We start from the raw sequence: 53,409 nt of genomic DNA, 5'->3' as shown, positions 1-53,409 counted from the left end.
GTCTGCGCCAGCATTCGGCTGCGGTCGGATGCCGTGTCGTCCGGCTGCGGTGTCCTGTCGGGCGGCGGGGCGCGGAGCCCGGCATAAAAGACGGCCATCGCCCGCCGCTCCTCCGGTGCCAGGCCTTGGGCGATCGGACCCATTATCTCATTGTCCCGGCTGCCGTCGGCGAAGCTGTCGAGCTCGTGCGCGAGGTAGCCCTCCGCGATGCCTGAAAGACGGGGAAACCCGCCCTCGGCATTTCCGCCCCCGGCATCCCCGTGGCACGAGGCACAGGCCGGCACGCCGGCCTGCGTTCCGTTCCGGGCGATTTCGCCACCATTCATGGCGTGTGCCGGGCAGACAGCAACACACATTAACAGTCCGCCGAATGCGATGCGGACACTCTTGCTCGCCGCCAGAGCCAACCTACGCCTCATCGGAAGCACAGCGACGAGCGCAGAAAAGGCAAGGTGAGAAACTCTGAACGACGGTGCATGCATGCCGCCATCCTTGCCGTCCTGCTTAAGCCAGGCTTAAGGCGGCTTCCCCCCGCCGAACAATGGGAAGTCATCCAGCACAACTGTACGTCATCGCGGCTGTGCGCTGGCATCCCGGGCCGGAGAATTGCACTGTCGAGACCGACGGCACGAACATCACTCTGGTCGAACGCGCCAACCGCCGCACGACCCTTCTCCACGATCGCGACGGCCGCCAAACCGGCATTGGTTCCAGGCTCGCTATCGCGAAGTTCGCACTCGGCCCTATCGCGCGAGGGGGCCGACCAAGAGCTGAAGCGTCCTGAAGGCTGGCGTGCAGGATCACGGTTGCAATGGGCCGAGCGAGACCTTTCACACCCCCTTAAGCAGCCACCGCAGCGGCAGGGCGACGGCGGTGAGGCTCGCCACGCTCATCGCCCAGATCAGGACAAACCAGCCGAGCCTGCGCATCAGTGGTACCCCGCTTCCGCCGTGACCTTGCCGCGGAACAGCCAGTACACGTAGGCCGTGTAAGCCAGGACGAGCGGCACCAGCACCGCCGCCCCGTAGAGCAGGAAGGCCTGCGACTTCGGATGCGTCGCCGCCTGCCAGATTGTGACGCTCGGCGGCACGATGTAGGGCCACATGCTGATGCCGAGCCCAACATAGGACAGCAGGAAGAAGCCGAGCGCGCAGAGGAAGGGGGTCACCTCCTCCCGCCGTCCCAGGGCATGGGCGAAGCGCCACGCCAGGAGCCCGACGAGGATCGGCACCGGTGCCCCGATGAACAGGCCGGGCAGGCCGAGCCAGCGGTCACGGAAGGGCGCGCTGAGGCCGAGCATCGCCGCCGAGACTACGGCGATGAGGACCAGCGTCGCCACCGCCAAGGGCTTGGCGAGGTTATACGCCCGGATCTGCAATTCGCCGCTGGTCTTCCAGATCAGCCAGCAGGCCCCGAGCAGGCCGTAGCCTACGACGAGCGCGAAGCCGGTCAGCACAGAGAACGGCGTCAGCCAGTCCCACCAACCGCCCGAATAGGCGCGGCCCTCGATCTTGATGCCCTGGACGAAGGCGCCTAGCGAGATGCCCTGGCAGAAGGCGGCCATGAAGCTGCCCCAGGAGAAGGCACGGTCCCACCACAGCTGCCCGCGCGGCGTCGCCATGCGGAAGCGCATCTCGAAGGCGACGCCCCGGAACACGAGGGCGAGCAGCATCAGGATCAGAGGCATGTACAGGGCAGGAAGGATCGTGGCGTAGGCCAGCGGAAACACCGCGAACAGCCCGCCGCCGCCGAGGACGAGCCAGGTCTCGTTGCCGTCCCAGACGGGGGCGACCGAGTTCACCATCACGTCCCGCTCGGCCTTGCCTCGCACCGCCGGGAACAGGATGCCGAGGCCGAGATCGAACCCGTCCATCGCCACGTAGAGGAACACGGCGGTGGCGATCAGGATCGCCCAGATGAGGGTGAGATCGAGTTCCATCGCAGGCTCTCCTCACTCGGCCGGTTGCAGGTGCGCGTCACCCGCCAGGGCGGGCGCCGGAGTGATGCCCGCCGTCCGCACAGGTTGGCCGACGGGAGGACCAGATTCGTGCGGACGTGGGGTCTGGTTGAACAGGTGGAACAGGTACCAGATGCCCGCCCCGAACACCGCGAAGTAGACCAGCGCGAAGGCCGCGAGCGAGGCCGCCACGGCGGGGGCGGCGATGGGCGAGACGCTGTCGGCCGTACGCAGCAGGCCATAGACCGTGAAGGGCTGGCGGCCGGATTCCGTCACCACCCAGCCCGCCGTCACCGCGATCAGCCCCGAGGGCCCCATCGCCACGGCGAAGCGGTGCAGCCAGGGCGTCTCGAACAGGCGGCTCTTGTACCGCAGGTACAGCGACCACAGCCCGAGGCCGATCATCAGCAGCCCGAGCCCGACCATCACCCGGAAGGCCCAGAACACCAGCGGCAGGTTGGTCGGCCACGTGTCGCGCGGCAGATCCTTCAGCCCCGTGACCTTCGCGTCAAGATCATGCGCGAGATAGAGGCTCGCGAGGCCGGGAATGCCGATCTCGTACTTCGTCTCGGCGGCCTGCGCGTCCGGCCAGCCGAACAGGATCGAGGGCGCCCGGGGCACGCTGTCGAAATGGCCCTCCATCGCCGCGACCTTGGCGGGCTGGTGGTGGTAGCTGTTCCCGCCGTGGAGATCGCCGAGCACCATTTGTACCGGGGCGACGAGAGCCGCCATCCACATGGCCATGGAGAACATCAGCCGGGCGCGGGGATTGGTCCGGTCGCGCAGCAGGTGCCACGCGCCGACCGCGCCGACGATCATCGCCGTCGTCAGGTAGGCCGCCGTCACGGTGTGGGCGAAACGGTACGGGAAGGACGGGTTGAAGATCACCGCCGTCCAGCTCTCCGGCACGAAGCGGCCGTCGGCATCGAGCGAGTAGCCCGCAGGCGTCTGCATCCACGAATTGGCGGACAGGATCCAGAAGGCCGAGAGCAGCGTGCCGCCCGCGACGAGGCAGGTCGCCAGGAAATGCAGGCGGGGGCCCACCCGCTCCATGCCGAACAGCATCACCCCGAGGAAGCCCGCCTCCAGGAAGAAGGCCGTCAACACCTCATAGCCCAGCAACGGCCCGAGCACGGGAGCGGTCTTGTCCGAGAAGACCGACCAGTTGGTGCCGAACTGGTAGCTCATCACCAGCCCCGACACGACGCCCATGGCGAAGGCTACGGCGAAGACCTTCAGCCAGTAGCGGTAGGTGTCGAGATAGACTGGCTTGTCGGTGGCGAGCCAGAAGGCTTCCAGCACCGCGAGATAGCTCGCCAGCCCGATGGTGAAAGCCGGAAACAGGAAGTGCCAGACGACCGTGAAGGCGAACTGGCTACGCGCGAGGTCGAGCGCGCTCGGGAGATGGTCGGCAAGCATCCGTCGGGCCCTGCCCCTGGTGGGAATGGGGACGTCCGCGAGGTCAAGCATGGATCGCACCGACCCTGGCCAGCCGCCGGAACGTCGCCCCGCCTTCATATGCCCAGGCTCAGGCATGTCAATACATATTTGTGATATGATCCCAGAAAGGAATACCAAATCACATATTGACCCGCGATCTCTTGGTAGTCATGATGTGCGAAATCCGCCCTCAGTTATGAGCTTTGTTTTATGAGTATCGAAATCGACGACGATCCGCTCGCGCCGCCGCCCGCGTGTCCGCCAATCATAGGGGACGCGGCGCCGAACTTCCGCGCGCGGACGACGATGGGCGCGAGGATGCTCGCTTCGTATCGCGGACGCTGGCTGGTCTTCTTCTCCCACCCGGCGGACTTCACTCCAGTCTGCACCAGCGAGTTCGTTGCGTTCGCCAATGCCTACGACGCCTTTCGGGATATCGACTGCGACCTGCTTGCTCTATCCGTCGACAGCCTTTCCTCCCACCTGGCCTGGAAGCACAGCATCGAGCAGCGTTTCGGCGTGCGGGTGCCCTTCCCCATCGTGGAGGATCCCGCCATGGGCATCGCCCGGGCCTACGGCATGCTGCCGGCCGGCTCGACGTCGAGCGCCACCGTCCGGACCACGTTCGTCATCGATCCGGAAGGCATCGTGCGGGCGCTGATTGCCTACCCACTGACGGTGGGTCGTAGCATCGCCGAGATCCTTCGGCTGGTGCAGGCGCTCCAAGCCTGCGACGCATCGGACGTCTCGACGCCGGAGGGATGGCGACCTGGCGACCAGGTGCTTGTGAATCCGCCGCTCACAAGCGACGAGATCGCCCAGCCAGGCGCTGCGGGGCAGGACTGGTACTATCGCTTGGGAAGCCTGTGATGGCCTCCGGCACGGACGAGGCGACAGCGATCCGGGTCGCCGACCTGCTCAAGGTCGCCGCCAACCCGAACCGGCTGCGCATCCTGTATCTCCTGGCGGAGGGAGAGCGGTCCGTCTCGGAGATCGAGCAGCAGCTCGGCATCCGCCAACCGACGCTGTCGCAGCAGCTCGGGGAGCTGCGCAACGCCGAGGTCGTGGCCACGCGGCGCGAACACAAAGTGGTGTTCTACAGCCTGAGCGACGCCCGCATGCAGACCCTCCTCGACGCGTTCGACGACATCCTGATCGCGGGCCGACCGCGGAGAAGCTTGCCCGCGCGCAGCCCGGATGCGCGAGCGCGGGCGCTCGGCCAGGCGGCGATGTTCGGTCAGGTCGGAGAACCTTGATGGACGCTGTCGCCCCGTTCCTCGCGCCGCTCGCCGGCGCTGCCCAGTCCTGCATCTGTTGGGCCTGGCTGGCCTCTGTCCCGGTCCAGCGCGCGCCGGGCTTTCCTTAGGCCTTCCGCAAATCGCCCTGTTCGTGGCGGCGACGCCAGTCGGCAAGGTGGCTCACGACCTCGCCGGTAGCCAACGGCGCGGGCCGGCCGGAGCGAACAGTCGCGTGCCCGGCCTATCGGGGCGCAATGGTGCCGCGACGGGAACCCGAGCCTCAGCCCAGTGGCCTTGCCGGCGCTGCCGCGCCGCTCCAAACACGTGCCTCACGGTCCGGAACCCTAGCTGTCGGCTGAGGGCAGGCGACTGAGCCCGCATCGTCGACGCACAGCGAGCGGCGCCGGGACAAAGCCGGCGCCGCTTAGCTTCAGGCGGCTGCCTTCTCCGGCTTAGCCATCCATTCGCGTCCCTTGAGCATGGCCTTCCAATAGATCGGAGGCAGCATCCGCTCCTTCAGGAGCCATGCAAGGTGGCTCGGCTTCGTCCCGTCGATCAGCCATGCGGGGAAGCTCGGCATGAGTTTGCCTCCGTAGCCGAACTCCGCGAGCAGGATCTTACCTCGCTCGACCGTAAGTGGGCACGAGCCGTAGCCGTCGTAGGCGACCTCGGCGCCGCGAAGGTGGCCCATCTCGACGAGGAGGTTGTGGGCCACCACAGGCGCCTGCTTGCGCGCGGCGGCGGCGGTCTTGGCGTTGGGCGCGTTGCAGGCGTCGCCGAGCGCGTAGACCTCGGGGAAGCGACGGTGTCGGAGGCTCCCAGGGTCCACGTCGACCCAGCCTGCGGCATCGGCCAGGGGCGAGACGCGGACGAAGTCGGGCGCCTGCTGCGGCGGCACGACGTGGATCATGTCGAAGCCGGTCTCAACCGTCTCGCTGCTGCCGGCCTCCGGCTTGCGCGAGAACCACGCGCGCCGGGCCGGACCGTCAATCCGGGTCAGGGTGTGATTGAAATTCAGGTTCGCGTCGTAGCGCTTCACGTATTCCATCAGGGCCGGGACGTATTCCTTCACGCCGAACAGGACCAGACCGGCATTGTAGAGCTCGACCGCGATGTCCCCGAGCCGCCCCTGCCGCAGCCAGTGGTCGGCGGAAAGGTACATCGCCTTCTGTGGCGCGCCGGCGCACTTGATCGGCATCGGCGGCTGCGTGAACACGGCGCGGCCCGCGCGCAGATTCCGCACGAGATCCCAGGTGTAGGGTGCGAGGTCGTAGCGGTAGTTCGAGGTGACCCCGTTCCGCCCGAGAGTCTCGGCGAGCCCCTCGATGCCGGCCCAATTAAGCTTGAGGCCGGGCGCGACCACGAGGCGGTCGTAGCGCACCACCCGGCACCCCTCCAGGATCACCGCCTTGCGCTCGGGCTCGAAGGCGGCGACCGCCGCCTTGATCCAGCGCACCCCGTCCGGAATCAGGGAAGCCATGGTCCTGGCCGTGGCGGCTGGCTCGAACACCCCGCCGCCGACCATCGTCCAGCCCGGCTGGTAGTAGTGCACGTCCGCCGGATCGATGACGGCGATGTCGAGGTCGGGCCTGCGGGCTTTCAGGCTCGCCGCGACGGCGATTCCGCCGGCCCCGCCGCCGACGACGACCACGCTGTGGAACTGGTCGTCGTGCTCGGTAGGAACCCGGCCGCCAGCGGCGAGGCGCCGGACGACGCCGCTCAGATCGTATCCGGCCGCCTTGGTGACAGCCAGGATGTCCGGAAGCGGCCGCGCAGCTGCCGCCTCGCCGAGCGCCCAAAGCGTCGCGGAGCGAGTCCCCGTGCGGCAGAAGGCGAGCACCGGCTTCGGCAGGGCCGCGAGCTCGTCGCGGAAGGCCATTACATCCCCATCCGTCACCTTGCCCGACGTGACGGGTAGGTACCGCGCCTCCAGACCGGCCGCACGCGCGGAGGCCTCCACCTCCCTGAAGCCCGGCTGGTCGCCGCCTTCGCCGTCGGGGCGATTGCAGATCACCGCCCGGAAGCCCGCCTTAGCCGCCGCCGCGAGACCGGAGGGGGCGAGCTGACCTGTCACCGACAGGTCCGGAGAGAGGCGTTTGACGTCCATGGCGGGATCCTCATCTGATAGATTTATATTATGAATTGCGATTTCTGTAAATCAAATGTTGACCTTCACCGCAAGGAGGATCATCAGTGACGAAATCGACGGTCTTTCATTTTGTTTTTTTATAAAATGACGGGTGCGTTGGGATCGGGGCTTGCCGGCCGCCGACTGGTTCGACCGGTCGTCGGCCAGTCCCCTGGACGCGGAGGTCACCGGCCGATGAATGCGCTTCCCGCCATCCTGTCCGGCTCGGGGGTCGGCTTCACGCTCGGCCTCATCGGCGGCGGCGGCTCGATCCTGGCGACGCCGCTTCTGCTGTACGTGGTCGGCATGGCCCAGCCGCACCTCGCCATCGGGACCGGCGCGCTGGCGGTCGCGGCCAACGCGTTCCTGACCCTCGGCGGGCACGCCAGGTCCGGCAACGTGCGATGTCGCTGCGCCGCCGTGTTCGCTGGGGTCGGCATCCTGGGCGCCCTCGTCGGCTCGACGTTCGGCAAAGCAGTCGACGGCCAGCGCCTGCTCTTCCTCTTCGCGATGCTGATGGTCGTCGTCGGCATCCACATGCTGCGGGGTCGCAAGGTTCAGGGTGGAACCTCGGAGCCTGTCGGTTGCGGCCCGGTACCGAGCTGGAAGGTCGTGGCCGTCGCCTTCGCTGTTGGAATCCTCTCGGGCTTCTTCGGGATCGGCGGCGGCTTCCTGATCGTGCCGGGCCTCGTCTTCGCCACCGGCATGCCGCTGATCACCGCGGTCGGCACCTCGCTGCTCGCCGTCGGCGCCTTCGGCCTCGCCACAGCAACGAATTACGCCCTGTCCGGCATGGTCGATTGGGCCGTCGCCGGGGAATTCATCGCTGGCGGCCTCGTCGGCGGTTTCCTGGGTATGCGGCTGGCCAACCGGCTCTCCGATTACAAGGGCGCGCTCAACACGGTGTTCGCCACCGTCATCTTCGGTGTCGCCGGCTACATGCTCTACCGCAACGCCCGCGCCTTCGCCGCGACGCCTTGACCGTCGCTGGGGCGGGCGCCCGGTGCCGCACCCGCTTCGGTGATCGCTACACGGCACCTTCCAGGAAAATCGCCATGATACCCAATGTCGGTAGCATCGATCGCATCCTGCGCCTCGTCGTCGGCCTCTTGGTCGCAGGCCTGGGTTACGTGATGCTCGCAGGAGTCTGGGCCTATGTCGCCGCCGGCATCGGCGTCGTGCTGGCGCTGACCGCCCTGGTCGGCTCCTGCCCCGCCTACGCGATCCTAGGGATCAACACCTGCCGACGCCGGCTTCCCGGCGCCTGACGCCATCCGTCCAAGGACGACTGACTGGAGACAAGCAATGACCGAAGCCCGTGGCCCCGAACCCGTCATCCTAGCCTTCTTCGACGAGCCCACCAACACGGTGAGCTACATTGTGGCCGATCCCGAGACGAAGCAGGCGGCCTTCATCGATCCGGTACTCGACTACGATTACAACGGCGGCAGTGTCGACACCCGCTCCGTCGAGGCGATGCTGACGGCCGCCGAGGAGGCGGGCTACACGGTGGTCTGGACGCTGGAGACCCACGCGCACGCCGACCACCTCTCCGGCTCGCCCTACGTGAAGGCCAAGACCGGCGCGAAGATCGGCATCGGCGAGCACATCAAGGAGGTCCAGAAGATCTTCCGCCCGGTCTTCAACGCCACCGACCTGAAGACCGACGGCAGCGATTTCGACCACCTCTTCGTGGACGGCGAGACGTTTGCCATCGGCAATCTCGCCGTCGAGGTGCTGTACACGCCAGGCCATACGCCGGCTGACATCTGCTACCGCATCGGCGGCCACGTCTTCGTCGGCGACACGCTGTTCATGCCCGATTTCGGTACCGCGCGGGCCGACTTCCCCGGCGGCGACGTGCGCACCCTCTATCGCTCGATCCGCAAGTTGCTGGCCCTGCCTCCGGCGACGGTTCTTCACCTCTGCCACGACTACAAGGCGCCGGGTCGCGACGTGTATGCCTGGGAGACCACGGTCGGCGAGCAGCGCGAGCGCAACGTCCACGTGAAGGAGGGCGTAAGCGAGGAGGAGTTTGCCGCCATGCGCACCGCCCGGGACGCGACCCTGGCTGCGCCGCGCCTTCTGCTGCCGTCGATCCAGGTCAATATCCGCGCCGGCAAGTTTCCCCCGGCCGAGGCGAACGGCGTTCGTTACCTGACCATTCCGGTCAAACTGAAAGGCGGAGCGGAACTGGGTGTTTGACAGGGCTCATCGGTATTGGGCGTACCTGAACCGATGATGGACCTCCTGCCTGCGCATCTCGTTCGGGCGGCACTCGGCCTTGTGCTGGGTGCTGTGCTCGGGATGGTCGCGCGCCGAGGTCGGTTCTGTACGCTGGGCGCCATCGAAGATGCCGTCTATGCGCGTGACACGCGCCGCGCCCGGGCATGGCTGCTGGCGACCGGCATCGCCGTGGTGGGCACGCAGCTTCTGGAATCCGAATTCGGTCTCGACCTCGCCCGGTCGATCTATGCGGGGCCGCGCTTCGAATGGGGCGCGATGATCCTCGGCGGAATGATGTTCGGCTTCGGCATGGCGCTCGTCGGCACCTGCAGTTTCGGCGCGTTGCTGCGGCTCGGCGGGGGAGACCTGCGCGCCCTCCTCGTCCTCCTCGTGCTCGGCCTCTCGGCCTATATGGCGATCAGCGGTGTGACAGCCTTCCTGCGCGTGACGATCACCGCACCGCTCAGCCTCGATCTCGGCAGCCAGCGTCTTGGGGCCTTGTTGAGGCTGGATCGGACCGGCCGCGTAACCTTCAGCGTCATCGCAGGCATCGGTCTCTGCCTCGTGGCGCTGACGGGCAAAGACTTCCGTCGGACTCAGCGGCTCCTCATCGGCGCCATCGCCATCGGGCTCGTCATCGTCGCCGGGTGGTGGACGAACGGGAGTGCAGGCTTCGACGAGTTCGAAACCCGGGCGGTCGGCTCCTTCAGCTTCGCACGGCCGGTCGGCGATACCCTCCTCTACGCCATGCTCGCGAGCGGCACGCGGATCGATTTCGGCGTGACCTCGGTCTTCGGCGTCCTGCTAGGATCCTTCGCGGCGGCGCGCGCCGCGGGAGAATTTCACTGGGAGGCGCCTGACGATGCCCGCGAGGTGAAGCGCCACCTGCTCGGCGCCTTCCTGATGGGCACCGGCGGCGTCACGGCGCTGGGCTGCACCATCGGCCAGGGATTAAGCGGGCTCTCGACGCTCTCGGTCGGCTCGATTCTCGCCCTCGGCGCGATCCTCGTCGGGGCACGCGCGGGGCTCTACTACCTCGTGGACCGACACACCTGAAAGGCTTCGACGGTTACGGTGTCCGTCCGTTGCAGAACGCGCGGTGCAGGGCGGCGATGATCTCGCGAACCTCCGGCCGGGCCAGCGCATAATAGATGTTCTTGCCGTCGCGGCGGGCCTCGACGAGATCGTCGGCCCGTAACCGCGCCAGTTGCTGGGACACGGCCGGCTGCCGCAGGTTCAGCAACTGCTCCAGTTCCGAAACCGAACGCTCGCCCTCGACCAGCAGGCAGAGGATGACCAACCTTGCCTCGTGCCCGAGGGCTTTGAGCAGCTCGCTGGCATCGCGGGCATTGGCCAGCAACAGATCCAGGTCGAGGCTGCCAGGGGCCTCGACGCTCGTCACCGGTTGCGCCTGTTGCAACGGCATCATCCCACCCTTTTCCTCGCCGCCCGAAGCCCGTCACGGGGATCCGGGGAGCCGTTCGAGCAACCGCTCGGCCCGCCCCCAGAAGAAATCCTCACCCGGATAGCCCTCGATCCGGTCGAGCTCGGACCCGTCTTCGACGAGGACGAATGTCGGTGTGTAGCGGATCGGGCGCTTGAGCGTGAGTCCGGGAGGGAGGCCTGCGTCGAGATCGACACGGCGCAACGGCGCCCGCTTCCCAATATCCGTCTTCGGGTAGATCGGCCCGATCTCCTTGTCCCAGGCCTTGGTCCCAGGCCTTGCACCACGGGCAGCCGCGCCGCTCGAACTTGATCAGCTCGGCGGCCTCGACGATGCCGGGCCATAGGGCGAACCCGCACGCCCCCGCCATGACCGCTCGCCTCGTTCCCCGCATCGGCTTTCCCAAGCCCAAGACCACCGATCCTGATATAGCAAAAGACGAATGTGTTCGAGGGGCAACGGCGCAGCCGCCGGGATCGTGACCGCCAATACCGGGAAACCGCCGTCGTCCGTGCGGCTTCAGGGGCGGCCAGATGTCAGGAGGACCGGATTGCCAGGGGCAGGACAATCGCTCTACACATGCAGGAACTCGAATATTTGGAGGGACGCCATGTCGACCCGGCGCCAGTTCCTGGCGGCTGCCCTCGCGCTCGGCCTGCCCTCTAAAACCATGGCCCAGGCGATCCAGGGCGATGACGGCCTCTACCGGGAGCCCTGGTTCCTCGAAAGCTTCCTCGATCTCCCCGACGATCTGAAGACGGCGCGGGAGCACGGCAAACGCCTCGCCATCCTCTGGGAGTTGAAGGGCTGCCCCTTCTGCAAGCAAATCCATCTCGTGAACTTCGCGGATCCGGCGACGAGCGCCTTCATCCGCGAGCGTTTCGAGATCCTGCAACTGAACTTCATCGGTTCACGGGAGGTCACCGATTTCGACGGGCAGACCCTTCCCGAGAAAGCTTTCGCTGTGAAGTACGGCATCCGGTCTACGCCGACCGTCCAGTTCTTTCCGGCCGAGGAAACGGCGCTCGCGAGCAAGCCGCCCCAGCAGCGCGAGGTCTTGCGAATGCGGGGCTACGTGCCGCCGGAGGAGTTCCGCCGCTCCTTCGCCTTCGTGGCCGAGCGCGCCGACGAGCGGACGACCCTGGAGGATTACCTACGCTCCCCGGAGACGGCGAAGCGGGGCTGACAGTCGGGCCGCGAGAGTCAGCGGCCTCGCAATTCCAGCTTGACTTGAAAGCGATCCGCGTCAAACTTGCAATAATTCGCATATGTCGATGGGTTCGCCCATCGGCATAGCGAGCGGTCTGAAACGACCGCACCCGCCGCAAAGACGGCGCACCGAGGAAACGCCAGATGCGCAGGCCGATCACAGCCTTTGCGCTCGCAGGACTTTGCGTCCTCGCGACCGCCGCCGGAGCCGAGACAGCTTCCACCGGGCTCGCCCCGTTCAAGATCGTCGCCATCGACGGCAGCGACGCCATCCCCGCGCCGCTCACCGACAAGCCGGGGGATGCGTCGGCCGGCGCGAAGGTCGTCGTGAACCGGCGCCAGGGCAATTGCCTCGGCTGCCATCAGGTCTCGTCGCTCAAGGGCGAATCCTTCCACGGCGAGGTCGGGCCCTCCCTCGACGGCGTCGCAGGCCGGTGGGACGCGGCCCATCTGCGGATGATCATCGTCAACCCAAAGCACGTCTTCACCGAGGCGACTGTGATGCCGGCCTTCTACCGGATCGACGGCCTCCACCGCGTGCGCGCCGAATTCCAGGGCAAGCCGATCCTGACCGCGCAGCAGGTCGAGGACGTCGTCGCCTACCTCACGACCTTGAAGTGATCTCGCGGGCTGAAGGAGCCGCTTGCCATGACCTCTGCCAAGATTCCCGCACTGAGCCGCCGCCAAGCCCTGGCCTTCGGCACCGGCGCCATGGTGGCTACCGCCTTCGCTTTCCGCGCCGGCCCGGCCCTGGCGGCGAAGCCCGCGACCGATGAGGCCATCAAGGCCTTCACCCGCGGCAAGGAGCCGGTGAAGGGCAGGGTCAAGCTCGAACTCCCCGAGATCGCCGAGAACGGCAACACCGTGCCGATGACGGTGAGCGTCGACGGGCCGATGACGGCGGAAAGCTACGTCGAGGAGGTGATGATCGTCGCCGAGGGCAACCCGAACCCTGGCGTCATCAGCTTCCACTTCACGCCGTCGAGCGTCGCGGAGGCGAACACCCGGATCCGTCTCGCAGAGACCCAGAACGTCATCGCGGTCGCCCGCATGAACGACGGCTCGGTCTTCAGCGACGTCCGCCAGGTGAAAGTCACCATCGGCGGCTGCGGCGGCTAACCCACACGCGACAGCATCGAACGAGGACGGGAGGACCACATGGCCGACGTGAAGCCGCGGATCAAACTGGACAAAAAGGAGGTCGCCAAGGGCGGCATCATCGAGGTGAAGACGCTCGTCTCCCATACGATGGAGTCCGGTCAGCGCAAGGACAAGGACGGGAAGACGATCCCGCGCAAGATCCTGAACAAGTTCACCTGTGACCTGAACGGCAAGACGATCTTCAGCGCTGATATCGAGAGCGCAGTCTCCGCCAATCCCTACCTCCAGTTCAAGATCAAGCCCGAGGAATCCGGAGCGCTGACTTTTACCTGGGTCGATGACGACGGGTCGAAGATCCAGGCTACCGAGCAGATCAAGGTCGCCTGACGCGCGCCCGGGGCCGTTCGCCCCGGAGCGCCTTTCCCCGCCGCGCCGGAGCCCTCACCATGGTCCGCCCAACTTTCGCCTTTACAGCGCTCGCGCTCGTCGCGTTGGCCGTCGCGCCGCACGCACAGGACATGCCGTCGGCGCCCGTCGCGAAGGAAGCGTCCGAGCGCCCGGCGTGGCAGGCGCACGGCATGAAGCCCCAGAGCCCGGATTCTCCGTTCGAGGAAGTCGTCTCGGGCCTGTATTTCCGCTCCAAGGAAACGCAGGAAATGCAGGCCGACGACTTCAACAATCCAGGCTTCCTCGCCGTCGAGCAGGGCGAGGAACTCTGGTCGAAGGTCGATGGCACGGCCGGCAAGTCCTGCGCGAGCTGCCACAACGAGGCCTCGACCTCGATGAAGGGCGTCGCGGCCGCCTATCCGAAGTGGAACGAGAAGCTCGGAAAGCCGGTCAATCTGGAGCAGCGGATCAACATCTGCCGCAGCGGCGCCCTAAAGGCCGAGCCTTACGCCTTCGGCTCGCCCGAACTCACCGCCATGACAACCTACATCCGCAACCAGTCGCGGGGGATGCCGGTCGCCGTGAAGGTGGACGGGCCGATGACGCCCTGGTTCGAGCGCGGCAAATCGCTCTACTACCAGCGGAACGGCCAGCTCGATCTCGCCTGTGCGAGCTGCCACGAGAAGAACCACGGCAAGTATCTCCGGGCCGACTTCCTCAGCCAGGGGCAGAGCAACGGTTTCCCCGTCTATCGCCTGCGCGACCAGCGGCTGGTGCCGCTCCACGAGCGCATGGAGGGCTGCATGCAGGACGTCCGGGCCACGCCGTTCAAGCCGCTCTCCGACGAGTTCCTCGCCCTGGAGACCTACGTCGCGTGGCGCGGCCTCGGCCTTCCGGTCGAGACGCCCGCCGTGCGCAACTGAAGGTCTGATACCGCTATGACCTCACGCCGCGACTTCCTGCAGATCGCCGCCGCCACAGCGGCCCTGGTGCCGACGGGCTGGACCCGCGCCTTCGCCCAGCAGCGCCTGACCCAGGACGATCTCCTGGCCTTCGAGCCGATGGGCAACGTCACCCTGGTCCACCTGACCGACATCCACGCGCAGTTGCAGCCCGTACTGTTCCGCGAGCCCTCGACCAATCTCGGGGTGGGCGAGGCGCGCGGTCAGGTCCCCCACGTCACCGGACGCGCCTATCTCGACCTCTACGGCATCCCCGGCGGCTCGCCGCTGGCCTATGCGCTGACGCCGGAGGACTACGTCGCTTTGGCCCGCAGCTACGGCCGGATGGGCGGCCTCGACCGCATCGCCACGGTGCTCGACGCGATCCGCGCCGAGCGCGGCGACAAGGTGCTGTTCCTCGACGGCGGCGACACTTGGCAGAACAGCTACACCTCGATGGTGAGCAAGGGCCAGGACATGGTCGACTGCATGGCGCTGCTGAAGCCAGACGCCATGACCGGCCACTGGGAGTTCACTCTCGGCACCGAGCGGGTGAAGGAGATCGTGGACGGGCTCGGCTGCCCGTTCCTCGGCCAGAATGTCCGCGACGCCGAGTGGAACGAGCCGGCCTTCGAATCCACCAAAATGTTCGAGCGCGGCGGCGCGAAGGTCGCGGTGATCGGGCAGGCCTTCCCCTACACGCCCATCGCCAACCCTCGCTGGATGATCCCAAACTGGTCCTTCGGCATCCGTGAGGAGGATGTGCAGGCGAGCGTCGACAAGGCCCGGAAGGACGGCGCCGACCTCGTCGTGCTGCTCTCCCACAACGGCTTCGACGTCGACCGCAAGCTCGCCTCGCGGGCGAAGGGAATCGACGTCGTCCTCACCGGCCACACGCACGATGCGCTTCCGCAGGCGGTGAAGGTCGGCAACACCCTGCTCATCGCCTCGGGCAGCCACGGCAAGTTCCTCACCCGCGTCGACCTCGACGTGCGGGACGGCGCCGTGAAGGGCTACCGCTCGAAGCTCATCCCGATCTTCTCCGATGTCATCGCCCCGCAGAAGGCGATGGCGGCCAAGATCCAGGCGATTCGTGCACCCCACGACACGATGCTGAGCCAGGAACTCGGGCGGACCGAGGCCCTGCTCTACCGGCGCGGCAATTTCAACGGCACCCTCGACGATATGATCTGCGACGCGCTCCTGTCCGAGCGTGAGGCCGACATCGCGCTCTCGCCCGGCTTCCGCTGGGGCACGACCCTTCTGCCCGGACAAGCGATCACCCACGAGGACGTCTACAACGCCACCGCCATCACCTACCCGGCGGCCTACCGGATGCCCATGACCGGCGCCCGGCTGAAGGAGGTGCTGGAGGACGTGGCCGACAACCTCTTCAATGCCGATCCCTACTACCAGCAGGGGGGCGACATGGTGCGGGTGGGGGGCGTGTCCTACGCCATCGACGTCGCCCGTCCGGCTGGCAGCCGCATCTCCGACCTAACCCTGCTGCGCACCGGCAAACCCATCGAGGCCGGCAGCAGCTACACCGTGGCAGGCTGGGCGAGCGTCAATGAGGGGACCGAGGGTCCGCCGATCTGGGACGTCGTCGCCTCGCACATCAAGGCCAAGGGAACGGTGAACCCGACGCCCGCGCAGGTCACCGTCCGTGGCGCCTAGTCGTCTTCAAGATATTCACACATTGCCATACTTGAAACAGTTCGGAGAGACCGATGTCTGAACCGAAGCCGCGCCCCGATCCGTCCGGGCCGACCTCCCGCCGATCCTTCCTGCGCACCAGCCTCGCTCTCGGCGGAGCGGTCGGCGCCGGGGTGGGAACCGGGGCTTTCGCGGGCCGTGCGGCCGCCGCCGGGCCGGAGGCGAAGAACCTGCCGCCGAACGTGCCGGAATGGTCGCAATCCCTCGGTGACGGTGTCGTGAGCCGGCCCTATGGCCGCCCCTCGAAGTTCGAGGCGGACGTGATCCGCCGCGACGTTGAATGGCTGACCGCCTCTCGCCAGAGCTCGGTGAGCTTCACGCCGCTGCACCAGCTTGAGGGGATCATCACCCCCAACGGCCTCGGCTTCGAGCGCCACCATGGCGGCATTGCCGAGATCGACCCGGCCGAGCACCGGTTGATGATCCACGGCCTCGTCGAGAAGCCGCTGATGCTGACGCTGGAGGACATCAAGCGCTTCCCCCGCGTCAACCGGATCGCCTTCCTCGAATGCGCGGCCAATTCCGGCATGGAGTGGAAGGGCGCGCAGCTCAACGGCTGCCAGTTCACCCACGGCATGATCCACTGCGTCATGTATACGGGCGTGCCGCTCAAGCGCCTGCTCGAAGAGGCGGGTCTCAAGACGAACGCCAAGTGGCTGCTGCCGGAGGGGGCCGACGCCTCGGCCATGACCCGCTCGGTGCCGATCGAGAAGGCGCTCGACGACGCCATCGTCGCCTACGCCATGAACGGCGAGGCGCTCTATCCCGAGCACGGTTATCCCCTGCGCCTCGTCCTGCCCGGCTGGCAGGGCAATATGTGGGTGAAGTGGCTGCGCCGGATCAAGGTCGGCGACGAGCCCTGGCACACCCGCGAGGAGACCTCGAAGTACACGGCCCTAATGCCGGACGGACAGGCGCGGCGCTTTACCTGGGCCATGGACGCGAAGTCCGTGATCACCAATCCGAGCCCGCAGGCGCCCATTCACGGCAAAGGCTTCACCGTGCTCTCGGGCCTCGCGTGGTCGGGACGCGGGGCGATCAATGGCGTGGACGTTTCCCTCGATGGCGGTCGCAACTGGCGCGCCGCCCGCCTCGACGGTCCGGTCCTCGATAAGGCGCTGACGCGCTTTTATTACGAGTTCGACTGGAACGGTGAGCCGCTGCTGCTCCAGTCCCGCGCCAGGGACGAGACCGGCTATGTGCAGCCGACCAAGGCGGCGCTGCGCCAGCATCGCGGCCTGAACTCGATCTACCACAACAACGGCATCCAGACCTGGCACGTGCTGCCCACCGGGGAGATCGAGAATGTCGAGGTCGCGTAACCTCATTCCGGCCGCCCTTTCGGCCATCCTCTTCGCCGCGACGCCGGTGGCGGCCGAGCGCCTAAACATCGGCCGCGCGGCAACGCCCGAGGAAATCAAGGGCTGGGACATCGACGTGCGGCCGGACGGCCAGGGGCTTCCGGTCGGCAAGGGCACGGCGGCACTCGGTGAGACCATCTTCCAGGAGCGCTGCGCCAGCTGCCACGGCGAGTTCGGCGAAGGCGCGGGCCGGTGGCCGGAACTCGCTGGCGGATCCGGGACCTTGAAGTCGGAGAACCCGGTCAAGACCATTGGGTCCTACTGGCCCTACGTCTCGACCGTCTTCGACTTCGTGCACCGGGCGATGCCGTTCGGCGCGGCCCAGACCCTGACGCCGGACGAGACCTACTCGGTCACGGCCTATCTCCTCTATCTCAACGACATTCTGAAGGATCAGGATTTCGAGGTGAACGAGAAGAACCTCGCCAGCATCCGCCTGCCGAACGAGAAGAACTTCTTCATGGACGACCGCGAGACGGCGGAGAAGGAGTTCTGGACGGCCAAGCCCTGCATGACCAACTGCCTGCCCAAAGAGGCGACCATCACAAGCCATGCGCGCATCCTCGACGTGACGCCCGACAAGGCTGCCGACTCCGCGAAGAAGGCGCCGCCGGTCCAATGATGACCGGCGCCCCTATCCCAGGATCGCGCTGCGACAGGCGTCTCTTCATGGCGGGGCTTGCGGTAGGCCTCGCGAGCGCGTGGCCGACCAACAGCGCGTCGGCCAACCCGGCGGAAGCACTGAAGGTCGGCGGCGCCTCCATCGAGACGGCGAGCGACGGCACGCTGTCCTCCTCCCTCGCGTTCATGCTGCCCAACACGCCGCGCGAGGAGGTGGAGACTGTCTTCAAGGTCGAGGGCCAGCGCGCGGAGGCCGCCCCAATCCCGACGAACGCGAGCCTCGTGCGGATTGGTTCGGAGATCATCCTGATCGATGCTGGCTCGGGCAACTCATTTCAGCCGACGGCGGGCAAGCTCGCAGAGTCATTGGAGAGCCGGAATATTTCGCGCGAGGCGATCACCCAGGTCGTGTTCACGCACGCCCATCCCGATCATCTCTGGGGTGCGATCGACGATTTCGACGACAGCGAACGGTTTCCCAATGCCCGCTACGTGGTGCCGGCGGCGGAATGGGATTTTTGGACCCGCGACGACGTCGAGAACCTGGTGCCCGACTGGCTGAAGGGTCTCTCCGTAGGCTCGCGACGGACCCTGCGCCGTCTTGAGTCGAAGATGGAGCGCCGTAAGCCCGGCGAGAGCATCGCTCCCGGCCTCACCTACGTCGCGACGCCGGGGCATACACCCGGCCACGCCTCCGTCCTGGTCGAAGCGGGGCGGGATCAGGTGCTGATCGGCGGGGATGCCCTGAGCCATGGCGTCCTGTCGTTCCGCCGTCCCGCTTGGGCGTTCGGAAGCGATCTCGACCGCGACCTCGCTTCCCGCACCCGCCTGACCCTGCTGGACCGGTTGGCGACCGAGCGGATGACGCTCGTCGGCTTTCATCTCCCGGGCTCGGGCGTCGGACATGTCGAGCGTGCCGGCGACAGCTATCGATTCGTGCAGACCTGACGAGACAGTTCAAAGAGGAGCGCTCGTCTCGGATCAGGATCGTTCGACAACGGAGGGGACGAGATGATGCTGTCGCGCAGGGGCGTCTCCGGATTGGCCGCGCTGCTGGCCGGGCTTGGGGCGAGCAGGGCCACGGCGGCTCCGGTAACCGGTCCGAAGACCCACCGGGTCGCGATGCAGGTCAGTTCCCGCGAGGGCGGCGTGTTCGATCTCGCCCTCAACAATGCGGTCAACCTCGCGCGCGAATACAGCGAACAGGCCGAGGAACTGGAAGTCGAGATCGTCGCCTATGGCCCAGGCCTGCACATGCTGCGGGCCGACACATCGCCCGTGACGGCGAGGATCCATTCCATAAGCGAGAGCGTGCCCGGGATCGTCCTCTCGGCCTGCGGCAACACAATCAAGGCTATGGAGAAGGCCGAGGGACACCCTTTGGAACTGCTGTCCCACGTCGGCATCGTTCCAGCGGGGGCGGTCCGTCTCGTGACCCTTCAGGAAGCAGGATGGAGCTACCTGCGCGTTTAACTGAGTCCGGTGGGGCGACGAGCTCGTCTCAGCGAATGACGAGCGCCTCGATCCAGCGGGCGCCTGGAACAATGTCCGCACGGGCAGCCTGATCGAACGGGGGCACGGAGGGATCCTGGGGCGGAGCCGCGATGTCATTGAGGTCCACCGCCATCGGCCTTCCAACCAGCCCGTCCTCCGTTTTCTGAAGAGCGTAATAGAGGCCGTTGCTTAACTTGGCTCCGTAGTCGGCCGGCGCCTTGTAGAGGAAGAGCAGGGCGTGCTCCAGCCACGTGAAATCGCCCGGGCGGACTGTTCCCGGGTTCGCGTAGGGATAGGGGACGTGGCACTGGACCTCGGGTCCATCGACGCATTTGAACTCGCGCATCGACAGAAAGAAGTCCTTGAACTTCGTCCGGTCGAGGGTGACGGCGAACCGCGTTGCGTCTGGCCCTGGGGTGAACGTCACGGTGCCGATTGGGATGGACGTACCGTCGCGGGTGAGTAGCTCAAGCTGCTTCGTGCCGACCAATTCCCAAGCATGTGCCGGACCTGCAATCCCAAGGAGGATGGCAGCGTAGAGCAGGCAGGTCCGGAGAAGGTAGGGTCGCATGGGGCGGGCTCTGGAGGCAGATACCATCGAGGTCAGAGGCGGGTCGTCAGGTCGGTGAGCCAAGCCGGCGAGGCGTTGACCAGGACGGTCTCCGCAGCCTTGTCGTAGCCCGTGGCGATCATCAGGCCGGTGGCCACGAGGATGGCGCCCAGGGCGACCTTCAGCCCCTTGCCGAGCCCCATCATCCGGTCGCGCCAGCGCATCAGTACCTCGCGGGACAGCGTGCCGAGGAGCAGGAGCGGAAGGGCGGCGCCGATGCCGAACAGAAGCATCGTTGCCGCCACCGTACCCAGGTCTCGCCCCTGCGATGCGAGGAGGGACGCAGCCCCGAGGGTCGGCCCCACGCAGGGGCTCCAGACCGCCCCGAGCAGCAGCCCGACCCCAAACTGTCCCAGGAGCCCGGCGGTCGAGAAGCCACCGAACCGGCTCTCGGTCCAGTTGCTCACCGGGCCGGCGGCGACGGCAAGCCGGGTCTGGGCGGCCGGAACCATCAGGACGAGTCCGATCAGGACCAGCATGATAGCCGCCACGGTGCGGAAGACATCGGCGTCGAGGCCGAGGGCGAACCCCACGGTCGCCACGAACAGCCCGATGGCCACGAAGGACAGGGCGAGGCCGGCAGCCAGGGCGGCGGGGCCGAGCCTGTGCTCCGATGCCGCCGCGCCCAGAACCAACGGTAGCAACGGCAGCACGCAGGGGGACAGCACCGAGAGGATGCCGGCGAGGAACGCGAGGCCGAACGTCGTGGCCATGGCCGACCTACAACGCCTTCTCGACGGCGCCCTCGATCCACTCTGGCTGGGTGTCGCCGACCGAGCGCCCCGTCTCCTTCTCGCCCTTGAAGGTGATCAGGGTGCTCTGCGTCGTCACGCCGAACCGCTTCAACACGTCCTTGCGGCTGTCGAAGTCGACGTCGAACACCTGGAGGTCCTTGAAGCGAGGCTCGGCCTCCAGCTTGGCCAAGATTGGCTTCTGCGCAGCGCAGACGGTGCACCAGGGCGCTGTGACATGGACGAGGATCGGCTTGCCCGCCTTCTGCGCCGCCTCGAAGGCATCGGGTGTGAAAATCGCCTCGGCGGCTTGGGCGCCTGTGCCGAACAGCAGGGGTGCGGCGGCCAGGGCGCCGAGCAGGATGCGACGGGTGGTCATGGGGCGGCTGTCTCCTTCATGGAATGGCGCGGCGGACGGGCGGCTCAGTTGGTTGCCTGGGTGACGGCGCGGTCGATGTTCACGCGCTCGGCCCAATCCTTGGCTTCCTGCTGCCCCTTGAGGTCGATCAGCCGGGCACCGCTGACGTCCACGTTCTTGAAATCTGCGCCCGCGATCGTCGCGCCGGTCAGGTCGGCCCCGGATAAATCCGAGCCCATCAGAACCACGTTGGTGAGGTCGGCATCCGTGAGGTTGGCGTATTCGAGCCGCGACCGCCCGAGATTGGCTCCCTTCAGGTTCGCGCCGGAGAGGTTCACCGACACGAACACCGCCCGCATCAGGCCCATGGACTGGTTCTTAATATCGGCGCCGCCCTTGAGGTCGACCAGCGTGGCGCCGCTCATGTTGGCACCCTTGAAGTCGCCGATGGGCATGGCGCGACTGAGATCGGCGCCGCTGAGGTTGGCATCGCGGGCGGTGATGCCGAACATTTTCGTGTCCACGAGCTTGGCGCCGGACAGGTCGACCTTCAGGAGCCATGCCTGTTCGAGGTTCGCACCGGTGAGGTCCGCCCCGCGCAGGTTGGTGTTGTTCAGGCGAGCGGTCCGCAGGTTGGCCCCCCGCAGGCTCAGTCCGGAGAGATCGAGGCCGGACAGGGACTTGTCATGCAGGTCGATGGGCTTGCCGTCCGCGGCCTTGATCATCGCCTCGATGTCGGCGCGGCTCATCTCGGCCTTGGTCATGGCGGGCGATGACATGTCGGCCCCGAGCAGCAGGTCCTGTTCGGCTGCGGCGGGGCTTGCGGCAAGGACGGCGAGCATGAAGCTCAGGGCGAGGCGGCGCATCGGTTTTACTCCCGGTGGGCATCACGCATGGCGGGTGCCCTTATCGTGCTCGTTGTGTCGCGATGCTATGCCGAGCCGCTGCACCCGGTCGGTGACCCAGGTCACACAAGTCCAGAGCGGCGGGAGAAAAACGCAACGCGAGCCGGACGATCAGCCCGTCGTCATGGCCGGGGGGGGACTACGCCGCCATGATGGATGCCCAGAAGGTCGAACGTTGGATCGACCGGTTTCCGCTGCTCCAAGCTCTCAGCCCGGCGCACCTCCAGATCGCCCGGGGGACGGTGCACTTCCCGGTTCTGGACGCGGGCGCCATCGCCTACGAACTCGATGGCGAGTGCGCCAACTACCTGATGTGCCTGGAGGGGCGCACGCGCATCTTCCGCATGTCGGAGGGTGGGCGTGAGGTGCTGATCTACAAGGTTGGCCCCGGCGGGACCTGCGCCCTGACCACACAATGCCTCCTCTCCGGCGGCAACTTCCCGGCGCAGAGCATCGCCGAGGAGCGGACCGAACTCGCGGCTCTGCCGGTGAGCACGTTCCAACACCTGATGGGCGAGAGCGCCGCCTTCCGCAGCTTCGTCATGGACGACTACACCAGGCTGATGTCCGGCCTGTTCACGCTCATCGACGAGGTTGCGTTTGCCCCGCTCAAGCAGCGCCTCGCGCAACGGCTTCTGGCCGAAGCGGACCCGCGTGGGGTGGCCTCGGTGACCCACCAGAAGCTCGCAGACGACATTGGCAGCGTGCGCGAGGTGGTGAGCCGCATCCTGGGGCAATGGGCCGAGGCGGGCCTAATCGAGGTCCGGCGCGGCGCGGTCGAGATCGTCGACCGCCCAAACTTGGAGGCCGCCGGTCGCAAGTGACCTGCGGCTTGTCGGTTTGCCAGTCCCGATCAGGCTGGCTCGACAGTGCCGCCGGCCTTCGCCAGCGCAGAGAAGCCGCCCGCGACATGGGCGACCGGACCGAGGCCCATGTCATTCAGGGTCTTGGCGGCCAGGGCCGAGCGGTTGCCGGAGCCGCAGTAGAGCACCAGGCGTTTGCCCCCGCCGAGCTCGGCTCGGTGGGTCGGGCTCGCGGGATCGGCCTGGAACTCCAGGAAGCCTCGCGGCACATGAACTGCGCCGGCGATCCTGCCTGTCTTGGCCAACTCCTCGCCCTCTCTCACGTCGACGAGCACCGTGCCCGGCTGGGCGAGGCGCGCCAGCGCCTCCTCGGCCGACAGGGTCTGCACCTCCCGGTTGGCCTGCGCCACTAGGTCCTTCGCGCTGATCATGGTCATGGTCGTCTCCATCATTCGCCCCACGCCGCGCCGTCGAGGGCGTCGAGCGGGATCTTCAGGTAGCGGCGTCCATTCGCCTCGGGCTCGGGCAGGCGCCCACCGCGGATGTTCACCTGCAGGGAATGCAGGATGAGCTTCGGCATCGGCAGTTCGCGGTCGCGCGCCTCGCGCATCGCCACGAACGCCTCCTCGGTCGGTGTCTCGACGAGGTGCGGGTTCTCGCTCCGCTGCCGGGCGACCGTGCTCTCCCAGGCCGCCGCCCGGCCGCCCGGGCGGTAGTCGTGCCCGGTGAACAGCCGCGTGTCGTCCGGCAGGGCCATGATGCGCTGGATGCTGCGCCACAAGGCGTGCGCATTGCCGCCCGGGAAGTCCGCCCGCGCCGAGCCGCTGTCGGGCATGAACAGGGTGTCGTGGATGAAGGCGGCGTCGCCGATCCGGTAGGCGATGGAGGCCATGGTGTGGCCCGGCGTGAACATGACTTCGACGTCGAGGTCGCCGATTCGGAAGCGCTCGCCGTCGGCGAAGAGCCGGGACCACTGCGAACCGTCCGTCCGGAACGTGTCGGGCAAGTTGTAGAGCCCCTTCCAGAGCCGCTGCACGTCGACGACCTTCTCGCCGATTGCGGTCGGGACGCCCGTCCGGTCGTGGAGGTAGCCGGCCGCCGAGAAGTGGTCGGCGTGCGGGTGCGTGTCGAGGATCCACTCCAGGACGTAGCCCTCCCGCTCGATATGGGCGAGCAGGGCGTCGGCGGACCGGGTCGCGGTTGCGCCGGACTTCGGGTCGAAGTCGAGGACCGGGTCGATGATCGCGCAGCGCTTCGTCGCGGGGTCAGCGACGACGTACTGGATGCTCCCGGTCGGCTCGTCGTGGAAGCCGGTTACGATGGGATGCCCGCGCAAGGGGCCGACGGTCTGGTTCGACATGGATCTCCTCCTTCCGAGGTTCAGTTGCCCGCGCCGAGGAGCGGCAGGGCCCCGCGGGCGACGACGTAGAGGCCGACCAGGATGACGAGGCCGGCGAAGGTGACGGTCAGGGCGCGCTTGCGCCCGGTGAGGTGCTGGCCGACCCTCGCTCCGACGAGGCCCCCGAACACGCCCCCCAGGATGAACAGGCCGGCGAGCGGCCAGTCGATCAGGCCGGAGGCGGCGTAGCTCGCCGCGGTCGCCGCCCCGAAGGCGCTGACCGCGACCAGCGAGGTGCCGATGGCCATGGGCAACGGCATCGCCGTCGCCAGCATCAGGCCCGGCACGATCAGGAATCCCCCGCCGATGCCGAAGAAGCCGGAGAACAGGCCGACCGCGAGGCCGATGCCGAGAAGCCAGGGCAGGAGCACCGGGGCGCTGGCCTTGGACAGGCGCACGTCCGGATCGCCCTCGCCCTGCCGCTTGCGCAGCATCAGGCCCCCGACCACGAGCATGACGATCCCGAACAGGGCGAGCAGGCTCTTCCCGTCGACCGCCTTGGCGGCCGCCGAGCCGACGAGCGCGCCGAGGATCCCGGCGAGCGAGAACGCCGCCGCGCAGCGCCACTTCACGTTCCCGGCCCGCCATTGCGGGATGAGGTTGCCTGCCGCGCTGACCGAGACCGCCAGGGCGCTCGTCCCGATGGCGACGTGGGGCGAGGACACGCCGACCACGTAGGTCAGGAGCGGGACCGCGAGGATCGAGCCGCCCCCGCCGACGAGGCCGAGGATCACGCCCACGACCCCGCCAGAGCCGGCGGCGAGGCCGGATGTGAGGGGACCGGGCATCATGCGTCGGCCCCCAGCACGGCCGTCGGCTTCAGGCGCGCCGCCGGAACCAGGCGGAACAGCAGCATGCCGGCTACCATCGCCGCTACGAAGGTCGCAACCTCGGCCGGGGCCACCGTCAGGATGGTGAGGGCAGGCCCGGGGCACAGGCCGGCCAGCCCCCAGCCGAGGCCGAAGATCGCGGCCCCTGCGATCAGGCGTCCGTCGAGGTCGCGCCGGGTCGGTACGTCGAGCCTCGGCGCAAGAATTGGCCGTCCGCGCCGCCGTGCCAGGCGGTAGCCGGCGGCCGAGACCGCGACGGCGCCCGCCATGACGAGGGCGAGGCTCGGGTCCCAGCGTCCGGTCACGTCGAGGAAGGCCAGGACCTTGGCCGGGTCGGCCATGCCCGAGACGAGGAGGCCGAAGCCGAACAGGAGGCCGACGGCGAAGGCGGAAGCGGTCTTGGCCATAGCTCAGGCTCCGACGAGATGGCGCATGACGAGGACGGTCAGGACGGCGACGGCCATGAAGGTGCCGGTCGCGGCCAGCGAGCGGGGCGAGCCGCGGCCGATGCCGCAGACGCCGTGGCCGCTGGTGCAACCGGCGCCGAGGCGCGCGCCGAATCCGACCAGCAGGCCCGCGAGGATCAACAGCGGGAACGACGCCCCGACCGTCACCGGCGGAAGGCTGCCCCCCAGGCCGGCATAGGCGAGCGGCGCCACGACGAGGCCTGCCACGAAGGCTGCCCGCCATCCGGTCTCGCGCGAGGGTCGGGCGAGCAGTCCGCCGAGGATCCCGCTGATGCCGGCGATCCGTCCGTTGAGGAGCAGGAACAGGGCCGCGGAGGTGCCGATCATGGCACCGCCGACGAGGGCGCTGACAGGCGTGAAGCCATCCATGGTGGTCGCTCCCAGGCGTTGGTCCGGACCAGGTCCGGCTGGCCGCGGGGGACGCCGTCCCCGGCCGAACCGAACATTAGATGACTCTTAATTAGCAATATCTAATGTAATGGCAAGCGGGAAACTTGCGCCTTGGCCTCGGATGCGCTGCGTGGGTGCGATGGCGCACGGGCGCCCCCCGCCGACGTGGTGCCGGCGGGGGGCATCGACTTCAGCCCGACGAGATCAGGGGTGGATGTAGGCAAACCCCATGCCCTGCAGGCGCGCCAGTTCGGCGACGCCGCTCGGTACGAGGTCGTCCTCGCCGACGCCGTACAGGGTGGTGCGGTCGACTTTCCGCTCGCGCAGGGTGTTGGCGCAGACCAGGAACCGCACGCCCATCCCCTTGAGCGCGTCGATGCGGCCGGCGAGCTCCTTGTCGTTCGCGGCCGATTGGAACAGGCCGACCCCGTCGCCGAGGCTCACCACGCGGATCTCGACATGCGCCTTGCCCACGGCCTCGACGTGGTTGCGCAGGTTGGCGAGCAGGCGCTTGAAGTATGCCGCTCCGTCCGGGCCGCCCCCGCCGTTGTGATAGACCACCTTCTGGTCGGCGTAGTAGCCGGCCGCTGCCTCCGAGCCGGCGCGGACCGTCCCGATGCCCATCGTCGCGAGGACGACCGCCAGCATCAGGCTCTTAAGGACCGTCGTCATCCGCCACTCCGTCGTCCATTAGAGGTTCAGGCGCCGACCCGCCGCGTGAAAGGTCGTCGAGGCGCGCACGGTCGAGGCCGCCGCTCGTGGCTGGCCCGATCCCGGCGTCGCCGCCGAGGCTGCCGGTGGTCTCCGGCGCTGCCGGCCGCGAGGCCTGGGCGGTGCCCTGCGACCCGAGCACGACGACCTTCGTGCCCGTGGGAACGCGTCGATGCAGGTCGATGACGTCCTGGTTGAGCATGCGAATGCATCCGGACGAAACCGCCTCGCCAATGCTCCAGGGCTCGGTGGTGCCGTGGATGCGGTAGAGCGTGTCCTTGCCGTCCTTGAACAGGTAGAGCGCGCGGGCCCCGAGGGGATTGCGTGCGCCCCCGGGCATGCCCCCGGCCCAGCGCCCGTTCCGCTCAGGGTCACGCCGAAGCATGTCTGGGGTCGGCGTCCAGCGCGGCCAGGACGCCTTGCGGGCGACCGTCGCCTCGCCCGTGAACTCGAAGCCGGCCTTGCCCACGCCGACCCCGTAGCGCATCGCCTTGCCGCCCTCCATGACGAGGTAGAGGAAGCGCCGGTAGGGGTCGACCACCAGGGTGCCGGGTGGCTGATGGGTCGGATAGTCGACGACCTGGCGGACGTTGCGGGCCTTCAAGTCGCGCGGATCGACCGCATCGACCGGGAACGGCTCGTCCGTGACGGCCGCGTAGCGGCGGACGGCATCCGCCGGAAGGCGCGGTCCCGCCTCGGCGACCGGCCCGGGGGCGCCCATCGATGCCGAACAGGCTCCGAGCGCCGCGGCGAGCGCTAGAAGCGCCGGGAGGCGTAGGACCCGCCGCATCACGAGCGACCCTTGGCACGCGCCTGTGCGACCGCCTGCTTGAAGCCGTCGTAGTCGAGGGCGGCCGCGACCTTCAGGGGGCCAATCAGGAAGACCGGCGTGCCCTGCAGGCCGAGGGCGTCCGCCTGGTCGAGGTTGCGCTGGAGCAGGGCCGCGATCTCGCCCTGGTGGGACGCCCGGTCCGCCTCCAGGCGGGCCATGTCGACGCCCAAGGCGGACACCGCCTCCAGCATCCGCTCCTTCGGGATCTTGCGGCCGGGGATGCCCATCAGGGCGCGATGCACGTCGTCGTAGCGGCCCTGGTACTTTGCCGCGAGGGCGAGTTGGGCGCCGTAGACGGAGGCGTCGCCGAGGATCGGCCAGTCCTTGTGGACGAGGCGGATGCGACCGTCCGACTTCACCAGCCGGAGCAGGTCGGGCTCGGCCTTCTTGCAGAAGGGGCAGTTGTAATCGAGGAAGGCGACGATGGTCAGGTCGCCCTTCGGGTTGCCCGAGACCGGCGCCTCGGGGTCGTTGAGGATGGCGTTCGGGTCGATGCCCTGGGCGAAGGCCTCTTCCGTGTGCGGCGCCAGCGATAGCAAGGCGGGCGCGAGGGCGACGGCGCGGATCAGGGCGAGCAGGGTCCTGCGGTCCATGACGGTCTCCGTGGGTATGGTTGGTTCGAGAGGGGGCGTTCAGGCCCCGACGAGGGCGAGGCGGCGCTTCAGGTCATCGACCGTGAGCTCGCCCTCGGTGCGGGCCTCCCGGACCTCGCCGCCATCGGGACGCATCAGGACGAGGGTCGGCGGGCCGACCACCTCGAAGCGGCGCATCAGGGCGTGGGTGTCGGCGTCGTCGCGGGTGACGTCGGCGCGGATGACCGAGACGGCCTGGAGCCGCTCGCGGATGCCGGCATCCGCGAAAACCGTCCGCTCGTTCGTCCGACAGACGGTGCACCAGTCGGCGGCGAACTCGACGAGCACCGGCTTGCCCTCGGCTCGGGCCGCAAGGAGGGCCGCTTCGAAGGCAGGGAGCGTGGAGACGGTACGGGCTTCGGCGATGCGGTCCGGGTGGGATGGGCCGAGGCCGGCGAGGGGCCGCAGCGGGTCGTCCGCGCCCGTGGCGGCCCCGAGGAGAAGGAGGCCGCCATAGGTGACGGCCACCAAGCCCGCCGCGCGACCGGCGCGTGACGGGCGGCCGTTCGCGGTGATCGCCGCGAGCGCCAGCCCGAGGCCGATGGCGAGCGCCGCCCAGAGGAGAAGCGACAGCCCATTCGGAAGGAGGCGCGTCACCAGCGAGGCCGCGAGAGCGAGGAAGACGAAGCCGAAGGCCTGCTTCGCCCGCACCAGCCAGGGGCCGGATCGCGGCAGGATGCCGGCGCCGAACGCGCCGACGAGCACCAGCGGCGCGCCCATCCCGAGGCCGAGGGAGAAGAGGGCCAGCGCCCCGCGCAGGACGTTTCCCGTCTGGGCGACGTAGAGCAGGGCGGCGGCCAGGGGCGGCGTCACGCAGGGCCCGACGACGAGGGCCGAGCTAAAGCCAAGGAACGCGGCGCCGGCGACCGATCCCCCCTGCGCCGCCGGGGCGCCGAAGCGGTCCCGCCACCAGCGCGGCGCCTGCAGGTCGAACAGGCCAAACATCGACAGGGCCAGCGCGATGAAGGCGGAGGCCATCAGGCCGAGGGCGAGCGGGGTCTGAAGGGCGACCTGCAGGTTGCGGCCGAGCCACGCCGCCGCGACGCCGAGGCTGGCATAGGCCGCCGCCATGGCGAGGACGTAGCTTCCAGACAGCGCCAAGCCCCGCCCCGGCGTGAGACCCTGGCCCGAGCGGACGATCATGCCCGACAGGATCGGCACCATCGGCAGCACGCAGGGGGTGAACGCCAGCAGGAGGCCGAGCCCAAACATGCCCGCCAGGACGCCGACGAGGTTGCCGACGAGGAGGGCGGCCGGCCCGGCGGAGAAAACGTCCTGGCGGATAGGCGCGGCGGCCGTTTCGCCTGCAGGGGTGGCTTCGCCGCCACGGGACGCTTCGGCGCTCGCCAGGACGGCGAGGTCCAGCCGCTTCGTGACCGGCGGATAGCAGATGCCCCGCTCGGCGCAGCCCTGGTAGGTCACCCGGACCTCTCGCAGGCTGGCCAGCGCCGCGCCGGGCACGATGGCCTCCACGGAGTCGTGGTAGACCTCCGTCGGCCCGAAGTTCGGGTCGTCCTTGGTCTCCGCGGGCGGCGTGCTGACGGGAAGCTCCGTGCCCGTGCCGGCCTCGGCGCGGATCCTGTCCCGGTAGAGGTAGGTGCCAGGCGCGATGGTCCAGCGCAGGTGCAAGGCGAGGTTCGCGTCGCGGGTCGCGACGAGGGTGAAGGGCGTTGGCCGCGCGGCGCTCTCCTGGGACCATCCCGGAGACCAGGTCGCCGCGCCAGCCCAGACCAGGGCGGCGAGGATGAGGTGGGCGAACATGTTCGGCATGGGCGGGGTCCGTATCGGCCCGCCGCAGGTCGGACGTGCAGCTTAAGCCAGGCTTAAGCCAGGCCCGCCGGATGAGGGACGGTCAGGGGGAGACACGCATGCGCATCCTCGTCGTCGAGGACGATCCCATCCTCTCGGACGGGCTCAGGGCGGGGCTCGGCCTCGGCGGGGCGACCGTCGACTGCGTCGCGACCTGCGCTGACGCCGAGGCGGCGCTGGCCACGAGCGCGTTCTCGGCCATCGTGCTCGACCTGATGCTCCCCGACGGCTCCGGCCTCGACGTGCTGCGCGGCCTCCGCCGCCGGAAGGACCGGACGCCCGTCGTCCTGCTCACGGCCCTCGACGCGGTGGCCGACCGGATCGCCGGGCTCGACGGCGGCGCCGACGACTACCTCGGCAAGCCTTTCGATCTCGACGAACTCTCGGCCCGCATCCGCGCGGTGGTCCGCCGGGCCTCGGGGCGGGCCGCCGCCCTCCTGGAGCACGGCGGCATCCGGCTCGATCCCGGCAGCCTCGCCGTTACGGTCGACGGCGTTTCGGTCGGCCTGTCCAGGCGGGAGGTCATGGTGCTGGCGGCGCTGATGGAACGCCCAAACGTGCTCCGCTCCAAGGCCGAGTTGGAAGAGCGCCTCTACGGCTGGCAGGAGGAGGTCGAGAGCAACGCCGTCGAGGTCCACGTGCACAACCTGCGGGCCAAGATCGGCAAGCACGCCATCGAGACGGTGCGCGGCGTCGGCTACCGGATGAGGGCGCCGGCATGACATCCCTGCGCGTCAGGCTCTTCGCGATCCTGATCCTCGCGACCGGACTGATCTGGCTCAGCGCGGTCGCCTGGATCTATCTCGGCTCGAAGCGCGAGGTGGAGCAGGTGCTCGACACCCGCCTGCAGGAGGCCGCGCGCATGGTCGGCTCCCTCGTGGGAACGGTCGGCGCTTCGACTCCCGATGGAACACGCTCCACCATCCCTGCTCCGATGTCCTACGAGCGGCAACTGTCCTGCCAGATCTGGTCCCTCGACGGGCGCATGGTCGCGCGGTCGAGCGGGGCCCCGGAGCGGCGCCTGACCGACGCACCGGCCGGCTTCTCTGAGCGCGAGGTCGACGGCGAGACCTGGCGGGTGTTCACGGTCGAGGATGCCGAGAAGGGCGTGCGCGTCATGGTCGGCGACCGCCTGGGCCTGCGCGAGCGCCTCGTCACCGATCTCATCATGGGCCTCGTCACCCCCGCGCTCCTCGTCGTGCCGTTCCTCGGGATGCTGATCTGGGCGAGCCTCGGGCGGGGCCTGCGCCCCCTGCGCCGGATGGCCCGCGACCTCGCGGGCCGCGACGCCGACGACATGAGTGCCATCGACGCGGGCCGGGCGCCCGCGGAGGTCCGGCCGCTGGCCGACGCCCTGAACGGCCTGTTCCTCAAGGTCGAGGCGGCGCGCCGGCACGAGCGGGAGGTGACCGCCTTCGCCGCGCACGAACTGCGCACGCCGCTGGCAGGGCTGAAGACCCAGGCCCAGGTCGCCATGGCCACCACCGACCCGGACGTGGCTAAGGCGGCTTTGCGCCAGATCCTGGCGGCCGTGGACCGTACCACCCGCCTCGTCCGGCAACTGCTCGACGCCGCCAAGCTCGACGCGGCCGGGGAGATGCCGTCCCTGGCGGAGGTCGATGTGGGCGCGCTGGTGGCCGAGACCGTCGACGGGATGCGGGTGCCGCCCGGAGTCCGCACGGTGATCGACCCGGGGCTTCGCGGCTACACCCTACCGGCCGATGCCGAGAGCCTGCGTCTGGCGGTCCGCAATCTGCACGAGAACGCCGTGCAGCACATGGAAGCCGGCACGGTGGAGTGGACGGCGCGACCCGGTGGCGACGGTTTCCTGGTGCGCGACGAGGGGCCGGGGATTCCCGCCGAGGAACTGCCGCACGTCACGACGCGCTTCTTCCGCGGGCGCCACAAGAGCGCGACAGGAAGTGGACTCGGCCTCGCCATCGCCGAGATGGCGTCCCGCCGGAGCGGGCTGAGCCTGCGGCTGCGCAACCGGCCGGATCGTCCGGGACTTGAGGCGGAGATCGTCCGCGCCTGACGCGGTCAGCCGAGTTCCGGGCAGAAGATGTCCTTGAGCGTCGTCAGCACCCGGGCGACGCGGGGATCCTCAAGCCTGTAATGGAGCGTCTGGCTCTCGCGGCGGTACGCGACCAATCCGTCCTCGCGCAGCTTTGCGAGATGTTGCGACAGCGCCGACTGGCTGAGCTCGACCGCCTCGGCGAGGCTCGTCACGTCCATCTCGCCACGGGCGACCAGCAGGCACAGGATGAGCAGGCGCTTCTCGTTGGCGAGGAGACGGAGCAGGCGTGCCGCGTCGCCGGCCTTGTCTTGGAGCCGCATCAGTTCGCTCGGCGTGACGGCGTCCATCGGCGTCGTTCCTGAATCGTTGGTCTCGGTTTATTTAGCTGCTCCTAATATAATGTGTCGATACCGTCTGGCCATCACGGTGCATACCTGCAAGGTCATCGGTTCGGGCCAGAAACTCTCGTTTCAATGGAGCGTGCCACCCGCGCGGAAGGCGCCCATCATTACCGAAACAGACCGGCACCTTTCGGCGTAGCTGGGTCGATAGAAGGCCGTCCGCTTTTTAGGCGCCCCCACTTGGAAGCAGCCATTCCGCTTACGGCCAGACTAAGCCATGCCGGATTGCCGACGGGAGAAAAACCAGTCGTTCGGCTTGGCGCCCAATCCAGCCGTTCAGAACCTGCGAGGCGCAGCGCAAGAGCGGACATTGAAAGAGGCGTGAAGAAGCGCCGATCCCGCGCGCTTCGGCGTCGAGCACGCAGCGAGGCGTTCGACGATCAATGCGCTGGCGCCGTCCCCGATCTTCGCATCGGCGCCCGCAAATTCGGCTCTGCCCGACCCATGGCTCTCGTGAGGGCGGAACGGACCGCCTGCGGGAGACGTGACATGACCAAGACGATTATCCTCGTGCTCGTAGCCGGCAGCCTGATCGGCGCGGCGCACCCCGCCCTGGCGCAGGAGCCGACCGCGACGGCCGAGCCCCGTGGCAACCAGGAATTCATCGGCGTCGACCTCGACAACGGCGGCGTCTACTACAACGGCCACGACTCGGGCCGCTTCTGCGTCTACCGCACGGTAGACGTGTTCAACCGCTACACCGGCTACGTCGAGGCCCGTCGCGTGCGCCGCTGCGGCCGCGGCCTCTACCTGCGCTGACAGGGGAGCGGCATGATGCTCGCCCGGCTCTCCCCACTGCACCTCGCGGCCCTCGGCCTCGTCCTCGCGCTCATCGACCGGATGTGAGCGCGGGTGCCCCGGACATGGCCGCCGGCATTGTCTCGCCGGTCTTGGCCGACTATTCCGGCCCCGGTCCTGAGTATTCGGCAACGCGAACTGTCGCGCCGGCAGCCGAGAAGGAGTGACGCATGGTGACCCCCGTCACGGTGTCGGCTCGTCGCGGACATCGGCCCATCCGGGCCGGGTGGATACGGGTTCTCGTGCTGGTCGCGTGCGCCTGCCTCTGGTCCGATCGCGCGGCCTTGGCCGTCGAACCCGCATCCTTCGCTGACAACGGCGACTCGGTGGCAGTGGTGATCGGCAACCGCGACTACAAGCAGACCGTGCCCGTCGACTACGCGCACAACGACGCCGACGCGATGCGCGACTACCTCGTCCAGCGCCTGGGCTACCGCGAGGCCAACGTCTTCGTCCTCAAGGACGCGACGCTGAACGAGTTCAACCAGGTCTTCGGTACCGAGCGGAACCCGCAATCCGGCCGCCTGTGGCGCAGCGTGCGCGAGGGCCGGTCGAACGTGTTCGTCTACTATTCCGGCCACGGCGTCCCGGATCTCGCCACCCGCCAGCCGTTCCTGCTGCCGCAGGACGGCAACCCCAACCAGGGCGAGAGCGGGTTCTCCCTCGAGACACTCTACCGCAACCTCGACCTCGTGAAGCGCAAGATCGGACCCGAGCGCCAGCTCGTGGTGATGGTGGATGCCTGCTTCACCGGGGAGACCGGCCGGAAGGGCGAGAGCCTGCTGGCGGTCTCCGCCCCCGGCTTCGCGCCGGCCAAGCCGAAGGCCGAGGCGGGGATCGTGCGGGTCGTGGCGACCTCCGGGGCGACGCCCGCCAACTGGGACGCGGCGAACAGGCTCGGCCTGCTCACCAGCCGGTTCCTCATGGGTGTCTCCGGCCTCGCCGGCGAGGCGGGCGGCGACGTCCCATGGACCGCCCTCAAGGCCTACCTGCGCCGCGAGGTGGCAGAGGCGGCGCGGCGCGCGAGCGGGCGCGAGCAGGTGCCCGAGGTGGACGACGCCGCCATCGTCCTCAAGGCCTCGGCTCCGGTCGCAGCGGTGGCGGACGGCGTCGCGCAGGTGCGCGACGAGGCGGCGTGGCGCCGGGCCGAGGCGCTCGGCACCCAGGCGGCCTTCGAGACCTATGTCGGTACCTGCGGGCCGTCCTGCGCCTACCGCGCCCAGGCCATGGACCGGCTATTCGCCGGCCGGCAGCGCGACGCGGCCGCCCTCGACCAGGAGAACTGGGCGAAGTTCGGCGCGGCGCGGCAGTATCAGGCCTATCTCGACACCTGCGGCGCAGTCTGCGCCTACCGCAGCCTCGCCCTCGGCTATCTCGGCGGGTCGGATCCCGCGGGCGACCCGCGGGTCCAGCGCTGCGACGCGCTGGCCGCCGGGGCGGACGATCCGGACCGGCCGGCGGCCGTTACCGGGATCAAGCTCGGGCGCATCGAATCCGCCGCCGCCATCGAGGCCTGCCGCCCGGCGGCGGAGGCCTACCCGAAGCTGCGCCGTCTCTCCTATCAGCTCGGCCGGGCCTACGACCGCGCGGACCGCTTCAAGGAGGCCCTAGCCGCCTACGATCAGGCGGCCAAGGCCGGCAGCATCTCGGCGATGAACAACCTCGCCGCCCTCTACGAGAACGGCCAGGGCGTGAAGCGCTCTCAGGCCGAGGCCTTCCGCCTCTACCGGCAGGCCGGAGAGGGCGGCAACGTGGTGGCCCTCGCCAACGCGGCGCGCATGCTGGAATACGGCAACGGCATCCCCAAGAATGAGGCGCAGGCGGTGGCCCTCTACAAGCGGGCGGTGGACGGCGGCGACGTCGCGTCGATCTCGAAGCTCGTCCCGCACTACGCGACCGGCGCCTACGGCTTCCCGAAGGACCTGCGCCAGGGCTTCGACCTGTTCCGGCAGGCCGCCGACCGGGGTGATCCCGTCGCCATGGCCACCATGGCGACGCTCATCGACAACGGCTTCGGGCGCTTCTTCCCCGGAATCCGCTCTGCCGACCTCGTGCTGCAGGCACTCAAGCGGGGCGAACTCGGCGCGGCTTCGGTCTCGGCGACCGACACCGCGGCTCAGAAGCTGAAGCCCGACACGATCCGGGCGGTTCAGAAGGCGGTGAAGCAGGCGGATTACTATCCCGGCGCCATCGACGGCCGCTTCAACCCCGTCTTCGTCCGCGCGCTCGATCAGTACGCGCGCGCCAACGAGGCGGAATGAGCGGATCTGGGCCGGCGCGGCCCGACGCCCCGATCCGCCGCACAGGATCCGCGCGCCGCGCGGGATGGACGGGACGGCGCCCGGCCCTGTTCGTCGCCCTATGCCTCGCCGCACGTCTCGCCGCGCCGTCCGCGGCCCTGGCCGATCCCGGCACCGCGGCGCTGACGCCCTTCCTCGACGCGGTGTCGACCTGCGCGGGTCGGTCCGACCTCACCCTCGCGGTGGTCGGCCTTGGTCCGGGACAGACCGCGTTCTCGCGCGAGCAGGCTGAGGAGGTGCGGCTCGCGGCCGAAACCCGGCTCCAGGCCACCGGCCGCGTTCGCCTGGGGGCCGCGGCCGACGTGGTCCGCATCAAGGCCCTGCGCGAGGGCACCACGGGACTCTCGGCCAGTGAAGCCGAGGCGGAGATCCGCGCGGCCTTCGCGGGCGATGCCAGCGTCTTCCTCGTCGACGCGCGGCGCGCGGGCGACACCGCCGCCTTCCGTCTCCAGGCCATCACCAGGGCCGCCGACTGCAAGGCGACGAGCGAGCCGGTGGTCGTGCCGATCCGCACCGGGCCGGGCGTCTCGGACGTCGACGCCGTGATGGAGAGTGCGGTACGGGCGCTCGACGCGGCCGTGCCGAATGCCGGCCGCGTCGACATCTGCCCCTTCGCCACCGATGGCGGCCACTCCTCCTGCGCGGGCGCACTCACCGACCGCCTCGTGATCGCCCTCGACGCGGAGGCACGCGCACCGAACCGCGTCCTGAAGGGCGGGCGCCTGGAGGTGCGGCGTCACCCCCCCGGCGCCACCTGCCCCGGCAGCGGCCTCACGGCGCGGGGGCGCTTCCTCACCGATCAGGCCCGCCAGTTCTGGATGGAGCTGGAATTCCAACGAGACGGGACCGTCGTCGCGCCGACGGGCCGCCGCCGCATCGGCGTCGAGGGCCTCGGCTGCGACCCGACGCCCCGCCCTTTCCTCGACCACGTGGCGGCCACGGCGCCGACCGACGGCGCGCGGCTCTCGGTCTCGGCCGTCTCGGCGCCATTCGCCCGGGGGGAGCGCCTGGAGATGCGGATCGACGCGAAGGCGCGCCAGAGCCTCTACTGCTGGGTCCTGGCCCCGGACGAGACCGCGTTCGTCGCCCTGCCGGTGCGCGGCAACCCGGCCTCGCAGGCGCCCCTCGCCCCGGGAACGGCCCGGCGCTACCCCCGCGGTTACGGGCTCGACGAGATCGTGGCGTCCGAGCCCTTCGAGAATCTCTTCGCCTGCTTCGGGGTCGAGGGCGGCCTGCCCCCCGAACTGGCGGCGCGCTGGCTCGAGGCCGCGCCGGCCGCCGGCGCGGAGGCGCGCCTGCTCCAGCCCGCCGAGGTGCTTGACCTTCTCGACAGGATCCGCCGGGTGCCCGGCGTGACCGAGGCGACCGCGCGTATCACGGTGCGCTGACCGCGCGCGAAATCTGCTCTGGCGGTCCAAAGCTGACATAAAATCAGCTCACGCGAGGGTGTTCGGGGGATGACAGGGGGTCACGGAAAGTTTATCGGCGGGCCGGGCCTTCGGGCGCGCGAGACATACCACGGGGGGCGACTCATCGGGGGCTATGACGAACGCTGCGCGGCTGACTTCGCCAGTATCGGCGAGGGCCGCGACCTGACGCGCGAGGATCGGGCATGGCTCGTCCGCGTCGTGACGGGCGCCGTGCGGCCGAACCGCGACAAGCCGCTCTGGGATCTCGCCCACGCCCTCGCCGCCCTTGCCGCCCTCGCACGGGCGCAGGACGGGCGGGACCTGGTCACCCTCATCCTCGATCCCCGCCTCGCCCGGCCAGCGGCGGCCGCGTCCCGCTTCGCCGACGCGCGGGCGGAGGGCGCCACCACGGACGCGCGCGGCCTCGTCTTATCGGGTGCGCGGGACTGGCGCTGCACCTGGGCCGGTCTCGGCCGCCTGCTCACTGTCGCGGAGTTCGTGCTGACCGCCGACGATCTCGCGTCCTTCGCCACGGTGTCCGGCTGGCTCGACGAACTCGTTCGCGCCCCGGGCCCAGACGCGGCCGAGTTCCTGGGCAAGCGCCTCGCGCGTCAGCTCGCGGCCTACAGGAACGCCCACCTGCCGCTCGCCTCCCTGGAGCGGCGCTTCCGGGCGATCCTCGACCACCTCGACGGGCGCACGGTCTTCACGGACGACGACATCGTCGGCTTCTGGCGTGGCGAGATGGCCGCGGGCGACGAGCGGCCGGGCTTCCGCACGGTCGCCGAGCACTTCGTCACCTTCGAGGTCGCCGGACATCTCCTGGGCAGCCTCGCCAGCCTGGGTTCGGCCGCCTCCCTCGACGCGGTCGTGGGCTGGGAAGAGCGTCTCGACGCCTCGCTCGCTGATCTCGCCACCGCCGAGCCGGCGGAGGAACTCGCGGACCTTCTCGCCGGCCTGCCGGACGGGCCCAAGATCCTCACGGGCGCGGAGCGGGACGACCTCGCCGACCTCTTGCGCCTCGACCCGTTCCACCGGACGCGCCCGCTGACCAGCCTGCGCGCGGTGAGCTTCGGGCGCGTCCAGTCCGGTCTCGCGAACCGTCTGCGCCGCGGCGGCGGCGGGGCCGGCCTCGCCGAGCGCGCGGCCTGCGCCGAGGCGGAGAGCTACGAGGCGGTGGCGGCCCGCGCGAAGGTGCTGTCGGCCCATCTCGCGCGGATGCTACGCATCGCGGCGGCCCTGCGGCTCGCAGCCGCCGAAGCCCTCGCGCCGGAGGTGCGCGCGGCGCTCGCCTCCGCGGAGGCCGACCTGAAGCGGGTGCGGCGGGCAGGCTTCGACGACCGCGTTCAGCTCCAGGCCGGCTTCGCGGCGGCGGATGCGGCGCTCCTGCGCCTTGCCGACGAGGTCGGCGGGCTGGAGCGGGCGCTCGACGCGCTCGCCCGTCAACATCCGCTGGCGGCCGCCTTCGCGGCCGACCGCGCCGTGTTCGCCGAGACCCTATCGGCGGCCTATGCCGGGAAGGCCGCGGCGTGAGCGAGGAGGCGGCGCGCCTCCTCGCCGAGATCCACGCGTCCCGCGCCCTGATGCGCGCGCCCGCTCCCGCCACCGCCCGACCCTCGACGGCGGCGCTTTGGGCCCACGCTCTGCGCGAGCCCGGCGCGCCGGTCGACCTCGCAGTCGGGCGCGCGCTCCGCGGCGACCCCGATACCGCGCTGCGCTACCGGACGCTGCTTGCCGGACAGGCTGTAGCCTACGCCCCGCAGGCAATCGCCGCCTCGGACGGCGACCTCGCGGCGCGCCGGGTCGGCCTCTTCCTCCTCGAGGTGGTGGCCGCCGACGAGGACGCGCCGCCGCTCCTGGTCATCCGCGGCGGCGACAAAGCGGTCCGGGCGCTGGAGGTGAACCTCGGCGACGACACGGTGCGGCTCGCGCTTCCGCTGCCGGTCGAAGGCGCGATCGTGATCGCCCTAGACCCAGAGGTGCCGGAAGCCGACCGGCTCGGGCAGCTCCTGCGCGACCCGGCCGCCGCGGTCTTCCTGCTGTGAGCACCGGAACTTCATGAAGCCGGTCACGGTCCTGATCGTGGTGCCGACCACGGGCGGCCCGCTCGTGGTGCGCTCGCTCAAAGCCCGGCCGGGACTGCCAGCCTCGGCCGCCTTCGCGCAGGGCGACTACCGGCCGCTGTCCTGGTCGGGCGACTACGCCCGGCTCGCCGCCCCCGGCGGACCGCTCTCGTCCCTCGCGGGGGCGACGGCCGCGCACGAGTTGCGGCTGTCCGGCTCCTTCGATGCCGGCCGCTCCTGGGAGGTGCCGGTCTGCCTGGCGCACGGCCTCCTGGCGCGGGGGCATCGCCTCGTCGCCGAGCCGGGTGAGGCCGACCTCGTCCTCTGGGCGACAGGCGCCGTCGATCTCGACCTCGCGGTGCTGTCCGGCGACTACGCCCTCCTCGACAAGATCGAGCGGTCGCGCGCGCTGTTCGACTCGGCGCCGCAGGCCGTCCGCGCGGTGCTGCTGCCGGAGGGGCAGGAGCGTGCGGAGGCTCTGCGCACTGTGCAGGCTCTCAGCGCCCCGGGCATGCTTCGCCTTCTGCCGGCGACCACCGTGGCGGCGGCGCTGGGAGCTCTCGACCCGCGCGAGGCTGCCGACGCACGAACCGCGATCCCCGCGCCGAGGCGGCGAAGCGGCCCTGTCCTCGCGGCCGGAGCCCTCTCCCTGGGCCTCGCCGGCGTCGCGCTCGGGCTCGGCTACGCCCGCCCGCCCGTCGTGGAACCGCCGGTGACCGTCGCGACCGGCCCGGCGCAGCGCCCGGACGAGGCGGGCGGGACCGCACGCCCGACGAGTTCCATCGCGGCCGCCGGCACCGCCGACCGCGCGCCGGCCGCTTCCGCACCCGTCGTCCGCGTGGACGAACTCGTCGCGCCCACCCGCTCCTCCTGCCGACGGGTCGCCTTCGGAGCCGATCCGCCCGAGCGTCGGCCAGTGCCCCAGGAGGCGGAGGGGCGGCTGCGCCCGACCCGTCTCACGCCTGAGCTGTGCGGGCTCGCCTTCCGCCCTGCCGCGCCCGGCGGCCGGATCGAGGTTGGTCCAGAATTGCGCGCGGCGTCGCTGCCGCCGAGCGCACTCGACGACGGCGCCCAGGCATACTTCCTGCGCGAGGGCGCGCGCCAGAACCTCGTCTATGCGGTCCAAGCGGTTCCGGAGGCGGGGGCCGCACGCCGCATCACCCACGCGCTGGAGCGCCCGTGAGGCGTCACGTCAACAATGCGTCGTCGCGGGGCGCATGCGCCGTCACCGGGGACGATCAGGGGAGGACAGGGATGGCTGAGGCCCGCCACCGGAGACGCCGCGCGATGCTCGCCACGCGTGTCGCCCTCGTCGTGCTCAGTGCCTGCGCCGCGACGGACGCGCGCGCGCAGAGCGTCGGCTTCGACCCCGCCGATTACGGCAAGGCGCAGCTGCCCCTTCGCCAGACGACCGGCGATGCGGCATCCTACGTCGACCAGAACAAGGGCGCGTTCGAGCCCATCGCCGAGCTCGACCCCAGCAGCGCCCTCGCGGCGCTGGCCCGCCCGATCGGCCGCGTCGACATCGTGATGCGGAACGTGTCGAGCGGCCAGATGATCGGCGCCTCCTGCACGGGCGAGTTGGTCGCGGGCGACTACGTACTCACGAACCATCATTGCCTGCCGCAATCGGGCGACCTCCGGCCGGTCAAGGCCTCGATCCTGATGGATTACCTGACCCTCGACGGGAAGGGCGCCCGGCGCTTCGAGATCGACCCGCGCCCTGTCGAGTTCGACTTGCGCCTCGACTACGCCCTCGCCCGCGTCGCCGGCCACCCGACGGGGACCTACGGGTCGGTGCGCCTCTCCGCCGAAGCCGTGCCTGGAAGCCGTTCCATGCTGGTGATCCACCACCCGATGGGCCGGCCGAAGGTGATGAGCCGCTTTCGGTGCTTCGCCCTCAAGGACCAAGCCGAGGGGCCCGACCTACGCCATCGCTGCGACACCCTCGGGGGCTCGTCGGGCTCGCTGATGTTCGACGCGGATGCGGGCGTCGCCCTCCACAAGGAGGGCGGGCTCGACCCGAAGGACGCGACCAGCTTCAACGCCGCCACCCGGCTCGCCGCGATCCTTGGGAAGAGCCGCGTCCTCGCCGAGGCCGTCGCCGCGCAGGCGCGGCCGGTCGCCAAGGCCTCGGCTTCGCCCGCCGCCCCAGCCGCGAGCCCCCCGTCGGCCACCGGCACCGCCGCGGCCAGCCCACCCGCGGGCGGCCCCCTCGATACCGACGGGATGAACGCGATCCTGCGCGGCCGTTGATGGGATCCGGCGGCGAAAATCGCTCTGCGGCGCCCATGGACGGATCAAGAGGGGCCGATGCGCGGCCCGCAGGTACGAGGAGCCAAGCCATGCCCACGAGTTTCGTGCGACCGCCGACCCTGATCCTGGCCACCCTGCTCGCGGCGCAGCCGGCCTGGGCGGGACCGCTGACCGAGGTGCCGGGTGCGCGGGACGCCGCGGCCGAAGACAGGCCCGAAGCCGCGGCACCGCCGCGCGACGCAGCCGCGGAGGCCGACGAGGCGCGTGCCGCCAACCCATCGGCCACCGCCATCATCCGGTCCCTCGCTCCCTTCGCCGACGGCAACCCGGGCGCGCCGGCCAAGCCGCTGGCGGTGACCCCCGCCGACGGGGGCGCGCCGATCCGGGTCGATGCGGCCCGCGCCGTCGATCTCACCGTGTTCTTCGCCTACGACAGCGCCCGGCTGACCCCCGAGGCCCGCATCCAGCTGGAGCCCCTGGGGCAGGCCCTGCGCTCGGGCGAGCTTGCCCGCCACAGCTTCCTCATCGCCGGTCACACCGACGCGGCCGGGGGCTGGCCGTACAACCGGCGCCTGTCGCTGGCCCGGGCGCGCGCGGTGCGGGCCTACCTCGTCGCGACCTACGGAATCGAGCCCGAGCGCCTGCGCGTGCACGGCTGGGGCCCCGGGCGGCTCAAGGATCCGGACGCGCCGCTGGCGCGGATCAACCGCCGCGTGGAGGTGAGCCTGATTGCACCCCGCGGCGCCGCGCTGGGGGCCTGGAGCTTTCCCGTCGCCGAGGCCGGCTGCCACGGGCCGGTCCTCGCCGACCCACGGCGCCGCGTCGCCCTCGACCTCGACGATTTCGACGCGGCCCCGACGCCGCTCACCTGCGTCGACTGACCCTCAGCGATCCCCGCGAACCGAGATAGGACCCCAACCCATGCGCACGCTCTCCGCCGCCGTGTCGGCATGCCTCGCCCTCGTCCTCGCCCTGTCGGCCGCGCCGGCGCAGGCACAGGCCAAGCCCAACATCGTGGTGATGGGCGAGGATGCCGACGAGGATGCGGTGCCGCGGGGCAACCGCATCTTCCAGCGCGTCATCGCCGAACTCTCCGAGACGATGAACCTGCGCGGCTACAACGTCTACGACGAGACTGCGGTCGCCATGGGCTTCACCCAGCCGAACCGCGTCCGGCGCCGGGACGCCGAGCTGATCGACGTCGCCCGCGCCGTGTCGAGCCCGCCCCTCGACGTGGTGGCGATCTTCCAGATCTACGCCTCGGCGTCGAAGTCGGCCTACTCGGACATCGTGCGCCCGCAGGTGCGCATCCCCGGCCGCCTCCTCAACGTCCGGACCGGCCAGTCGTTGGGCGCCTTCGAGGTCGCCGGCCTGCAACTGCCGCCCCTGCCGCAGGGCTGCGACCGCGAGTGCCTTCTGGAGCGGGTCGGCGCCGAGGCGAAGACGATCGCCGGGGATGTCGCCTCCGCGCTCACCGCCAAGCTCGACGGCTTCGTGGCGCCCCGCCGCGGGGCGGACGCGGGAGCGCCCGCGGGCGACACCGCGCCGCCCGCTCCGGTCGTAGGGGGCGGGCCGGCCGCGGGCGGCGAGGGCTGCGGCGGCCTGCCCACCGCCTACACGGTTCGCCTCGACGGCTTCTCGCCCCAGGAGGTGCAGGCGGCCGAGGAGTACATGGCGGCCTTCCGCTGCTACGAGCACCACCGCCCGGTGCGCGCCGGGGGGGCCTCGGCCGAGTACTGGTACGAGACGCGCTCCGACTCTGCCCGCCTCACCCGCAACCTGCGCCTGATGCTCGACCACATGAGCGCGCCCGGGCAGGTCCAGTTCTCCGGCAACATCATCGTCGTGCGCCGCATCGCGACGCGCTGAACCCCGCGAACCTGTCAGGGACCCGCCGATGGCTGACCTCAACGCCCCCCGCCCGCTCGTCCGGCTCGCCGCACTCCTCGCGCTGCTGACGGCGCCGCTCGCCGCCCCCGCCGCCGAGCCGGTCTTTCCGGCCAACGCGTCGGTCGGCCTCGTGCCGCCGCCCGGCATGACGCCCGCGAAGACCTTCGCGGGCTTCGAGCATCCCACCGGCGCCTCCATCGTCATCGCCGAGATGCCGCCGGAAGCGTACCCGCAGCTCGTGGAGCGCTTCACACCCGAGACTCTGCGCACGACCGGCTTCGAGGCCAGGGGAGCCGGCGAGCCCCTCGCCGTCACGGGCGGCGAGGGGCGCATCCTGCGGGGCAGCCAGGCCGCGAACGGCGTGACCTACACGAAGTGGGTCGCGATCGTCCGCGGCGGGCCGGGCACCGGCCTCGTGACCGTGCAGGTGCCGCAGGCCGCCGACGCGCAGGTGCTGGGACCGGCCGTGGAGGTGGCGCTGCGCACGATCGGCTTCCGGGCTCCCGCGAGCCTGTCCGACCAGATCGCCGCCTTGCCCTACACGGTCGGTGACCTCGGGGGCCTGCGTCCCGTGCGCGTCTTCATGGGCAGCGGCCTCCTGATGACCGACGGCCCGAAGGACGTGGACCCGGAGGGCACGCAGGCGCTCGCCATCGTCACGCCGTCCATGGGGCAGGTGGCGGTGCCCGCCGGCGGCGAGGGTGCCCTCGCGCGCAAGGCGTTCCTCGGAGGCCTGCCGCAGATCAAGGACATCACGGTGACCGGGGAAGACCGCTCGGTCCGCAACGGTGCCACGGTCGTGCGCCTCCAGGGCACCGCCAAGGATTCGCGGTCCGGCCGGCCTCTGCGCGTGACCCAGACGATGCTGTTCGCCAAATCCGGCTACCTGCGCCTCCTCGGCGTCGCCGGCCCCGATCAGACCCAGGTCCTGGACGGGATCGAGCGCGTCGCCGCCTCCCTGGCGCTGCGGTGACGCCGCCGTGACCCCAATCCGCACCAGAGCCGTCGCGCTGCTGTGTCTCTCCACTTTGCTCAGCTTGCCGCTGCCGGTCTCGGCGGCGCCGGCCGGCCTCACCGACATTCCCGGCGAGACACCCGCCTGCGCCACGGCCGCGGACAGGATCGGCTGCCTGTCCAGGCGCGCGGACCGCGCCGAGGCCAAGATGCGCGCGGCGCTGGCCAGGGCCCGTGCGGCGATCGGTCGAAGCGCGACGGTCGAGGCGGCGGGCACCCGCGCAGCGTCACTCGAGGCGGTGCAGCGGACGCAGCTTGCCTGGCAAGCCTACGTCCGGGCGCGCTGCGAGGGCGAGGTCCCGGTCGCCTTCACGGGGGGCACCGGCCGGAACCACGCCGTGCTCACCTGCCTCCGGGTCCACGACGAGCGCCGCGCCGCCGAACTCGCCGACCTCGCGGACATGGACTGATGCGCCGCGCGGCCACCGGGCCCAGCTGCCCGCCGTGTCGTAACGGCAGCGTCCCGATGCGCGCCGGGGAGACCTGACCATGCGGACGATCCTGGCCGGCGCAGTCGGCGCCCTGATAATGGCCGCGCCGTCGACGGCGCGCGCGGAGGCGGTCCCGAAGCTTCTGCAGGACTGGACGGCGCTCAACGGCCTCTGCCGCGGCGGCTCCGGCGACGATCCGCGCACGCGGACGGCCTGCGACCGGCGCGACGCGATCGACCGCCGGCTCGCCGCCGCGAGCTGGTGCTACGGGCAGCCGGGCGACCTCGGCGCCCAGCGGACCTGGCAGCCCTGCGGCGCCGGGGCCGCGCAGGCCGGGACCGGGACGCCGCAGGGCGCGGCGCGCCGGGCCCTCCTCGACGCCGCCCGCGGCCCCGCCGAGGCTGGCCGTGGCCAGCCGGTGCAGTTCGTCGTGCACGCCCTCAACCGGGACGGCCCCTGGGCCTTCCTCTTCGCACGGATGCAGAGGCCCGATGGCCGTTCCCTCGGGCGCGCCGCCGACGGCCTGGCGTCGGACGATTACGCCGCGCTCCTGCGTCAGGACGGCGCCGGCTGGCGGGTCGTCGATTTCGCCGTGGGACCGACCGACGTCGCCTGGGAAGGCTGGGGCCGCCGCCACGGCGCCCCAGCCTCCGTCTTCGTGGTCCGCTGAAACCGGATCACATCGTCTGAACGGGAGACGCGCATGCGCGGACGCCTTCGATGTCTCTGGTTCCTGCTGATCCCGGCCGCCGCCGCCGCGCAGGCGCCGGCTCCGTACAGACTTCGCGAAACCGCGCCCGGCTACGCCCGGTCGTCCGAGACGGCGTCGGATGCGGTCGCCTCGAAGCCGGGCGATCCGGGGCCGGACCTGCCCTTCACCTCCACGCCCGAGCTGCGCGCCCGCACGGTGGCGGAGCGGGTACGGCGGATGCAGGGCGCCGATCCCCTCGGCGCCGCGGTGGCGGCCCGGGAACTCGCGCAGCACGATTACGACGCCATCTTCCGCGGCTTCCTCGACGGGACGGCGTTGCGGGAGACCGACGCGGGCGACGTGCTCGCCGCCTTCATCGTCCTGCAATGGATGATCGCCAACGACGCGACGACGGAGCCCGGCCCGGCGGCGCTGCGGGCGATCCGCCGCCAGTTCGTGGCGCCGCTCGCGGCCAAACCACCCCTGTCGGTGCCCGGCGCGCGCGCGACCTTCGCCGAGGAGGTGAAGCTGCGCGCGGTCCTGCACCATGCCGGCTGGCAGGCGGCCAAGCGCGCGGGGACGCTGCCGCGCTTCCTCGCGACGTTGCCAGGCGATCTCCTGGCGCCGGCGACGCTGCGCACCCTTGCGATGACCGATGACGGGCTGGTGCCGCGGGCCGCCCGGACACGCGCGGCGCCGCCCGCCGCCGCGGCCCCGGCGCGCGGAGGGACGACCCGCGTGACGCCGCCCGAGCCGGACCTGCCGGCCGAGCCGCGCTTCCCGGGAAACTGGGCGCAGGTCGAGGGCGTGTACTTCCGCGCCGCCTACGGCGTCGGGGTCGGCGGCCTGATGATCCTGCGCTTCGAGCCCCTGATCCTGCTGCGCGACGGCACCACCTACGAGGTCGCCGCAGCGGCGCTGGAGGATGTTGACCTGACGGCCGAGCGCGTCGCCAAGCCCCGCCGGTTCGGACGCTGGACCCGCGCCGGCGACACGTTCACCCTCACCGACGACCGGGGCCGCGCGGACTCCTACAAGCTGCAGGACGGCCGCTTCTTCCGGGCCTTTCCGGCCGGCCCGTCGGAGACGGTGGCGCAAAGCTACCGGAACCTCTCGGGCGGCGGCAACACCGCCCTGGGCGGCGACGTCATGATCGCTGTCTCGAACCGCTACGATTTCCGCGCGGACGGGACCTACGGCCGGGACGGCTCGGTGGGTGCCACGAATTCGGGAGCGACGAGCGGCGTCGGCTCCGCCGTCTCGGGCCGCCGTGCGCCCGAGGGCGGGCGCTACGCCCTCGACCGCCACACCCTGACCCTGACGGCGCCGGACGGCCGCGTGCGGCGCCTGTTCTTCGCCTTCGCCTCCCACGGGGATCCGCCTGCGATCGACCGCGACATGATCTTTGTGGGCGACGACGCCTTCACGCCACCGCACTGAGGGACCGGGACATGATCGCTTCGTTGCGCGGACCGCTTGCGGCCGGGCTCCTCCTCCTGCCGACGACCGCCCTGGCCGCCCTGCCGCCCGTTTGGCAGCGCGTGCGCGAGTTCCAGGCCGTTGTGGAGGCGGCCGCGCGCGTCCTCGGACCCCACCCCATCGAGATGGTCGAGCGCGTTGACGGCGAGCGCTACCGCGTGCGGGCGGGCGCTTGTCGCGTCATGATCCGCCTCGTCTTCCGCCCCCGTGCCGAGCCCGGGCCGCAGGCATTCGACGCGATCCCGGACACCCCGGACTGTGCCTAGCGCCGCCTGCCCCGAACCTGCGCGATGGCGTCGAGGATCGCCGGGATGCCGCCCCGAACGCCCTGACCGGGCAGCCAGTAGCCGCCGCCGAGGATGCCGTTCAGGCGCGCGGTGAGGCGCGCCCGACGCGTCCACGGCAGGGAGGCCCGGCGATCCGCCCGCGGGTAGAGGCAGAGGAAGGCCTGTGGGCCGATCCCGGTTGCGCCAATGTGATCGAGCGCCGACCACGGGATCCAGTCCGTCGATAGCCGCCGGTCGAAGATTCCGTGTGCCGTGACCGAGACGACCGGGCCGCGCCGCAGGAGGTCGCGCAGGATCACGAGGGCGCCCAGGCCGAAGAACGCCCCGCCGAAGACGAGCACGGTCGTACCGACCGGACCCGTACCAGACGCGAGAGCAAAGGCCGCCCCGGCGATGAAGAGGGCGGCAGCCGCCAGGAGGCCCGTCAGGCGCCCGCGTGCCGCGGGCAGCTCAACACGACCCTCGTCCGGCACTAAATCCCGCGCGGGGCCGCGCGGCGGCCGGCTCCGTTCGCCGCCGCCCCGGCTGGCCGGCATCAGACGGCCCGTCCCGACATGCCCGCGTGCATCGCGCCGATGACGGCGAGCACCCCGAGCAGCACCATGAGCACGGAGTAGTACTGCATCGGGATCCAGAACAGGGTGTGGCGGGGGCGCAGGATCGCTGTCTGCCCTGTGCGCGGATCGAGGAGTTCCCGGCCCGGCCGGTTGTTCAGCCGGGTGCCGAGCCACCAGTTGAAGCCCGCCGCGACGACCCAGACCAGGATCACCCCCGTGGGCGTCGGGATGCCCAGGCGCGCGAGCGCGGGATCGAGCAACACGCTGCCGATCAGGCCCGCGCCCGCGATCAACGCCGAAAGCATGCCCCAGCCGGACCAGATGATCATCGCCGTCTCTCTCCTCTGTGTGCGAACGGTCTCACCGCCTGCGGTGTGACCCGGCCGGCGGGGCCGGCACGATTCTACGGTGGGCGGCGCAGTCCCGCTTTCGCCGCCGGACCCCGATCATCCGGTGCGCGGGCCTGAACCCACCGGCACCGCCGCGATGCCGGCCGAGGCTACCATCAGCAGGCTGGCCTCCGCCGCGCCGGCGAAGAGGTCGGAGATCAGCGCGATCACCGTGTCCTCGGGGCGCGTGATCCGCGACGCGCAACAGCCGACCGCCCGGTTGATGTCGGTGCCGCCGCCGAGCCGGATCGCGAACAGCACCGCGACGGGATCGTCGAGGTCGTCGGTGGGATCGACGACTTCCGTGTCGAAGACCACAAGCCGGGTCGAGACGGCGGGCAGCGAGGCCATCACGGCGCCGAGGATGCTCAAATAGACCACCGAATTGGCCATTGAGCCGGACAGGTCGAGGCAGGGGATCGCGTCCTTGAGCGAACCGCGGCTCCTGCGCCCGCGAGCGGTGACATCGCGAAACCCCTTCTGGACAGTTCAAGGCTGTCGGGCGGCGCCCAGGGTCGGCAACCAAGACACAGCGGAGCGATGAAGCGATGATCATATGGCGGGTTGAGGATTCCTGCCGGCCCTCGTCGGAGAGTTGGGCATGGTGGCTGGCGTTCACCTCGATCCACTCCTCGTCCGACCGAGCCTTCCGGCTCAAAGCGGGCTGATCGTCGGCTGCCTCGGTGCGACCAACGTCAACCGAGTGGTGGGTGACGGCTCAACGACCGGCTGGGCCGGAAAATCGTCGATTCGATGACTGGACGCCGTGACATTCCGCGTAGCAGGCACAGGCTCTCGTGGATCCCAATGCAATACAACTCCGACTTGATGCAAGCTCTCAGCGCCTTAGCGGCACTCGACGGGCTGGGCGCCGGCTCCTCATCGAGCCTGCGACCCAGATGAAATCTTCGCGTCCGGCCGTGCGGTGGCGGTGGAGGCGGCTCCTGGTCGCGACCATCGTGATCTGGCTTCCCGTCATCCTGCTGACGATCGCCATCCTCGTCAGCAGCATCGCGGACTGCCGTCTGGACGAGGGCAGCGCTCATCCCTGCGTCATCCTCGGCGTGGATTTAGGCAACCTTCTCTACAGCTTCGCGGTGAGCGGATGGCTGATGCTTGTGACGCTTCCTTTTATGGCGCTGACGGTTTTGATCTGGTTGGCGCGCGCGCTGTTCCTCGTGGCCCGTCGGGTCAGGGCTCTCGGCAAGCAAGGACGATGACGGCAGCTCGCTTCGCTATCCCTCTCGTTGCGGCCCTTGCGGTCGTCCTGCCCGTTCGAGCAGACACCTTTCCAGAGTGCCGCATTCCAGGCCGGACCCCCCTCGACGACCTACCGGCCTCCGTGTCGACCGAGATCCGCGAGCGGTTCGGTCCCTTGTCTTGGCCGGGTGGCCTCTTCAACCCGACCGACGTCGTGCAGCCCGGGATCCCAACTCGGCGCCTCATGGACGTGTGGCGCAACGGTGAACGTTGGGTCTTGGCGATCGAGCAGGGTGGCCGCGGCTATCACATCTCGGTCGTCGCGCTCGACTTCGAAACCGACCGGAATCGCGTGAGACAATCGGAGAAACGGACAGCTTTTCCTGGCGACCTGTGTGCGACGGTCGCGGATGTCCTTGCCGGACGAGTTCCATGATCCGGACCGCGTGACCACGCGGCGCTGTCTGCTTAGGTGGCTCAGCCGCTGAGAGCGGTCGTTCCGCTTCCGGCCAACACCGGTCAAGTCAACGGGCGCCTCTGAACGCCTGGGATGGGTGGATTTCCGCCGGTCCGCTGCCGGGCGACGATAGACGAAAGCGGACCTCATCGGAGTGATCTGGGGCGAAGCGTGATGCCACGCCCCCGCTTTATCGCGGATGTTCGCGATCGCGCGACATTCGCCGTGAGAGCCCCCGCCGCGCTGAAGACCGCGCTGTTGTGCACGGCCCTGCGCGCCTATGCTGGCAGGCGGGCGAAGCGAGCCGGCGCGTTGCGCGGTCGCTCCGCCGAACCCGGTCCCGATCAGGCGGTCTGAAGCGCATTCAATTCCTGAAGGCCGCCGCCATCCGCATAAGCGAGGCGGAAGCTCGGGCGCGCCTTCCAGCGCTGCCAGAACCGGTCAAGCTGCTCGTAGCGCTCATCCAGTGGGGTCGCGACCGGACCGAACTTCGAGAACGCGATCGCCGTGCACAGCGTGATGTCGGCGAAGGTCGGGTGCGCGCCACCGAGCATCCAATCCCGCCCATCCGACAGATGCCGGTCGACGAGCCCGGCATGGGAGAGCGCCTCCTTACGGCAATGCTCGCCCCATTGCGGGTTGTTAGTCAGTTCCAGCTTCGGCCCAAGGCCCTGGTGGAGCACGTGGAACAGCGTTGTGAGCCGGTACAGGATCTGCACCCAGATCCGGTCGTTCCACATCACGTCCTGTGCCTGCTCCAATGCGCCTTCGCCCATGATCTTGCGGCCCGGAAAGCTCTCGTCGAGGTAGCGCGCGATCGCGACGCTTTCGGCCAGATAACCGCCACCCGGGAGCTCAAGGGTCGGGGTCTCGCCCCACGGATTGCGCTTGAGATGTCGCCAGCCGCGCTGCTCACCGCCCGGTGCCATGTCGAGCACACGCTCCTCGACATGCTGCGCAATACCCTTCTCGTACATGAGCAGGCGCACCCGCTGCGGATTCGGGAAGGCTGACGGCGAGGTGTAGAGGGTAAGCTTGTCCATAATTCCTCAGCAGAGCGCGCTTTCGACGTCACCACAGGTGGGGTTGGTTCTGAGCAGCAACAGAGGGACGTAGACGTTGGCTTCGTGCCTGCTCTTCACCTTGCCGAACGTGCCGTAGTTCCGGCAAACGACCGCTTTGGAGAAACGCAAACGACGTTCCCACCGTCTGTGATGGGTCGCTATCGGAGTGGCCGCACGGGGTGGATTCCGCCGGTCCGCTTGCGAGCGGCAAGGCATCGAAGCGTACGTGACTGCCTCGCCCACTTCCGACGCTTTGCAGAACTCATCCCAACTCAGCGATGTGCCACAAAACGCCAGATGGATCTATGACATAGCCGACTTTGCGTCCCCAAGACTGGATCGCGGGCGGCTTCGGGTCACGAATTTGAAACTCTCTTGCTAGTTGTTCTGGCTTGTATTCAGACCACCAAGCGTCAGCATCGACTACTGCTAATTGAAGCATCAGGTTTTCAGCTAGCGATTTTTCAAAGAAATTTTGCAAAATGAACCGGGCCGCACTCGACTGCATGACGGCAATTTCGTTGTCGCTGAATTCCACCGTGAAACCTATAGCTTCGTAGAAACGCCTAGATTTTTCAAAATCCGCCGCTGGGATGAAAGGGCGTAGGCCGGTGGGTTTGGCTTCCGAGCCTGCATCCGACATGAACCCTGACCTCCACGGTGACACCATCATGTTAGCGCCACAGTATGTCGGTTCTCCACTCGGAACCGAAGTTGCCGGACGGCTGACGAACGGCCGCTTTGGAGGAACGCCGACTGCGCTCCCGGCGGCTGGGTTGGGTCGCAAGCGGTAGGGCCGTTTGGGGCGGATTTCTGCCGGCCTGCTTCCAAGAGCCAAACCTAAAAAGGGGACATTTGTCGAGAAGCGGTGACTATAAGCTTCGCGTGCATTCCAGTCGTTTCGCCGCGCGGCCTTGCTACATCGTCAAGTGGCTATCAGGCGTTGGATAAGAGCTTCGGTCTGAGAATACGCACCTTCACCAAAATGCGAATAGACAATTCTCCCCTGTTGATCGACGACATACTCGGCTGGCCAGTACCGGTTGTTCCATGCGTTCCAAGTGGCCGAAGCGTTGTCAATCGCGATGGGAAAAGTCAGGCCGAAGCGTTGCACTGCATCCTCTAAGGCCGGTCGCGACTTCTCAGCCGGCAATTCCGGAGTATGGACACTGACTAAAGTAAATCTTTGTCCCCGATAACGCGAGTGCCATGATCTAATATACGGCATTGCTGCGATGCAATTGGAACAAGCACGTGCGAAAAAATTTATCAGCACCACCTGTCCGCGCAAGCCCCGCATAGTCAATGCGTTGCTGTTAAGCCATCCATCAATTCCAACGAATTCTGGAGCGAGAGGTGCGGCGTGAGCCTGAGTTACAAGAACATTCGACGCCAGAGCGGCGCTACCCGTCTTCAAGAGAATGCGCCGGCTTATCGCAGAATGAGGATCATTCATGTTGCTTCTCGACTATTGACCTACAGGCGCAGCATCACTGCTGCGGGCTGACGCGCTGACATTCTTCGCTCCGCAAGTGTCAGTGGTTACCCGTGCTCAAGGGTGAGTAGCGCAGCTGTGATCAATGCACTCGACGAACTGCTGTCGATCATTCAAGACAACTGTTTCTGAGACGCGTGCGACCCGCGATCACGAAAAAGGTGCAGAGCACCGAGATGTAACCAGGCCGCGTTCCGGCCGAAGTAAGGTACGCTCGCTTCGAGCCATTACACGTAAAGGACGCATTTCATGAGCCTCATCACTCGCGTCGCCTCCGCCCTCGTCATGTCTTCTGCCATCGCTGCAACCCCCGCCCTTGCTGTCGATGCCATGGCCAAAGACAGCATGGCCAAAGACAGCATGCACAAGGACAGCATGGCCAAAGACAGCATGCACAAAAACAGCATGCACAAGGACAGCATGCACAAGGACGGCATGGTGAAGGACGGAGAGAAGAAGTAAGCTTCGCTCCTGGTTGGGAGGTCGTGCGTGGCGGCTCCCGCTCTCTCGACCATTGGTTGAGGGCCGGCTACAGCGCCGGGGGCGGGAGCCATCTACCCCATCTGCTTTGGGCCGCAAGGGCAGGGTCTACTTGCCACCCCGAGCAGAAGTTGCCGGCCGGCTGACGAACGTCCGCTTCGGGGGGACGCCGACGGCGCTTCCGGCGGCTGAGTTGGGTCGCATGCGGAATGACCGCTTGGGGTGGTTTTCTGCCGGTCCGCTTCCGAGAGGCTTATGCTTAGAAGCGGACGTCCACATAGCTTCAGTCCCCGCCGCGACGCGGAGGCACCTGTCGCGTCGAACGTCCCGTTCCCTCGGTGTAAAACTCCGAGCCGACGCTCGTGCTGCCGCGCAGTGGCCCGCGTTTTAGGCGAATAAAATAGGACTACGCGCAACGTTTTGGTCAGGCTCTGCTGGCAGTATCGCCGCCTATAGAGGCCTATAAGGCAAGAGACTGGACGAGAACGATGCGGATCGTGTCAAGCGGCGAAGTGGAAGCCACGACGATCCAGCTCTCGGAAATTCTCGGTGCACTGAGCCACGCCCTCGACCTCACGGAGGGTCAGCCCGTCGGCCATTGCGTCCGCGCGACTTGGATCGGCTTCCACATCGGTCGTGAGCTAGGCCTTCCGGATCTGCAGCTCTGGGAACTCTACCACACGGTGATGTTGAAGGACCTCGGTTGCTCCAGCAACGCCGCGCGCATCTGCGAGCTTTATCTCTCCGACGACCTCAGCTTCAAGCGTGACTTCAAGACGGTGAGCGACAGCATGCCCCAGGTGCTCGGCTTCGTCTTTTCTCACACGGGTCTCAAGGCAGGCCTCGCCGAACGCTTCCGCGCTGTGCTCAACATCCTGCAGAACGGCGGCACGATCGTCGACGACCTTATCCAGACGCGCTGCCAGCGCGGCGCGCAGATTGCCCGTCAGCTTCGCTTCCCGGCGAGCGTCTGCGAAGCCATCCACGCGCT

At 69.2% G+C, this 53,409-nt stretch carries 62 protein-coding genes and 3 pseudogenes (1 of these 65 only partly in view); 38 read left to right on the top strand and 27 right to left on the bottom strand.

The window, feature by feature from the left end; genetic code table 11:
- From ACLBX9_RS28630 to ACLBX9_RS28615, 4 genes are all read right to left on the bottom strand, one after another.
- Positions 1-482: the 5' portion of a c-type cytochrome gene (locus ACLBX9_RS28630; RefSeq protein WP_447721280.1), read on the bottom strand. 265 nt of this gene lie to the left of the window's left edge; the window shows 482 of its 747 coding nt (coding positions 1-482); its start codon is at positions 480-482; its stop codon lies off the left edge, out of view.
- A 348-nt stretch (positions 483-830) separates the two neighbouring features.
- A complete protein-coding gene (locus ACLBX9_RS28625) occupies positions 831-893 on the bottom strand; it encodes a hypothetical protein (protein WP_289015239.1) in 63 nt (20 codons plus the stop codon).
- A 35-nt stretch (positions 894-928) separates the two neighbouring features.
- Positions 929-1,939 (bottom strand): cytochrome d ubiquinol oxidase subunit II, encoded by a 1,011-nt coding sequence (gene cydB / locus ACLBX9_RS28620; RefSeq protein WP_447721279.1) that lies wholly within the window; start codon positions 1,937-1,939, stop codon positions 929-931.
- A 12-nt stretch (positions 1,940-1,951) separates the two neighbouring features.
- Positions 1,952-3,376, bottom strand: a complete 1,425-nt coding sequence (locus ACLBX9_RS28615; RefSeq protein WP_447721298.1) for a cytochrome ubiquinol oxidase subunit I — start codon at positions 3,374-3,376, stop codon at positions 1,952-1,954.
- A gap of 231 nt (positions 3,377-3,607) precedes the next feature.
- Here ACLBX9_RS28615 and ACLBX9_RS28610 point away from each other — a divergent pair, with 231 nt between their 5' ends.
- The 3 genes and pseudogenes from ACLBX9_RS28610 to ACLBX9_RS28600 all read left to right on the top strand — a co-directional run.
- The gene (locus ACLBX9_RS28610; RefSeq protein ID WP_447721278.1) at positions 3,608-4,267 is read left to right on the top strand and encodes a peroxiredoxin; all 660 of its coding nucleotides are present in this window, start codon (positions 3,608-3,610) and stop codon (positions 4,265-4,267) included.
- A complete protein-coding gene (locus ACLBX9_RS28605; RefSeq protein WP_447721277.1) occupies positions 4,267-4,653 on the top strand; it encodes an ArsR/SmtB family transcription factor in 387 nt (128 codons plus the stop codon). The genes ACLBX9_RS28610 and ACLBX9_RS28605 overlap by 1 nt, the downstream gene beginning before the upstream one ends.
- 61 nt (positions 4,654-4,714) lie before the next feature.
- Positions 4,715-4,822: pseudogene (locus tag ACLBX9_RS28600) on the top strand (YeeE/YedE family protein); the annotation flags it as partial.
- A 243-nt stretch (positions 4,823-5,065) separates the two neighbouring features.
- On the opposite strand, the gene ACLBX9_RS28595 reads toward ACLBX9_RS28600, so the two are convergent.
- Entirely contained in the window at positions 5,066-6,742 is a 1,677-nt protein-coding gene (locus ACLBX9_RS28595) for a TIGR01244 family sulfur transferase (protein WP_447721276.1), read from the bottom strand.
- 216 nt (positions 6,743-6,958) lie between these two features.
- Between ACLBX9_RS28595 and ACLBX9_RS28590 the strand changes: the two genes are divergently transcribed.
- From ACLBX9_RS28590 to ACLBX9_RS28575, 4 genes are all read left to right on the top strand, one after another.
- Positions 6,959-7,744 (top strand): sulfite exporter TauE/SafE family protein, encoded by a 786-nt coding sequence (locus tag ACLBX9_RS28590; RefSeq protein WP_447721275.1) that lies wholly within the window; start codon positions 6,959-6,961, stop codon positions 7,742-7,744.
- Positions 7,745-7,818: 74 nt separating this feature from the next.
- Entirely contained in the window at positions 7,819-8,031 is a 213-nt protein-coding gene (locus ACLBX9_RS28585) for a YgaP family membrane protein (protein WP_342141158.1), read from the top strand.
- 37 nt (positions 8,032-8,068) lie between these two features.
- Positions 8,069-8,968: an MBL fold metallo-hydrolase gene (locus ACLBX9_RS28580; RefSeq protein ID WP_447721274.1), complete on the top strand. Its 900-nt coding sequence runs from the start codon at positions 8,069-8,071 to the stop codon at positions 8,966-8,968.
- Between the two features lie 33 nt (positions 8,969-9,001).
- A complete protein-coding gene (locus ACLBX9_RS28575) occupies positions 9,002-10,045 on the top strand; it encodes a YeeE/YedE family protein (protein ID WP_447721273.1) in 1,044 nt (347 codons plus the stop codon).
- Between the two features lie 13 nt (positions 10,046-10,058).
- On the opposite strand, the gene ACLBX9_RS28570 is transcribed toward ACLBX9_RS28575, so the two are convergent.
- Positions 10,059-10,415 (bottom strand): ArsR/SmtB family transcription factor, encoded by a 357-nt coding sequence (locus ACLBX9_RS28570; RefSeq protein ID WP_043379005.1) that lies wholly within the window; start codon positions 10,413-10,415, stop codon positions 10,059-10,061.
- Between the two features lie 33 nt (positions 10,416-10,448).
- Entirely contained in the window at positions 10,449-10,637 is a 189-nt protein-coding gene (locus tag ACLBX9_RS28565; protein ID WP_447721272.1) for a hypothetical protein, read from the bottom strand.
- 406 nt (positions 10,638-11,043) lie between these two features.
- On the opposite strand from ACLBX9_RS28565, the gene ACLBX9_RS28560 reads away from it, so the two are divergent.
- From ACLBX9_RS28560 to ACLBX9_RS28515, 10 genes are all read left to right on the top strand, one after another.
- Complete coding sequence (locus tag ACLBX9_RS28560; RefSeq protein ID WP_447721271.1) at positions 11,044-11,619, top strand: thioredoxin family protein; 576 nt, start codon at positions 11,044-11,046, stop codon at positions 11,617-11,619.
- Between the two features lie 167 nt (positions 11,620-11,786).
- Positions 11,787-12,263, top strand: a complete 477-nt coding sequence (gene soxX / locus ACLBX9_RS28555; protein ID WP_010682139.1) for a sulfur oxidation c-type cytochrome SoxX — start codon at positions 11,787-11,789, stop codon at positions 12,261-12,263.
- Positions 12,264-12,290: 27 nt separating this feature from the next.
- The gene (soxY, locus tag ACLBX9_RS28550) at positions 12,291-12,761 is read left to right on the top strand and encodes a thiosulfate oxidation carrier protein SoxY (RefSeq protein WP_010682138.1); all 471 of its coding nucleotides are present in this window, start codon (positions 12,291-12,293) and stop codon (positions 12,759-12,761) included.
- A 39-nt stretch (positions 12,762-12,800) separates the two neighbouring features.
- Positions 12,801-13,130: a thiosulfate oxidation carrier complex protein SoxZ gene (gene soxZ / locus ACLBX9_RS28545; RefSeq protein WP_447721270.1), complete on the top strand. Its 330-nt coding sequence runs from the start codon at positions 12,801-12,803 to the stop codon at positions 13,128-13,130.
- A gap of 59 nt (positions 13,131-13,189) precedes the next feature.
- Positions 13,190-14,053: a sulfur oxidation c-type cytochrome SoxA gene (gene soxA, locus ACLBX9_RS28540; protein ID WP_447721269.1), complete on the top strand. Its 864-nt coding sequence runs from the start codon at positions 13,190-13,192 to the stop codon at positions 14,051-14,053.
- A 15-nt stretch (positions 14,054-14,068) separates the two neighbouring features.
- Complete coding sequence (gene soxB, locus ACLBX9_RS28535) at positions 14,069-15,748, top strand: thiosulfohydrolase SoxB (RefSeq protein ID WP_447721268.1); 1,680 nt, start codon at positions 14,069-14,071, stop codon at positions 15,746-15,748.
- 53 nt (positions 15,749-15,801) lie between these two features.
- On the top strand, positions 15,802-17,109 hold the full coding sequence (gene soxC / locus ACLBX9_RS28530; RefSeq protein ID WP_447721267.1) for a sulfite dehydrogenase: 1,308 nt from the start codon (positions 15,802-15,804) through the stop codon (positions 17,107-17,109).
- Entirely contained in the window at positions 17,093-17,770 is a 678-nt protein-coding gene (locus tag ACLBX9_RS28525) for a c-type cytochrome (RefSeq protein WP_122160742.1), read from the top strand. The genes soxC and ACLBX9_RS28525 overlap by 17 nt, the downstream gene beginning before the upstream one ends.
- Positions 17,770-18,717 (top strand): MBL fold metallo-hydrolase, encoded by a 948-nt coding sequence (locus tag ACLBX9_RS28520; protein WP_447721266.1) that lies wholly within the window; start codon positions 17,770-17,772, stop codon positions 18,715-18,717. The genes ACLBX9_RS28525 and ACLBX9_RS28520 overlap by 1 nt, the downstream gene beginning before the upstream one ends.
- A gap of 63 nt (positions 18,718-18,780) precedes the next feature.
- Positions 18,781-19,242 (top strand): DsrE family protein, encoded by a 462-nt coding sequence (locus ACLBX9_RS28515; protein WP_447721265.1) that lies wholly within the window; start codon positions 18,781-18,783, stop codon positions 19,240-19,242.
- A 28-nt stretch (positions 19,243-19,270) separates the two neighbouring features.
- Here the strand turns inward: ACLBX9_RS28515 and ACLBX9_RS28510 are convergent, their stop codons facing one another.
- From ACLBX9_RS28510 to ACLBX9_RS28495, 4 genes are read right to left on the bottom strand one after another with little or no spacing between them, the layout of a single operon-like run.
- A complete protein-coding gene (locus ACLBX9_RS28510) occupies positions 19,271-19,834 on the bottom strand; it encodes a hypothetical protein (protein ID WP_447721264.1) in 564 nt (187 codons plus the stop codon).
- A gap of 32 nt (positions 19,835-19,866) precedes the next feature.
- Positions 19,867-20,586, bottom strand: a complete 720-nt coding sequence (locus ACLBX9_RS28505; protein ID WP_447721263.1) for a cytochrome c biogenesis CcdA family protein — start codon at positions 20,584-20,586, stop codon at positions 19,867-19,869.
- 7 nt (positions 20,587-20,593) lie between these two features.
- The gene (locus ACLBX9_RS28500) at positions 20,594-20,983 is read right to left on the bottom strand and encodes a thioredoxin family protein (protein ID WP_122160737.1); all 390 of its coding nucleotides are present in this window, start codon (positions 20,981-20,983) and stop codon (positions 20,594-20,596) included.
- Positions 20,984-21,027: 44 nt separating this feature from the next.
- Entirely contained in the window at positions 21,028-21,828 is an 801-nt protein-coding gene (locus tag ACLBX9_RS28495) for a pentapeptide repeat-containing protein (protein ID WP_447721262.1), read from the bottom strand.
- 188 nt (positions 21,829-22,016) lie between these two features.
- On the opposite strand from ACLBX9_RS28495, the gene ACLBX9_RS28490 reads away from it, so the two are divergent.
- On the top strand, positions 22,017-22,691 hold the full coding sequence (locus ACLBX9_RS28490) for a Crp/Fnr family transcriptional regulator (RefSeq protein WP_447721261.1): 675 nt from the start codon (positions 22,017-22,019) through the stop codon (positions 22,689-22,691).
- A 29-nt stretch (positions 22,692-22,720) separates the two neighbouring features.
- On the opposite strand, the gene ACLBX9_RS28485 is transcribed toward ACLBX9_RS28490, so the two are convergent.
- From ACLBX9_RS28485 to dsbD, 9 genes are all read right to left on the bottom strand, one after another.
- Positions 22,721-23,107: a rhodanese-like domain-containing protein gene (locus ACLBX9_RS28485; RefSeq protein ID WP_447721260.1), complete on the bottom strand. Its 387-nt coding sequence runs from the start codon at positions 23,105-23,107 to the stop codon at positions 22,721-22,723.
- Between the two features lie 11 nt (positions 23,108-23,118).
- Positions 23,119-24,030: an MBL fold metallo-hydrolase gene (locus ACLBX9_RS28480; RefSeq protein WP_447721259.1), complete on the bottom strand. Its 912-nt coding sequence runs from the start codon at positions 24,028-24,030 to the stop codon at positions 23,119-23,121.
- A gap of 20 nt (positions 24,031-24,050) precedes the next feature.
- Entirely contained in the window at positions 24,051-24,860 is an 810-nt protein-coding gene (locus tag ACLBX9_RS28475) for a sulfite exporter TauE/SafE family protein (protein ID WP_447721258.1), read from the bottom strand.
- Positions 24,857-25,306: a DUF6691 family protein gene (locus ACLBX9_RS28470; protein ID WP_447721257.1), complete on the bottom strand. Its 450-nt coding sequence runs from the start codon at positions 25,304-25,306 to the stop codon at positions 24,857-24,859. Before ACLBX9_RS28470 ends, ACLBX9_RS28475 begins: the two co-directional genes overlap by 4 nt.
- Positions 25,307-25,309: 3 nt before the next feature.
- Positions 25,310-25,735 (bottom strand): YeeE/YedE family protein, encoded by a 426-nt coding sequence (locus ACLBX9_RS28465; protein WP_447721256.1) that lies wholly within the window; start codon positions 25,733-25,735, stop codon positions 25,310-25,312.
- A gap of 225 nt (positions 25,736-25,960) precedes the next feature.
- Positions 25,961-26,428, bottom strand: a complete 468-nt coding sequence (locus ACLBX9_RS28460) for a DsrE family protein (RefSeq protein ID WP_447721255.1) — start codon at positions 26,426-26,428, stop codon at positions 25,961-25,963.
- Positions 26,412-27,257: a L,D-transpeptidase gene (locus ACLBX9_RS28455; protein WP_447721254.1), complete on the bottom strand. Its 846-nt coding sequence runs from the start codon at positions 27,255-27,257 to the stop codon at positions 26,412-26,414. The genes ACLBX9_RS28460 and ACLBX9_RS28455 overlap by 17 nt, the downstream gene beginning before the upstream one ends.
- Positions 27,257-27,892, bottom strand: a complete 636-nt coding sequence (locus ACLBX9_RS28450; protein ID WP_447721253.1) for a DsbA family protein — start codon at positions 27,890-27,892, stop codon at positions 27,257-27,259. Before ACLBX9_RS28450 ends, ACLBX9_RS28455 begins: the two co-directional genes overlap by 1 nt.
- A gap of 39 nt (positions 27,893-27,931) precedes the next feature.
- Positions 27,932-29,701: a protein-disulfide reductase DsbD gene (gene dsbD / locus ACLBX9_RS28445; RefSeq protein WP_447721252.1), complete on the bottom strand. Its 1,770-nt coding sequence runs from the start codon at positions 29,699-29,701 to the stop codon at positions 27,932-27,934.
- Between the two features lie 98 nt (positions 29,702-29,799).
- Between dsbD and ACLBX9_RS28440 the strand changes: the two genes are divergently transcribed.
- Positions 29,800-30,462 (top strand): response regulator, encoded by a 663-nt coding sequence (locus ACLBX9_RS28440; RefSeq protein ID WP_447721251.1) that lies wholly within the window; start codon positions 29,800-29,802, stop codon positions 30,460-30,462.
- Positions 30,459-31,775: an ATP-binding protein gene (locus ACLBX9_RS28435; RefSeq protein WP_447721250.1), complete on the top strand. Its 1,317-nt coding sequence runs from the start codon at positions 30,459-30,461 to the stop codon at positions 31,773-31,775. The genes ACLBX9_RS28440 and ACLBX9_RS28435 overlap by 4 nt, the downstream gene beginning before the upstream one ends.
- Positions 31,776-31,780: 5 nt before the next feature.
- Here ACLBX9_RS28435 and ACLBX9_RS28430 read toward each other — a convergent pair whose 3' ends face one another.
- Positions 31,781-32,104, bottom strand: coding sequence for an ArsR/SmtB family transcription factor (locus ACLBX9_RS28430; protein ID WP_122160725.1), 324 nt, complete (start codon positions 32,102-32,104; stop codon positions 31,781-31,783).
- A gap of 543 nt (positions 32,105-32,647) precedes the next feature.
- On the opposite strand from ACLBX9_RS28430, the gene ACLBX9_RS28425 reads away from it, so the two are divergent.
- The 14 genes from ACLBX9_RS28425 to ACLBX9_RS28360 all read left to right on the top strand — a co-directional run bounded on the left by ACLBX9_RS28425 (position 32,648) and on the right by ACLBX9_RS28360 (position 46,755).
- Positions 32,648-32,917 carry a hypothetical protein gene (locus ACLBX9_RS28425; protein WP_447721249.1) on the top strand — a complete coding sequence of 90 codons (270 nt, stop codon included), beginning with the start codon at positions 32,648-32,650 and terminating at the stop codon, positions 32,915-32,917.
- A gap of 323 nt (positions 32,918-33,240) precedes the next feature.
- Positions 33,241-35,217, top strand: coding sequence for a caspase family protein (locus tag ACLBX9_RS28420; RefSeq protein ID WP_447721248.1), 1,977 nt, complete (start codon positions 33,241-33,243; stop codon positions 35,215-35,217).
- Entirely contained in the window at positions 35,214-36,644 is a 1,431-nt protein-coding gene (locus ACLBX9_RS28415) for a hypothetical protein (RefSeq protein ID WP_447721247.1), read from the top strand. Before ACLBX9_RS28420 ends, ACLBX9_RS28415 begins: the two co-directional genes overlap by 4 nt.
- 69 nt (positions 36,645-36,713) lie before the next feature.
- Positions 36,714-38,198, top strand: coding sequence for a hypothetical protein (locus tag ACLBX9_RS28410; RefSeq protein WP_447721246.1), 1,485 nt, complete (start codon positions 36,714-36,716; stop codon positions 38,196-38,198).
- A complete protein-coding gene (locus ACLBX9_RS28405; protein WP_447721245.1) occupies positions 38,195-38,710 on the top strand; it encodes a hypothetical protein in 516 nt (171 codons plus the stop codon). The genes ACLBX9_RS28410 and ACLBX9_RS28405 overlap by 4 nt, the downstream gene beginning before the upstream one ends.
- A 13-nt stretch (positions 38,711-38,723) precedes the next feature.
- Entirely contained in the window at positions 38,724-39,911 is a 1,188-nt protein-coding gene (locus ACLBX9_RS28400) for a hypothetical protein (protein ID WP_447721244.1), read from the top strand.
- 104 nt (positions 39,912-40,015) lie between these two features.
- Positions 40,016-40,984 carry a trypsin-like serine peptidase gene (locus ACLBX9_RS28395; RefSeq protein WP_447721243.1) on the top strand — a complete coding sequence of 323 codons (969 nt, stop codon included), beginning with the start codon at positions 40,016-40,018 and terminating at the stop codon, positions 40,982-40,984.
- A gap of 89 nt (positions 40,985-41,073) precedes the next feature.
- Complete coding sequence (locus ACLBX9_RS28390) at positions 41,074-41,865, top strand: OmpA family protein (protein ID WP_447721242.1); 792 nt, start codon at positions 41,074-41,076, stop codon at positions 41,863-41,865.
- 40 nt (positions 41,866-41,905) lie between these two features.
- Positions 41,906-42,853 (top strand): hypothetical protein, encoded by a 948-nt coding sequence (locus tag ACLBX9_RS28385; RefSeq protein WP_447721241.1) that lies wholly within the window; start codon positions 41,906-41,908, stop codon positions 42,851-42,853.
- Between the two features lie 28 nt (positions 42,854-42,881).
- Positions 42,882-43,847 (top strand): hypothetical protein, encoded by a 966-nt coding sequence (locus ACLBX9_RS28380; RefSeq protein WP_447721240.1) that lies wholly within the window; start codon positions 42,882-42,884, stop codon positions 43,845-43,847.
- Between the two features lie 7 nt (positions 43,848-43,854).
- The gene (locus ACLBX9_RS28375; protein WP_447721239.1) at positions 43,855-44,298 is read left to right on the top strand and encodes a lysozyme inhibitor LprI family protein; all 444 of its coding nucleotides are present in this window, start codon (positions 43,855-43,857) and stop codon (positions 44,296-44,298) included.
- Positions 44,299-44,377: 79 nt separating this feature from the next.
- Positions 44,378-44,989: a hypothetical protein gene (locus tag ACLBX9_RS28370; RefSeq protein ID WP_447721238.1), complete on the top strand. Its 612-nt coding sequence runs from the start codon at positions 44,378-44,380 to the stop codon at positions 44,987-44,989.
- 33 nt (positions 44,990-45,022) lie between these two features.
- Positions 45,023-46,450: a hypothetical protein gene (locus ACLBX9_RS28365; RefSeq protein ID WP_447721237.1), complete on the top strand. Its 1,428-nt coding sequence runs from the start codon at positions 45,023-45,025 to the stop codon at positions 46,448-46,450.
- A gap of 11 nt (positions 46,451-46,461) precedes the next feature.
- Positions 46,462-46,755 (top strand): hypothetical protein, encoded by a 294-nt coding sequence (locus ACLBX9_RS28360; protein WP_447721236.1) that lies wholly within the window; start codon positions 46,462-46,464, stop codon positions 46,753-46,755.
- Here the strand turns inward: ACLBX9_RS28360 and ACLBX9_RS28355 are convergent.
- The 3 genes and pseudogenes from ACLBX9_RS28355 to ACLBX9_RS28345 form a co-directional block, all read right to left on the bottom strand.
- Complete coding sequence (locus ACLBX9_RS28355; protein ID WP_447721235.1) at positions 46,752-47,312, bottom strand: hypothetical protein; 561 nt, start codon at positions 47,310-47,312, stop codon at positions 46,752-46,754. The two genes, ACLBX9_RS28360 and ACLBX9_RS28355, sit on opposite strands and share 4 nt — an antisense overlap.
- Positions 47,312-47,662 carry a hypothetical protein gene (locus ACLBX9_RS28350; RefSeq protein WP_447721234.1) on the bottom strand — a complete coding sequence of 117 codons (351 nt, stop codon included), beginning with the start codon at positions 47,660-47,662 and terminating at the stop codon, positions 47,312-47,314. The genes ACLBX9_RS28355 and ACLBX9_RS28350 overlap by 1 nt, the downstream gene beginning before the upstream one ends.
- A gap of 150 nt (positions 47,663-47,812) precedes the next feature.
- A pseudogene (locus tag ACLBX9_RS28345) lies at positions 47,813-48,175 on the bottom strand (VWA domain-containing protein); the annotation flags it as partial.
- A 446-nt stretch (positions 48,176-48,621) separates the two neighbouring features.
- Here ACLBX9_RS28345 and ACLBX9_RS28340 point away from each other — a divergent pair.
- Both ACLBX9_RS28340 and ACLBX9_RS28335 read left to right on the top strand, forming a co-directional pair.
- Positions 48,622-48,942 carry a hypothetical protein gene (locus ACLBX9_RS28340; protein WP_447721233.1) on the top strand — a complete coding sequence of 107 codons (321 nt, stop codon included), beginning with the start codon at positions 48,622-48,624 and terminating at the stop codon, positions 48,940-48,942.
- A gap of 122 nt (positions 48,943-49,064) precedes the next feature.
- Positions 49,065-49,358 carry a hypothetical protein gene (locus ACLBX9_RS28335; RefSeq protein ID WP_447721232.1) on the top strand — a complete coding sequence of 98 codons (294 nt, stop codon included), beginning with the start codon at positions 49,065-49,067 and terminating at the stop codon, positions 49,356-49,358.
- Between the two features lie 365 nt (positions 49,359-49,723).
- Here ACLBX9_RS28335 and ACLBX9_RS28330 read toward each other — a convergent pair whose 3' ends face one another.
- The 3 genes from ACLBX9_RS28330 to ACLBX9_RS28320 all read right to left on the bottom strand — a co-directional run bounded on the left by ACLBX9_RS28330 (position 49,724) and on the right by ACLBX9_RS28320 (position 51,899).
- Positions 49,724-50,422, bottom strand: a complete 699-nt coding sequence (locus ACLBX9_RS28330) for a glutathione S-transferase family protein (protein ID WP_091678485.1) — start codon at positions 50,420-50,422, stop codon at positions 49,724-49,726.
- Positions 50,423-50,705: 283 nt separating this feature from the next.
- The gene (locus ACLBX9_RS28325; protein WP_447721231.1) at positions 50,706-51,086 is read right to left on the bottom strand and encodes a hypothetical protein; all 381 of its coding nucleotides are present in this window, start codon (positions 51,084-51,086) and stop codon (positions 50,706-50,708) included.
- A gap of 282 nt (positions 51,087-51,368) precedes the next feature.
- Positions 51,369-51,899 carry a redoxin family protein gene (locus ACLBX9_RS28320; RefSeq protein WP_447721230.1) on the bottom strand — a complete coding sequence of 177 codons (531 nt, stop codon included), beginning with the start codon at positions 51,897-51,899 and terminating at the stop codon, positions 51,369-51,371.
- Positions 51,900-52,187: 288 nt separating this feature from the next.
- Here ACLBX9_RS28320 and ACLBX9_RS28315 point away from each other — a divergent pair, with 288 nt between their 5' ends.
- Both ACLBX9_RS28315 and ACLBX9_RS28310 read left to right on the top strand, forming a co-directional pair.
- Positions 52,188-52,400, top strand: a complete 213-nt coding sequence (locus ACLBX9_RS28315; RefSeq protein ID WP_447721229.1) for a pentapeptide MXKDX repeat protein — start codon at positions 52,188-52,190, stop codon at positions 52,398-52,400.
- Positions 52,401-52,906: 506 nt separating this feature from the next.
- Positions 52,907-53,409, top strand: a pseudogene (locus ACLBX9_RS28310) (metal-dependent phosphohydrolase); the annotation flags it as partial.

The sequence above is a fragment of the Methylobacterium sp. A49B genome, from assembly GCF_053346215.1.
Note: the sequence above shows the minus strand (reverse complement) of the source record. Positions and strands in the feature narration are given on the sequence as shown.

Coding starts and splice junctions, on each gene's coding strand:
- cydB (WP_447721279.1), bottom strand. CDS start 1,939: ATGGAACTCGATCTCACCCTCATCTGGGCGATCCTGATCGCCACCGCC.
- ACLBX9_RS28615 (WP_447721298.1), bottom strand. CDS start 3,376: ATGCTTGCCGACCATCTCCCGAGCGCGCTCGACCTCGCGCGTAGCCAG.
- ACLBX9_RS28610 (WP_447721278.1), top strand. CDS start 3,608: ATGAGTATCGAAATCGACGACGATCCGCTCGCGCCGCCGCCCGCGTGT.
- ACLBX9_RS28605 (WP_447721277.1), top strand. CDS start 4,267: ATGGCCTCCGGCACGGACGAGGCGACAGCGATCCGGGTCGCCGACCTG.
- ACLBX9_RS28595 (WP_447721276.1), bottom strand. CDS start 6,742: ATGGACGTCAAACGCCTCTCTCCGGACCTGTCGGTGACAGGTCAGCTC.
- ACLBX9_RS28590 (WP_447721275.1), top strand. CDS start 6,959: ATGAATGCGCTTCCCGCCATCCTGTCCGGCTCGGGGGTCGGCTTCACG.
- ACLBX9_RS28585 (WP_342141158.1), top strand. CDS start 7,819: ATGATACCCAATGTCGGTAGCATCGATCGCATCCTGCGCCTCGTCGTC.
- ACLBX9_RS28580 (WP_447721274.1), top strand. CDS start 8,069: ATGACCGAAGCCCGTGGCCCCGAACCCGTCATCCTAGCCTTCTTCGAC.
- ACLBX9_RS28575 (WP_447721273.1), top strand. CDS start 9,002: ATGATGGACCTCCTGCCTGCGCATCTCGTTCGGGCGGCACTCGGCCTT.
- ACLBX9_RS28570 (WP_043379005.1), bottom strand. CDS start 10,415: ATGCCGTTGCAACAGGCGCAACCGGTGACGAGCGTCGAGGCCCCTGGC.
- ACLBX9_RS28560 (WP_447721271.1), top strand. CDS start 11,044: ATGTCGACCCGGCGCCAGTTCCTGGCGGCTGCCCTCGCGCTCGGCCTG.
- soxX (WP_010682139.1), top strand. CDS start 11,787: ATGCGCAGGCCGATCACAGCCTTTGCGCTCGCAGGACTTTGCGTCCTC.
- soxY (WP_010682138.1), top strand. CDS start 12,291: ATGACCTCTGCCAAGATTCCCGCACTGAGCCGCCGCCAAGCCCTGGCC.
- soxZ (WP_447721270.1), top strand. CDS start 12,801: ATGGCCGACGTGAAGCCGCGGATCAAACTGGACAAAAAGGAGGTCGCC.
- soxA (WP_447721269.1), top strand. CDS start 13,190: ATGGTCCGCCCAACTTTCGCCTTTACAGCGCTCGCGCTCGTCGCGTTG.
- soxB (WP_447721268.1), top strand. CDS start 14,069: ATGACCTCACGCCGCGACTTCCTGCAGATCGCCGCCGCCACAGCGGCC.
- soxC (WP_447721267.1), top strand. CDS start 15,802: ATGTCTGAACCGAAGCCGCGCCCCGATCCGTCCGGGCCGACCTCCCGC.
- ACLBX9_RS28525 (WP_122160742.1), top strand. CDS start 17,093: ATGTCGAGGTCGCGTAACCTCATTCCGGCCGCCCTTTCGGCCATCCTC.
- ACLBX9_RS28520 (WP_447721266.1), top strand. CDS start 17,770: ATGACCGGCGCCCCTATCCCAGGATCGCGCTGCGACAGGCGTCTCTTC.
- ACLBX9_RS28515 (WP_447721265.1), top strand. CDS start 18,781: ATGATGCTGTCGCGCAGGGGCGTCTCCGGATTGGCCGCGCTGCTGGCC.
- ACLBX9_RS28510 (WP_447721264.1), bottom strand. CDS start 19,834: ATGCGACCCTACCTTCTCCGGACCTGCCTGCTCTACGCTGCCATCCTC.
- ACLBX9_RS28505 (WP_447721263.1), bottom strand. CDS start 20,586: ATGGCCACGACGTTCGGCCTCGCGTTCCTCGCCGGCATCCTCTCGGTG.
- ACLBX9_RS28500 (WP_122160737.1), bottom strand. CDS start 20,983: ATGACCACCCGTCGCATCCTGCTCGGCGCCCTGGCCGCCGCACCCCTG.
- ACLBX9_RS28495 (WP_447721262.1), bottom strand. CDS start 21,828: ATGCGCCGCCTCGCCCTGAGCTTCATGCTCGCCGTCCTTGCCGCAAGC.
- ACLBX9_RS28490 (WP_447721261.1), top strand. CDS start 22,017: ATGATGGATGCCCAGAAGGTCGAACGTTGGATCGACCGGTTTCCGCTG.
- ACLBX9_RS28485 (WP_447721260.1), bottom strand. CDS start 23,107: ATGACCATGATCAGCGCGAAGGACCTAGTGGCGCAGGCCAACCGGGAG.
- ACLBX9_RS28480 (WP_447721259.1), bottom strand. CDS start 24,030: ATGTCGAACCAGACCGTCGGCCCCTTGCGCGGGCATCCCATCGTAACC.
- ACLBX9_RS28475 (WP_447721258.1), bottom strand. CDS start 24,860: ATGATGCCCGGTCCCCTCACATCCGGCCTCGCCGCCGGCTCTGGCGGG.
- ACLBX9_RS28470 (WP_447721257.1), bottom strand. CDS start 25,306: ATGGCCAAGACCGCTTCCGCCTTCGCCGTCGGCCTCCTGTTCGGCTTC.
- ACLBX9_RS28465 (WP_447721256.1), bottom strand. CDS start 25,735: ATGGATGGCTTCACGCCTGTCAGCGCCCTCGTCGGCGGTGCCATGATC.
- ACLBX9_RS28460 (WP_447721255.1), bottom strand. CDS start 26,428: ATGACGACGGTCCTTAAGAGCCTGATGCTGGCGGTCGTCCTCGCGACG.
- ACLBX9_RS28455 (WP_447721254.1), bottom strand. CDS start 27,257: ATGCGGCGGGTCCTACGCCTCCCGGCGCTTCTAGCGCTCGCCGCGGCG.
- ACLBX9_RS28450 (WP_447721253.1), bottom strand. CDS start 27,892: ATGGACCGCAGGACCCTGCTCGCCCTGATCCGCGCCGTCGCCCTCGCG.
- dsbD (WP_447721252.1), bottom strand. CDS start 29,701: ATGCCGAACATGTTCGCCCACCTCATCCTCGCCGCCCTGGTCTGGGCT.
- ACLBX9_RS28440 (WP_447721251.1), top strand. CDS start 29,800: ATGCGCATCCTCGTCGTCGAGGACGATCCCATCCTCTCGGACGGGCTC.
- ACLBX9_RS28435 (WP_447721250.1), top strand. CDS start 30,459: ATGACATCCCTGCGCGTCAGGCTCTTCGCGATCCTGATCCTCGCGACC.
- ACLBX9_RS28430 (WP_122160725.1), bottom strand. CDS start 32,104: ATGGACGCCGTCACGCCGAGCGAACTGATGCGGCTCCAAGACAAGGCC.
- ACLBX9_RS28425 (WP_447721249.1), top strand. CDS start 32,648: ATGACCAAGACGATTATCCTCGTGCTCGTAGCCGGCAGCCTGATCGGC.
- ACLBX9_RS28415 (WP_447721247.1), top strand. CDS start 35,214: ATGAGCGGATCTGGGCCGGCGCGGCCCGACGCCCCGATCCGCCGCACA.
- ACLBX9_RS28410 (WP_447721246.1), top strand. CDS start 36,714: ATGACAGGGGGTCACGGAAAGTTTATCGGCGGGCCGGGCCTTCGGGCG.
- ACLBX9_RS28400 (WP_447721244.1), top strand. CDS start 38,724: ATGAAGCCGGTCACGGTCCTGATCGTGGTGCCGACCACGGGCGGCCCG.
- ACLBX9_RS28395 (WP_447721243.1), top strand. CDS start 40,016: ATGCTCGCCACGCGTGTCGCCCTCGTCGTGCTCAGTGCCTGCGCCGCG.
- ACLBX9_RS28390 (WP_447721242.1), top strand. CDS start 41,074: ATGCCCACGAGTTTCGTGCGACCGCCGACCCTGATCCTGGCCACCCTG.
- ACLBX9_RS28385 (WP_447721241.1), top strand. CDS start 41,906: ATGCGCACGCTCTCCGCCGCCGTGTCGGCATGCCTCGCCCTCGTCCTC.
- ACLBX9_RS28380 (WP_447721240.1), top strand. CDS start 42,882: ATGGCTGACCTCAACGCCCCCCGCCCGCTCGTCCGGCTCGCCGCACTC.
- ACLBX9_RS28370 (WP_447721238.1), top strand. CDS start 44,378: ATGCGGACGATCCTGGCCGGCGCAGTCGGCGCCCTGATAATGGCCGCG.
- ACLBX9_RS28365 (WP_447721237.1), top strand. CDS start 45,023: ATGCGCGGACGCCTTCGATGTCTCTGGTTCCTGCTGATCCCGGCCGCC.
- ACLBX9_RS28360 (WP_447721236.1), top strand. CDS start 46,462: ATGATCGCTTCGTTGCGCGGACCGCTTGCGGCCGGGCTCCTCCTCCTG.
- ACLBX9_RS28355 (WP_447721235.1), bottom strand. CDS start 47,312: ATGCCGGCCAGCCGGGGCGGCGGCGAACGGAGCCGGCCGCCGCGCGGC.
- ACLBX9_RS28350 (WP_447721234.1), bottom strand. CDS start 47,662: ATGATCATCTGGTCCGGCTGGGGCATGCTTTCGGCGTTGATCGCGGGC.
- ACLBX9_RS28340 (WP_447721233.1), top strand. CDS start 48,622: ATGAAATCTTCGCGTCCGGCCGTGCGGTGGCGGTGGAGGCGGCTCCTG.
- ACLBX9_RS28330 (WP_091678485.1), bottom strand. CDS start 50,422: ATGGACAAGCTTACCCTCTACACCTCGCCGTCAGCCTTCCCGAATCCG.
- ACLBX9_RS28325 (WP_447721231.1), bottom strand. CDS start 51,086: ATGTCGGATGCAGGCTCGGAAGCCAAACCCACCGGCCTACGCCCTTTC.
- ACLBX9_RS28320 (WP_447721230.1), bottom strand. CDS start 51,899: ATGAATGATCCTCATTCTGCGATAAGCCGGCGCATTCTCTTGAAGACG.
- ACLBX9_RS28315 (WP_447721229.1), top strand. CDS start 52,188: ATGAGCCTCATCACTCGCGTCGCCTCCGCCCTCGTCATGTCTTCTGCC.